Source organism: Streptomyces sp. NPDC041784 (assembly GCF_055591025.1).
In genome coordinates this window covers 58,030-113,396 of record NZ_JBVJAB010000027.1, presented here as the reverse complement: position 1 = coordinate 113,396, position 55,367 = coordinate 58,030, and the positions used below count along the sequence as shown (strand labels likewise).

The window sequence follows — 55,367 nt, the reverse complement described above, 5'->3', positions numbered from 1 at the left end:
TCGGCAACCGACGACAACGCCGCTGGGGGTACCCCCTCTGGGGGAGGGCGTGCCACACCCCGCGTCTGCGGCATGATCGGCCGGACAGGTCCTAGCCGTACCGGCCCAGCGAAACGCCCCCGCCGGTGAGTAACGGCGGGGGCGTTCTGCGGGCGGGAGAGGGGCTGAGGCCGGTGGCGGCGGCGCCGGCTACTTGTATGTGATGTCGGAGGACGAGAACTTGCAGGTGGTTCCGTCCGCGCCGGTGCCGAGCTCGGTGGGCTCCTTGCCGGTGTTGTTGCCCTTGAAGCGCACGCAGGTCTTGACCTTCTTCTTCGGGTCGCCCTGGATGCGGATCTTTGACATCGTGACGGTGTTGCCGAAGTTGGCGTTGACACCGGCGATCACCTTCAGCGGCGCCACGAGGTCGATGTCGCTCAGCACGATCGTGCGCTTGTACTGCGTCTTGCAATTGCCGCAGGAGCGCACCAGCTTGCCGGAGTTCTCCACCCGGAAGCCGGTCACGACCAGCTTTCCGGCGCCGTTGAACTGGAGCACCTTGTCGGAGCCGTTCTTCGCGCCACCGCCGATCACCTTGTAGACGGCCGACGACGACTTGCCCTTGAAGCTCGCCGCGTCCTCGCCGACGTCCAGCCACCACACGTTCTGGAGCGTGCAGGAGCCCTTGCAGTGGACGCCGTCCGCGCCCGGCGTACCGATGATCACGTTCTTCAGGACGGCACCGTCGGCCAGCTCGAAGATCGGGTCCTGGCCCTCGTCCTGGCCGCTGCCGCCCAGCTCACCCTGGCCGTAGAACTTCTTCAGCTTGCCGTCGTAGGTGCCCGACACCTTGATCGTCGAGGTGACGGCCTTGTTGCCGCTCGCCGTCGGCCAGACGGACGCCGCGCCCGCCGACGACAGCAGCGTCGTGGTGACGATCGCCGCGCCGGTGATGCCGAGGGCGGTGGAGCCCGCGATCAGCGCCCGCCGACGGGTGACCCTGCGGCGGTGACGGACGGGCGGCTGTGCTGACGCAGTCATGTGCCGATTCCTCAAGTGGGTGGTGACTCTTGCGCCTTGTGGTCGCCACCGGCCGGGGAAAGGGTTGCCGCTGTTTCAGCTGTTTCGGAAGATTCTTCGCGGCACTGCGCGACCTCACGGCCGGGCTACGAGTCGCCGTCGTCCGTGTCGTGGCCGGTGAAGCCGCCGCCCAGGGAGCGGGCCTTGCCGTCCGACTCGCCCGTGATCACATAGCTGTCGCCCGCCGCGTCCCGGCCGCCGCGGTCGTGGTCGTACTGCCCGGCGAACACCCACTCGCCCGCGGGGACCGTACGGCCCTCCTTGAGCACCCAGGTGTAGACCACCAGCCCGTCCTGCTCGGTGACGGTGAGCGTGAAGTCGTCCTCGGGCAGGGAGCGCCAGGCACCGGCCGAGGACACCCCGCCGGTCTGGGCGATCCTCAGCTGCACGGTGAGCGCGGTGATCTCCTGCTTCGCCTTCAGCGTGACGTTGCTCTGTGCCCAGAAGTCGTTGCTGTGCGGATCCACCGAGCCGTCGGACCAGAGCGGCCCGTCGTCGTCATCGGTGTCGCCCGGCAGCAGGGTGACGGCCGGCGTGGAGGGCGCCGACGAGGTGCTGGGCGTCGGGGAACTGCTCGGCTTCGCCGGCTTCTCGCCGCTGCCGCCGCCGGACGTCGGCGTTGCCTTCGGCGAGGCCGGGGGACGGCTCGTCGCGTCCGGGGACTCCACCGGCGGGGAGGAGACGGCGACCGTCTGCGGCGACGGGGTGTCGTCCTTCACCGCGGAGGCCACCGCGTAGCCGCCGATCGCGAGCATGCTCGCGACCGCGGCGGTCGCGCCCACGATCCGCGCCCAGCCCCACACGAGCGGGCGGGTCGCCCGGTGGGCGCGCCGGTCCTGCCGCTGCCCCGCCACGCCGCCCGCCATGCCGCGCTCGACCCGCGCCAGGATGCGCGCCCGGTCGGGTTCGTACGCCTCGGCCGCCTCGTGCAGCCGGGCGCGCAGTTCGTCGTGCACGTCCCGCTGCATGGTCATCGATTCCTTCCCGAGGCCTCGCCGGTGCGAGCCATCGCGTGCACCTTCAGCGGGGCTCCCTTGGCACCGAGCAGCTTCTGCAACTCGGCCATTCCCTTGGAGGTCTGGCTCTTCACCGTACCCACCGAGATCCCCAGGGCGAGCGCGGTGTCCTTCTCCGAGAGGTCGAAGGCGTGCCGGAGCACCACGCAGGCCCGTTTGCGGAAGGGGAGTCTACGCAGTGCCGACTGGACGTCCACCACGCCCGCCACGTCGGGGTTCTCCGTCTTCTCCTCGCGCTGCGACCAGAACAGGGCGATCCTGCGCCGTTCACGGACGGCGCTGCGGATGCGGGTGCGGGCCAGGTTGGCGACGACGCCTCGCGCGTACGCCACCGGATGGTCGGCCGCGCGCACCCGGTCCCAGCGGTTCCACAGCGCCAGCAGGGCGTCCGCCGCCAGGTCGTCGGCGGCATCGGCCTCGCCGGTCAGCAGATGGGCGAGACGGGCCAGTTCGGCGTAGTGGCGGTCGAAGAAGGCATGAAATTCCACGGAGGCGGCGTCGTCGACGACTGTGCCCACGGGTGACCTCTTCTCGGTGCGGCTTTCGGCACCGGCGGGGGAGCCGGCTGTGCGTGTCATGTGAATGACATGGGGATGTCCCGGGGAGAGGTCGGGACGAGATCCGGAAGCGTAGCAGTGCTCTATCACCCGGATTGGTACGGGGGTTCGAACACCGTGTGGCGGGCCGACCAGGGGGCGAGCCCGATTCCGTAACACGGCGAAAACCTGAAGACGGTTCAACACAGGAACAATCCAGCCAGCATCCGCACACCGATCAGCAGGCAGCAAGGAGCGACACGTCATGTCCGAAACGAAGCAGGCGGCCGACCGCGCGAGCGCACCGCCACCGGCGGTGAACAGCGTCGACCGGTTCTTCAGGATCTCCGAACGGGGCTCCACCTTCGGCCGGGAGATACGCGGCGGCCTCGCCACGTTCTTCACGATGGCCTACATCCTTGTCCTGAATCCCATCATCCTCGGCAGCGCGAAGGACAAGTACGGCCACTCGCTCGACTTCGTCCAACTCACCACCGCCACCGCCCTGGTGGCCGCCGTGATGACGATCATCATGGGCGTCGGCGGCAACCTGCCGCTCGCGCTCGCCGCCGGCCTCGGCCTGAACGCGGTCGTCGCCTTCCAGATCGCCCCGCTGATGAGCTGGGACGACGCGATGGGCCTCGTCGTCCTCGAGGGCCTGCTGATCTGCGTGCTGGTGGTGACCGGGCTGCGCGAGGCCGTCATGCACGCCATCCCGCAGCCGCTCAAGCAGGCGATCAGTGTCGGCATCGGCCTGTTCATCGCGTTCATCGGCTTCGTCGACGCCGGCTTCGTCAGCCGGATCCCGGACGCGGCGGGCACCACGGTTCCCGTCCAGCTCGGCGGCACCGGCACCCTCTCCGGCTGGCCGATCCTCGTCTTCTGTCTCGGTGTGCTGCTGACCGTCGGACTGCTCGCCCGCAAGGTCAAGGGCGCCATCCTGATCAGCATCGTGACCATGACCGTGCTCGCGATCGTCATCAACTCGATCGCCGACATCAAGTCCTGGGGCCTGACCACGCCGTCCTGGCCCGACAAGATCGTCGACACCCCGGACTTCGGGCTGATCGGTCACTTCAGCCTGTTCGGTGCCTTCGGCGCGCCCGGCGTCGGGGTCATCACCGTCGTCCTGCTGGTCTTCACGCTGGTCCTGTCGGACTTCTTCGACACCATGGGCACGGTCGTCGGCATCAGCGCGGAGGCCGGGCTGCTCGACGAGGAGGGCAAGGTCCCGAACCTCGGCCGGGTGCTGCTCATCGACGGTGCGGCGGCGGTCGCGGGCGGTGCGGCCTCGTCCTCCTCCGCGACCTCCTACATCGAGTCCGCGGCCGGTGTCGGCGAGGGCTCGCGCACCGGCTTCTCCAACCTGGTCACCGGCGGTCTGTTCGCGCTCGCCCTGTTCCTGACGCCGGTCCTCACGATCGTCCCGCTCCAGGCGGCCGCCCCGGCCCTGGTCGCCGTCGGCTTCCTGATGATGACGCAGGTCAAGAACATCGACTGGGACAAGTACGAGATCGCCATCCCGGCGTTCCTCACCATCGCCGTGATGCCGTTCACGTACTCGATCACCAACGGCATCGGCGCGGGCTTCGTCGCCTACGTCGTGATCAAGGCGGTCCTCGGCAAGGCCAAGGAGGTCCACTGGCTGCTGTGGACGGCGTCGGCGCTGTTCCTGGTCTACTTCGCGATCGACCCGATCGAGCAGGTGCTCGGGGTGAAGTGAGGGTTCGCTGCGCGGCCAGTGCCGGTTCGTTGTGGCTGGTCGCGCAGTTCCCCGCGCCCCTGGGTGGGTTACTTCAGCGCTGCTTCCATCATTGCCTTGGCCACTGGGGCCGCAAGACCGTTTCCGCTGACCTCGGACCGTGCCGCGTCCGACTGCTCGACGACCACCGCCACGGCGACCTCCTTGCCGGTGGAGTCCGACGTCCCGTACGACGTGAACCAGGCGTACGGCGCCTTGCTGTTGTTCTCGCCGTTCTGGGCCGTGCCCGTCTTGCCGCCCACGGTGACGCCGGCGATCCGCGCGTTCGTGCCCGTGCCCTGCTCCACGACGGTCTGCATCGCCGACCGGAGCTGCTCGGCGGTGGACGAGCTGATGATCCGCGAGGTGGACGCCTCGTCGTCGTAGTCCTTCAGCACGTCACCGCCGCCGTCGGTGATCTGGGAGACCATGTGCGGCGAGACCAGCTCACCGCCGTTGGCGATCGCGGCCGACACCATCGCCATCTGGAGCGGGGTCGCGGTCACGTCGAACTGGCCGATGCCGGTCAGGGCGGTCGACGACTCGTCCATGCCGGAGGGGTACACGCTCGCGTACGCCCGCACCGGCACGTCCAGGCTCTCGTCGTTGAAGCCGAACTTCTCGGCCATCGCCTTCAGCTTGTCCTGCCCGAGCTGGACCGCCAGGTGCGCGAAGACGTTGTTGCAGGAGTACTGGAGCGCCACCCGGATCGTGGCGTTCTCGCAGGGCGCCGACGTGTTCTCGTTCTTCAGGACGGTCCGGGTGCCCGGCAGCGTGTACGGGTCCTCGCTGTCCGTCTTCTCGTCCACCGACGTGTACAGCCCGTCCTCCAGCGCGGCCGCGGCCACCACCAGCTTGAACGTCGAACCCGGCGCCAGCGGCTGGCGCAGCGCCCGGTTGGTGAGCGGCTTGTCGGAGTCCGCGTTCAGCTTCTTCCAGGCCGCCCCGGCGGTGTTGGCGTCGGTCAGCGCCGACGGGTCGTACGACGGGGTCGACACGATCGCGAGGATCCTGCCGGTCGCCGGGTCGATCGCGACCGCCGCGCCCTTCTTGTCGCCCAGCGCGTCGTACGCCGCCTTCTGCACGTCCGGATCGATCGTCGTGATCACGTCACCGGGGTCGGCGCGTTTGTCGGTGACCGTGTCCATCACGGTCTTCAGTCGCGTGTCCGTGCCGTTGAGCAGACTCTGGTAGATGCCCTCCAGCTGCGTCGGGGCGTAGCTCTGCGAGGCGTAGCCCGTCACCGCCGCGTACAGCTCGCCGTCGGTGTACGTGCGCTTGTATCTGAGGTCGCCGTTCGACGTGGCGGCCGAGCCGGTGACCGCCTTTCCGGCCACGATGATGTTCCCGAGCGGTGCCGCGTACGTCTCGATCGCGGTGCGCCGGTTGTCCTTGTCGTCCGCGAGCGCCTGACCCTCGTAGAACTGCACCCAGGTCGCCCGGATCAGCAGGGCGAACACCAGCAGCAGCGCGAAGACCGAGGCGCGCCTGATCGTCTTGTTCATTGCGATCAGGAAGACGAACGGACCGAAGCGAATCGTTCCCATCCGCCCGGTTTTCTCATCGTGCGCTCATCTGGGACCGGTTCAGGTCTCCAGCCGCAGCACGACCTCCTCGATCTCCGCCGCGCGCGCGTTCGCGTACCCGGCGGCCAGGGCGGTGGGGCGGAAGCCGCACTTCTCCAGGACCCGGAGGGAGCCGGTGTTGTCGGCCGCGGCCCGGGCGTACAGCGGGCGCTCCGGGACCTCGGTGAGCAGCGCCCGCAGCGCGGCCGTGGCGATGCCCCGACCCCAGTACGCCCGGTCGATCCAGTACGTCACCTCGCGCTCGCCCGGCTCCCCGTACACCGCCGCGCTGCCCACGACGTCCCCGTCGGCCAGGACCGTGCGCAGCACGGCGGACGAGGCGCGGATCCGCTCCCAGTGGGCGTCGAAGGCGTCCCGGTCGGCCGGGTCCTTCGGGGTGAACGCGGCCATCAGGAGGGCCTCAGGGTCGTTCATCTGCCGGTAGAACACCGGCAGATCACTGTCGTGCACGCGGCGCAGGGCGATCTGCATGCCCCAGAGCCTACGTCCCCCGGGCCGGAGCCGACCGGGTCAGAGCCGACGCGTGGCCAGCGTCAGCCGGTCGCGCGCGTCGAACAGCGCGTCCTTCACCATCTGCTCGTGCGCGGGCGTCAGCCGGGCCACCGGCACCGAGCAGCTGATCGCGTCCCGGGCCGGGGTGCGGTACGGGATCGCCACGCCGAAGCAGCGCAGGCCCAGGGTGTTCTCCTCGCGGTCCACCGCGAAGCCCTGCTCGCGCACCTGGTGCAGCTCCTCGATGAGCTTCTCCCGGTCGGTGATCGTGTGCTCGGTGAGCGCCGGGAGCGTCTCCGGGAGCATCTTGCGGACCTGCTCGTCGCTGTGCGTGCTCAGCAGCGCCTTGCCCAGGGAGGTGGAGTGCGCGGGCAGCCGGCGGCCGACCCGGGTGAAGGGGCGCAGATAATGCTGGGACTGGCGGGTGGCGAGGTAGACGACGTTCGTGCCGTCGAGCCGGGCCAGGTGGATGGTCTCGGTGGTGTCGTCCGACAGCCGGTCCAGCGTGGGGCGGGCGGCCGCGACCACCTCGTCGCCGTCGATGTAGGACGTGCCGACGAGCAGCGCCCGTACGCCGATGCCGTACCGCGTGCCCGTCGCGTCCGTCTCCACCCAGCCCAGCTCCACCAGGGTGCGCAGCAGCATGTAGAGGCTGGACTTGGGATATCCGACGGCCTCCTGGACCGACGCGAGGGAGTGCATACCGGGGCGGCCGGCGAAGTATTCGAGCAGCTCAACCGTCCGCACCGCGGACTTGACCTGCGCCCCGCCCCCCGTCTCGCCAGCCGACATCGCCCTTGACCCCTTCGTTCGACGGGAAATAGTCTCCAGCACATTCACCATCAGAGACAACGTTCAGTATATCGAACGACCCTGATGCACAGCACGCGGAGGGACCTGCGGTGGCAGCAGCACCAGTCTGGAGTGTCGACCCCCGAACCGGGAAGCAGCGGGAACAGGTTGCGGTGGAGGCCACGGCCCAGGAGGTGGACACCGTCGTCCGTGCCGCGCACGCCACGCGCGGCTCCCTCGCCGACCGCACCGTCCGCGCCGCCTTCCTGCGCACCGCCGCGAGCCGTCTCGAAGGGGCCAAGGACCAGCTGGTCGAGGTCGCCGACGCCGAGACCGCGCTCGGCCCGGTCCGGCTGAACGGCGAACTCGCCCGCACCTGCTACCAGCTGCGGGCGTTCGCCGACATCGTCGACGAGGGCGCCTTCCTCGACGTGGTGATCAACCACCCCGACGACACCGCCACCCCGCCGATCCCGGACCTGCGCCGCTACAAGGTGCCGCTGGGCGTCGTCGCCGTCTACTCGGCGTCCAACTTCCCCTTCGCCTTCTCCGTCGCCGGCGGCGACACCGCGAGCGCGCTGGCGGCCGGCAACCCGGTCGTCGTCAAGGCCCACCCCGACCACCCGGCTCTGTCCGAGCTGGTCGCCAAGGTGCTGCGCACGGCCGCCGCCGAGCACGGCATCCCGCAGGACGTGCTGGGCCTGGTGCACGGCTTCGAGGCCGGCGTCGAGCTGATCAGGCATCCGGTGGTGGCCGCGGCCGGCTTCACCGGCTCCATCCGGGGCGGACGCGCGCTGTTCGACGCGGCGGCGGCCCGTCCGGTGCCGATCCCGTTCCACGGCGAGCTGGGATCCCTGAACCCGGTCGTGGTGACCGAGGCCGCCGCCGCCGAGCGCGCGGAGGCCATCGGCACCGGGCTCGCCGGGTCCATGACGCTGGGCGTCGGCCAGTTCTGTGTGAAGCCGGGCCTGGTCCTCGTACCGTCCGGCGCGGCCGGTGACGGGCTGGTCAAGTCGCTCACGGACGCGGTCAGCGACACGGACGCGGGCGTCCTGCTCGACCACCGTATGCGGGACAACTTCATCGCCGGGGTCGCCGAGCGCGCGCAGCTGCCCGACGTGCAGTCGCCGGTCACGCCCGGCGCGGGCGGCGAGCACACCGTCAGCCCGGGCTTCCTGACCGTGCCGGCGGGCCGGCTGGCCGCCGCCGGAGAGCACGATCTGCTGCTCGAGGAGTGCTTCGGACCCGTCACCGTCGTGGCGCGCTACGAGGACGACGCCGAGGTCGGGGCCGTGCTGTCGCGGCTGCCGGGGAACCTCACGGCGACGGTCCAGCTGTCCGAGGCGGAGGCCGCCGGTCAGGGGCGGGGCGGGGAGATCCTCGCCGAGCTGACCCCGCTGGCCGGGCGCGTCCTGGTGAACGGGTGGCCGACGGGTGTCGCCGTCGCGCCGGCCCAGCACCACGGCGGCCCGTACCCGGCCACGACCTCGACCTCGACCTCCGTCGGCGGGACGGCCATCGAGCGGTGGCTGCGGCCGGTCGTCTACCAGAACGCCCCGGTCGCGCTGCTGCCGGTGGAGCTCCGGGACGAGAACGAGCTGGGGCTGCCGCGACGGTTCAACGGACAGCTCGAGCGGTAGGGCCACAGGGGCGCGGGTGGAGCGGTAGGGCCACTGGGGTGCGGGTGGGTCCGAGGGGCGCGGCTTCGGCGTGGCCCGTCGCGCCCACGCGGCGGAGCCGCATATCGATACAGCCCCGCGCCCCCGGACCGGCGGGCATGCTTCCCTGGATAATTCCGCCATGGATGTCGAACTTCCCGAACTGCCCTTCTCGCTCCGTACCTACGGACCCGACGGGCACTGGTCCTACGAGGACGGTGTGCTCACCGGGTGGGCCGGGCCCCGGCAGGACCGGTTCGTGCCGCCCACCGGGGAAGCGCTGGAGCCCGCCGGGGACGCGCCGCGGCTGCTGGGGGCGCCCGAGGGCGACTTCCAGCTGATCGCCCGGGTCACCGTCGGCTTCAACTTCGCCTTCGACGCGGGGGTGCTGTACGTCCATGTCGGTGAACGCCTCTGGGCCAAGCTCTGCCTGGAGTACTCCCCGGACGTGCCCACCGTCTGCACGGTGGTCACCCGGGGACACTCCGACGACGCCAACTCCTTCACCGTGGAGGGGAGTTCGGTCTGGCTGCGGGTCAGCCGCACGGGCCGTGCCTTCGCCTTCCACGCCTCCCGCGACGGCCGGCGCTGGACCTTCGTCCGGCTGTTCACGCTGGGCGAGGAGAAGGAGACCGACGCCGCCCTGGTCGGCTTCATGACCCAGTCGCCGATGGGGGAGGGCTGTGTGGTGACGTACGACCACATCGAGTTCCGGGACAGCTGGCCGGACGACCTGCGCGACGGTAGCTGACCGGCATGGCCGGAACCGGACCGGCCGGAACCGGATCCGCGGCCGGCACGTCCTTCGTTGCGTGATCGCAGAACGACCCGCCGCAGGCCCTGTCATCCGTACCGTCGTACCCGCCGAGACGGGGGCGGTCGTCGCGCTGCACGCCCGGGCCCGGGCGACGTACTACCCGGACGGGCTCCCGCAGGACGGCACCGACTGGGCCGCCGTCTGGAGCGCGGCGATCGCGCGGCCCGACGGGCAGGTGCTGTGTGCCGTCCGGCAGGGCCGGATCGCCGGCATCGCCTCCTTCCGGGTGCCGGAGGGGGCGGGAGCGGAAACGATCAAGCTGTTCCAGTTCCATGTCGACCCGGACCACTGGCGCAGCGGCATCGGCAGGGCCCTGCACGCCGCGTGCGTGGAGCAGTGGCGGGCGGACCGGCGCCGCGCCGCCGTCCTCGACGTGCACATCGACAACCGGCGCGCCCAGGCCTTCTACGCCCGGCAGGGCTGGGTCCCGGACCCGGAGCACCCGCCCGCCGAGGGCGACCACCATCTCTTCCTGCGGTTCGCCGTGGGCACGGACTGAACGCGTGCCCGGGGAACGCGCTCGCGCGCGGGGAATGAACCCGACCGGTTGAAGGTTCACACACCAGCCGGAGGACGTCTCCGTACCCGTACGAGCTGGAGAGAGCCGAGACATGCGCGTCGAGATCTGGAGCGACATCGCCTGCCCCTGGTGCTACGTGGGCAAGGCCCGCTTCGAGAAGGCGCTCGAGGCCTTCCCGCACCGTGACCAGGTCGAGGTCGTGCACCGGTCGTTCGAGCTGGACCCCGGCCGCGCCAAGGGCGACGTCCAGCCCGTGCTCACGATGCTCACCAAGAAGTACGGCATGAGCGAAGCGCAGGCCCAGGCCGGCGAGGAGAACCTGGGCGCGCAGGCCGCCGCCGAGGGCCTCGACTACCGCACCCGCGACCGCGACCACGGCAACACCTTCGACCTGCACCGTCTGCTGCACCTCGCCAAGGAGCACGGCAGGCAGGACGAGCTGATCCAGATCCTCTACCGGGCGAACTTCGCCGAGGAGCGCTCCCTCTTCGCAGAGGGCGACGAGCGGCTCGTGGAGCTGGCCGTCGAGGCCGGCCTGGACGCCGACGCCGCCCGCGCGGTGCTCGCCGACCCCACCGCGTACGCCGACGACGTCCGCGCCGACGAGCGCGAGGCCGCCCAGCTCGGCGCGAACGGCGTCCCCTTCTTCGTCCTCGACCGCGCCTACGGCGTCTCCGGCGCCCAGCCCGCCGAGGTCTTCGCGCAGGCGCTCACCCAGGCCTGGGGCGACCGCTCCCCGCTGAAGCTGATCGACGACGGCGGCGCGCAGGCCTGCGGCCCGGACGGCTGCGCGGTGCCCCAGCACTGAGAACCGCAGGTCACGGGCGACGTATAAGCGCTTCTTAGGGACATCGCGCAGAAATCGGCGATGGACGTCGACTTCTCCCGGCCGCACAGTGGATCCATGGAGACGTTCGAGAGCCTCGTCCGAGCCGAGTTCGCCCCGAAGAACACCTTCCTCAACACCGCGAGCAACGGCCTGCTGCCGGCCCGCGCCGTGGCGGCCCTGCACGAGGCCGTGCGGCTGCGGGCCGAGGGCCGGCCGCTGACGCCGCTGTACGCCGACGTGGAGGAGGCCCGTGCCTCCTTCGCCCGGCTGGCCGGGGTGCCGGCCGACCGGGTGGCGGCCGGGGTCTCGGTCGCCGCCCACACCGGGGTGATCGCCGCCTCGCTGCCCGCGGGCGCCGAGGTCCTCACCGCCGAGGACGACTTCACCTCCGTCCTGACCCCGTTCCACATCCGCGGCGACCTCAAGGTGCGTGCCGTGCCCCTGGAGCGGATCCCCGAGTCCGTCCGCCCCGGCACCGCGCTCGTCGCGGTCAGCGCGGCGCAGTCCGCCGACGGGCGGCTCGCCGACCTGACCGCGCTGCGGGAGGCGGCCCGCGAGCACGGCGCCCGTACCTACGTCGACTTCTCGCAGGCCGCCGGCTGGCTGCCGATGGACGCCGACGCCTACGACTACACCGCCACGGTCTGCTTCAAGTGGCTGCTCGGCCCGCACGGGGCGGCCTTCCTCGTCGTCCCGGAGGACTTCGGCGGGCTCACGCCGGTGCTGGCCGGCTGGGTCGCCGGCGAGCGGCCCTGGGACAGCTGCTACGGCCCCGTGACCGAACTCGCCCACTCCGCCCGGCGGTTCGACCTCACCCACGCCCTCTTCACCTACGCCGGACTGCGCCGCTCCCTCGAACTCGTCGAGGAACTGGGCGTGGACGCCGTACGCGCCCACGACGTGAGCCTCGCCGACCGCTTCCGCGAGGGACTCGCCGCCCTCGGTCACGAGGCGGTGGCCGCCCCCGGTTCCGCGATCGTCTCCGTCCCCGGACTCGGCCGCCTGCAGCCCGAGTTGAGCGCGGCGGGCATCGAGGTCTCCGACCGCGCAGGCAACCTGCGCGCCTCCTTCCACCTCTACAACACCGCCGCCGACGTGGACCGTCTGCTGGACGCGCTCATGAAGTGAGAACCGCTGGCGCCGACGGTCCCGGGACGCTAGGAAGGCATCAGGGGTGGTGGTGCCGGTGGATTCCACGGACACGGACGCGAGCCCGGACACGGGCACGGGCACGGGCGACACGGGTACGGGCGCAGGCACGGGCCCGGCCACGGACGCGGAGCTGCACCGGCGGCTGGTCTACGGGGACGGGTCCGCGCTGGCCGAGGCCTACACCGCGTACGGCGCTCTGGTGCGCAGGGTCGCCCTGCGCGTCACCCGCAGCCCGGCCGCCGCCGAGGACGTCGCCCAGGAGGTTTTCGCCCACCTGTGGAGCAGGCCGTACGCCTTCGACGCGGGCCGGGGCACCCTGCGTACCTGGCTGTCGATGCTCGCCCACCGGCGGGCCGTGGACTGGGTGCGCGGCGAGGCGCGGCACCGCAAGGCCACCCGTGCCGACGACAGCGCCCTGCGCACCGTCCCGGACCCGGCGCCCGGCCCCGACGAGACGGTCGTCGACCGCGAACGCTCCCTGCTGCTGCGCACCGCGCTGGCCGAACTCCCCGAGCGGCAGCGGGAGGTGGTGCACCTCGCCTACTTCGCGGGCCGCACCTACCGGCAGGCCGCCGCGGAACTCGGCATCCCCGAGGGCACCGCCAAGACCCGGCTGCGCAGCGCCCTGCGTGCCTTGGCCGAATCTTTGGCCGACCCACCGGATCTCCCGGGCGAGACGGGCGCATGATGGCGATGAGAGGAGGCAGCACACGGTGACACCCGAACACGACTCCCTACGGGACCTCCTGGCCGCCTGGGCCCTGGACGCGGTGACCCCCGGCGAGGCGGCCACGGTGACGCACCACCTCACCGGCTGCCCGGAGTGCACGGCGGAGGCGGAACGACTGCGCGACGTCGTACGCCTCCTGGACGACCCGTCGGCCGAGGAGGCCGAGCCCGCCGAGCACGACGAGCACGCCGAGCCGGCCGGCCACGCCGAGCCGGGGTGGTCCGACGGCGACCTCCTCGACCCCCTCGCCGCCCTGTTCCAGGACCGTCACCCCCAGCGGCGGCCCCGCCCCGCCGCCACCCCGGTCGCCCCCCATGCCGCGCCCTACGCCGGGGCCGTCGCCGCGCTCGGGGCGCTGCTGCCCGAGGTGTACGGGCGGTGGGGTGTGCCGGTCGTGCACGACTGGGACGTGCACGCGACGCTGGCGCATCTCGTCGCGGCCGATGAGCAGCTGGCCCTCGCGCTCGGTCTCGACGCGCGGGTGCCGGCCTCGGCGGCCGAGGAGGGCGCGGGCTGGGAGGAGGTGTGGAACCGGCGCACGGCCGACGTCATCCGGCACGAGCGCCGCCGGTCGCCCGAGCGGACCCTGGATTCCTGGGAGACGCAGTCGGCCGCGCTGCTCGCCACACCCGAGGCCCGGGATCCCGAACGGGCCGCGCGGGCCGTGGAGCTGATGGGGCTGCGGCTGCCGGTCGCCGACCACTTCGCCGTCCGGGCCTTCGAGACCTGGATCCACACAGACGACATCGGCCGCGCCCTCGGCGTACGCGTCCCGCCACCGCCCGCCGCCCATCTGGCGCGGCTGGTCAGGCTGGCCGTACGCGTTCTCGGCGCCGCCCTGGGACCCGCGGCGGCGCCCGTCCGGTTCGCCGTCACCGATGTCGGCGAGTGGCTCCTCGGCTCCGACGCCGACCCCGTGCGCGCCGAACTCGTCCTGGACCCGGTCGACTTCTGCCTCCTGGCCGGCGGCCGGTACGACCCCGGCGAGGTACCGTGCGTGGGCACGGGCGACGCCGGGACCGTACGCGACGTCCTGGAGCGCACCGCCGCGCTGGCGTGGCTGTGAAGGTGACGCCGCTCAGCGCACCGGCGTGAAGTCCCGCGCGCCGATGAACTCCGGCCGCCGCACCGGCGCCGCGAACGGCTCCACCGCCGTGTTCTCCACGCTGTTGAACACGATGAAGACGTTGCTGCGCGGGAACGGTGTGATGTTGTCCCCGGAGCCGTGCATGCAGTTGCAGTCGAACCAGGTCGCCGACCCGGCCCGGCCGGTGAACAGCCGGATGCCGTACTCGCCGGCCAGCTCGGTCAGCGCCGCGTCCGACGGCGTGCCCGCGTCCTGCATCTGGAGCGACTTCTTGTAGTTGTCCTCCGGCGTGGCCCCGGCGCAGCCGAGGAACGTCCGGTGCGAGCCCGGCATGATCATCAGGCCGCCGTTGGTGTCGCGGTTCTCGGTCAGCGCGATCGACACGGACACCGTCCGCATGGCCGGCAGCCCGTCCTCCGCGTGCCAGGTCTCGAAGTCGGAGTGCCAGTAGAAGCCCCCGGCCCCGAAGCCCGGCTTGACGTTGATCCGCGACTGGTGGACGTACACGTCCGAGCCGAGGATCTGCCGGGCCCGCCCGACGACCCGCTCGTCGCGCACCAGCGCCGCGAAGACCGGACTGAGTTTGTGCACCTCGAACACGGACCGGATCTCCTGGGAGCGCGGCTCCACGATCGACCGCGGGTCGGCCCGGACCTGCGGGTCGGCGACCAGCCGCTCCAGTTCGCGCCGGCAGACGGTGACCTCGTCGTCGCTGATCAGCTGGTCGACGGTGAGGAAGCCGTCGCGCTCGTACGCCTGGAGACCGTCCAGCGGTATCGGGCCCGGGGTGCTGGGCGAGCCCCAGACGACGGGGTCCCGGCGGGGGACGGACACCTCGGTGGTGCCGCGGGTGGGATAGAGATCGGTGACGGTGGTGGTCATGACGGTCACACCTCCTCGGGTTCGGTGAGCAGGGGGTAGACGCCGTTCTCGTCGTGGTCCTCCCGCCCGGTCACCGGGGGGTTGAACACGCAGAGGCAGCGGAAGTCCTCCAGGACGCGCAGGGTGTGCCGCTCGTGCCCGTCGAGGAGGTACATGGTCCCGGGAGTGACTGGGTACGTCCTCCCGGTCTCGTGGTCGGTGAGATCGGCGGCTCCCTCGACACAGACCACGGCCTCGATGTGGTTCGCGTACCACATCGACGTCTCGGTGCCGGCGTACAGAATCGTTTCGTGCAGGGAGAACCCCACCCGCTCCCGGGCGAGCACGATCCGCTTGCTCTCCCAGGTGCCGGACGCGGCCCGCACATGGCGGTCGGTGCCCTCGATGTCCTTGAACGAACGGACGATCATGGCGCCCCTTTCTGTCAGACGGTCTCGCGGACGGCACGGGCGAGGACGCTCAGGCCCTCGTCCAGCTCCTCGGGGGTGACGGTCAGGGCCGGCAGCAGCTTGACGACCTCGCCCTGCGGGCCGGACGTCTCGATCAGCAGCCCGAGGTCGAAGGCCCGGCGGGCGACCCGCCCGGCCCGCTCCTTGTCGTGGAACTCCAGGCCCCACACCAGCCCCCGCCCGCGGTACTCCTTCACATCGGCGAGGTTCTCCTCGGTGATCGAGATCAGCCCCTCCTCGATCTGCTCGCCGCGCGCCCGGGTCTGCTTCTCCATCGCCGACCCGTCCGTCCAGTACGCCTCCAACGCGGCCGTGGCGGTGACGAACGCGGGGTTGTTGCCCCGGAAGGTGCCGTTGTGCTCGCCCGGCTCCCACACGTCCAGCTCCGGCCGGAACAGGCACAGGGACATGGGCAGTCCGTAGCCGCTGATGGACTTGGACACGGTGACGATGTCGGGGACGATCCCGGCCTCCTCGAAGGAGAAGAACGCGCCGGTGCGGCCGCAGCCCATCTGGATGTCGTCGACGATCAGCAGCATGTCCTGCCGTTCGCACAACTCCTTGAGGGCGCGCAGCCATTCGGGCCGGGCCACGTTGATCCCGCCCTCGCCCTGCACGGTCTCCACGATCACCGCGGCCGGCTTGTTGAGCCCGGACCCCTGGTCCTCCAGGAGCCGCTCGAACCACAGGAAGTCCGGGACCGTGCCGTCGAAGTAGTTGTCGAACGGCATGGGCGTGCCGTGGACGAGCGGGATGCCGGCGCCGGCCCGCTTGAAGGCGTTGCCGGTGACGGCGAGCGAGCCGAGGGACATGCCGTGGAAGGCGTTGGTGAAGGACACGATCGCCTCGCGCCCCTTGACCTTCCGGGCCAGCTTCAGCGCGGCCTCCACCGCGTTGGTCCCGGTCGGCCCCGGGAACATGACCTTGTACGGCAGATCGCGCGGCCGCAGCACCAGGTCCTGGAAGGTCCGCAGGAACGCCCGCTTGGCGACGGTCGACATGTCGAGCCCGTGGGTGACGCCGTCGCGCAGCAGATAGTCGATCAGCGCCCGTTTCAGTACGGGGTTGTTGTGGCCGTAGTTGAGTGATCCGGCACCGGAGAAGAAGTCGAGGTGGCGGTGGCCGTCCTCGTCGTACATGAGGCTGCCCTGCGCGCGGTCGAAGACGGCGGGCCAGGCGCGGCAGTAGCTGCGCACCTCGGATTCGAGGGTCTCGAAGACGCTGAGGTCGGGCTGGGTGATGGTCACGGGGATCGCTCCTCAACTCGAAGGGGTCGTCAACGGGCCGATGCGGTACAGGACTTCGGGGTCGTGCGGGCCGTCCGGGAACAGCCCCGCACCGAACAGGACCTCCCGGGTGACGGCCGCCCCGTGCCGGGCGGCGTACGAGGTGAACAGCCGCTCGGAGGCGGTGTTGCCCGGAGTGATGGTGGTCTCGACGGTGGTGAGCGGACGGTCGGCGGCGAGCCGCGCGGTCAGCCCGTCCAGCAGCGCGGCGGCCAGACCGCGGCCGCGGTGCGCGGCGTCGACGGCCACCTGCCAGACCAGCAGGGTGTGCGGGGCGTCCGGCCGTACGTACCCGGTGACGAATCCGACCGGTTCGCCGCCCTCCGTGCGCGCCACCGCCGAGGTGCCGGCGAAGTCGCGGCACCACAGCAGATAGCTGTAGGAGGAGTTCAGATCGAGCGTTCCGGATTCCTTGGCGATACGCCAGATGGCGGCTCCGTCCGCCACCGAAGGGAGGTCGATACGCAGGTCTGCTTGTGCGGCAGTCATGCGGATGGAACTTACCGAGCGAAATTCAATAACGCATGGAGAGGTGGTGGCGATGCTGTGTGGCAGGCGGGACAGGGTGAGGATATGTACGGTTTTGCACCGCACATAAGGTACATAACGCCCGGCCTGTGGAATGGATCACGTGCGTGCGATCGGCCCGAAAATCCCTGCGTTTAGCGAGGGGGAAAGCGGGCAGGAGAACTCGGGAAAGCTATCCGGCGTGATTCCATGGAAATTCCGGCGAGATAACTACCGGAATACCTTGAATTCAGGTGCCGGTCACCCCGTCGATACGCTCCCGGAGAATGTCGGCGTGGCCGTTGTGCCGGGCGTACTCCTCGATCAGATGGATGAGGATCCAGCGCAGGCTGACCTCGACACCGGTCAGCGCGCCGTCGGCGATCCGTCCGGTGTCGTCGAGCGAGCGCCCGGCGGTCAGCTCACGGCCGCGCGCGATCTCGTGCCGCCACACGGTCAGCGCCTCGTCCAGCCCCCGCCGGGCGTCGAGGGCGTATCCGGTCTCCTCCTCGAAGACCGGGGGCACGTCGAGCCGCGCGAACACCCGCTGGAACCAGTTCCGTTCGACCTCGGCGAGATGCTGGACCAGCCCGAGCAGCGTCAGTTCGGACGGCTCCGCCGCCGCCCGCCGCACCTGCCCGTCGTCCAGCCCCGCGCACTTCAGCTCCAGCGTGGCCCGGTGATAGGCCAGCCAACTCTCCAGCATGGGCCGCTCCGCACCGGTCAACCGGGGGATGGGCCGACCATCGGGCAGACTCTGCGGCACCTCGGCAGTCATACGAGAAGAATGACAGGCCCCTCACCCGGCCCCACCGAATTCAGCCCGAGGCAGACACCGGGGCCCGAGACTCCGGGAACACCCGGCGTCTCACCGACCGTCAGCTCCGTCCTGGGCCTCGGTGCCGGGATTCACCTGGCCCGCTGTCCTGTCGCCGGGGTTCTGGCGGACGGGCGGACGGGCGACCTGCCTTCGGGGCTGCCTCCGGGGACTGCCGCCGACGGGTGTCCTGCCGGTCGGGGTCCCGCCGACGGGTGTCCTGCCGCCCGGACTTCACCGACAGGCATCTCGTCGGCAGGCATCGCACCGGCAGGCGTCACGGCCCTGGTTCTTGCCGGCAGGTGTCTCCCTGTCCGGGCTGTTGCCGACGGGTGTCTCCCCGCTCGGGCCTTCCCCGCCGGGCGTCCCCGCCCGGCGTCTCGTCGGCCGGTGACGCGTCGTCCGGACTGTTCCTGAGCGGCGTCCCGCCGTCCTGCCGTCGGCGTCCTCGGCGCCCCGACGTCACCGCCAGGCGTTGGCCGCCGTCTCCAGGGCCTCCGGCAGGTTCGTGTTCAGGCCGTGGGCTGTGAGGGCCGTGGCCAGGGCGGTCAGGGTGTTGTGGATCGTGGTCGGGCGGGCGTCCGGGCCGTAGTGGTTGACGCGGATCATCTCCTTGGCCAGCGCGCCGCCGCCCGCGGCCAGCGGGAGCGTGGGGTCGGCCGCCAGGGCGTGGGCCACCAGGTCCGACGCCGCCACCGCCGACGGCGCCCGCAGGGTCGTGGCGACCGGCGCCGCGTCCCTCGCCTCGTGCACGTACGGCTCCAGACCGCCGCCCAGTGCCACCGCCCCCGCGCGGGTCGCCGCCGCGGCGGACGCGTGGCGGGCCATCACCGTCTCCAGCCCCTCCGTCTCGATCCGCTCGACGCACGCCTCCAGCGCCAGCATCTCCAACTGCGCCGGCGCGTGCAGCAGCGCCTTGCGGCCGCCGTCCACCCAGCGCTCCTTCCAGTCCAGCAGGGAGAGGTACGAGCGGCGCGGCGCCCTCGGGTTCGCGGCCATCCGGGCCCATGCCCGCCCGCTCACCGACACCGCCGACACGCCCGCGGGGCCGCCCATCGCCTTCTGCGCGCCGATGACGCACAGGTCCACGCCCCACGCGTCCGGCAGCACCGGCTCGGCCCCGACGGAGGCCACGGCGTCCAGATAGAACAGCGCCCCGTGCTCGCGCACGACCTCGCCGATCTCCGCGACCGGGTTGGTGTTCCCGGTGGCCGCCTCCGCGTGCACCAGGGAGACGAAGTCGATCTCCGGGTGCGCGGCGAACGCCTCCCGGATCTGCGTCGCCGTCACCGCCGTGTGGAAGGGCACCGTCAGGTCGATCACCGTGGCACCGCAGTCCCGCAGCCAGTCCCCGAAGGTCTGCCCGTAGGGGCCGGTGATGACGTTGAGGGCCGTCGTGCCGGGACCGGCGGTCGCCCGGATCGCGCCCTCCAGCGGCAGCAGCGCCTCACCCTGCATGATCACGACGTCCTGTCCGGTGCGCAGCAGCCGCGCCACGCGGTCCTCGATCGACGCGAAGTGCGCGGCGCTCAGCGGGGCCAGATCCAGGAACGGGTGTGTCACCACGGTGCTCTCTTCGACTCACGGGGTAGAGGTGACGAGAGTAACCGTCCCCCACCCCGCCCCTCCGACCGACGAGTTCTTAGGTCCACCGACTCCGCAGCCATCGGTTTGGTTTGAGAGCCTCAAACTTCTCCTTATAATCGGAACTCATAGTTCCCTTACAGGAAGGCCCGCCGTGAAGACGCTCCCCGGGCGACGGACCCGCATCCTGGCCGCAGGCACCGCCACGGCCGCTCTGATGCTCGTGGCCGCCTGCACCTCCAGCGACGACGGAGGCAGCGGCTCCAAGACCGCGGCCGGCGGGGTCGAGCTGGCCAAGGCCGGTCAGCTCACCACCTGCACCCACCTGCCCTACCCGCCCTTCCAGTCGGAGATCGACGGCAAGGTGCAGGGCTTCGACGTGTCCCTGATCGACCTGGTCGCCGAGGACCTCGGCGTGAAGCAGGTGATCCTCGACACCCCGTTCGAGAACTTCAAGACGGGCGCCTTCCTCAACTCCGGCGAGTGCGACGTGGCCGCTGCCGGTATGACCATCACCGAGGAGCGCAAGAAGAACGTCGACTTCTCCGACCCGTACTTCGAGGCCACCCAGGCCCTCCTGGTCGACCAGGGCAGCGGGATCACCTCGCTCGCCGACGCCAAGGCCAAGAAGGTCAAGCTGGGCGCCCAGGCGCAGACCACCGGCGAGGACTACGCCAAGGGACAGGGCTTCGACCCGGTCTCCTTCGAGTCCTCCGACGCGGTCCTCAACGGCCTGCGCTCCGGCCAGGTCAAGGCCGTGATCATCGACTACCCGGTGGTCCAGGGCTGGCTGAAGGACAAGGCCAACGCCGACGCCTTCGAGGTCGCCGACAACATCAACACCGGCGAGCAGTACGGCTTCACGGTGAAGAAGGGCAACAGCAAGCTCCTCGCCGCGATCGACAAGGCGCTGGCCGAGGCCAAGGCCGACGGCACGTACAAGGAGATCTACGAGAAGTGGATCGGCCCGTACGAGCAGTCCGCGGCCTCCCCGTCGGCGCCTGCCTCCCCGTCGGCCTCCTGACCCGATGACCGAGACGGACGTACCTCTCCAGCCGAAGAAGAAGGGCCTGACCCGGCGGCAGTGGCGCAGCCTCTCGCGTGGCGCGCAGTACGTGGTCTTCGTCGCGGTCGTGATCGCCGTCGCGGTCACGGCCGACTGGGGCCGGCTGAAGAACCAGTTCGCCCAGTGGGACATCGCCAAGGAGATGTTCCCGGACGTCATCACGCTGGCGCTCAAGAACACCGTGCTCTACACGCTGTCCGGCTTCGCCGTCGGACTCGTGCTCGGCATGGTGATCGCACTGATGCGGCTGTCGTCGGTGGGCCCCTACCGCTGGTTCGCCGGCGTCTACATCGAGATCTTCCGCGGCCTGCCCGCCCTGCTGATCTTCATCTTCATCGGCGTCGCCGTGCCGCTCGCCTTCCCCGGCACGGAGATCGTCGGCGGCACCTACGGCAAGGTCGCCCTCGCGCTCGGCCTGGTGGCGGCCGCGTACATGGCGGAGACCATCCGCGCGGGCATCCAGGCCGTCCCCAAGGGGCAGATGGAGGCGGCCCGTTCGCTGGGCTTCTCCCCGGCCCGCGCGATGGTCTCGATCATCATCCCGCAGGCGTTCCGGATCATCCTCCCGCCGCTCACCAACGAACTGGTCCTGCTGTTCAAGGACTCCTCGCTGGTGCTGTTCCTCGGCGTCACCCTGGAGGAACGCGAGCTGTCCAAGTACGGCCGTGACCTGGCCAGCCAGACCGCCAACTCCACGCCGATCCTGGTCGCCGGCCTGTGCTACCTGCTGGTGACCATCCCGCTCGGCTTCGTCGTACGCCGTATGGAGGCGAAGGCCCAGGAGGCCGTGAAATGAGCCGACCGGAGATCCAGGTCAAAGGCCTGCACAAGTCCTTCGGCGCCAACGAGGTGCTGCGCGGCATCGACCTGGAGATCGGCCAGGGCGAGGTCGTCTGTGTGATCGGCCCGTCCGGCTCGGGCAAGTCGACGCTGCTGCGGTGCGTGAACCTGCTGGAGGAGCCGACGAAGGGCCAGGTGTTCGTCGGCGGCACGGAGGTCACCGACCCGGACGTCGACATCGACGCCGTACGCCGCCGGATCGGCATGGTCTTCCAGCAGTTCAACCTCTTCCCGCACCTGTCGGTGACCGAGAACCTCACGCTGCCGCAGCGCCGGGTGCTGCGCCGGGGCAAGGCGCAGGCCGCGAAGGTCGCCGCCGAGAACCTGTCCCGCGTGGGTCTGGCGGAGAAGGCGGACGCCTACCCCGCCTCCCTCTCCGGCGGCCAGCAGCAGCGCGTCGCGATCGCCCGCGCGCTCGCCATGGGCCCCGAGGTGATGCTGTTCGACGAGCCGACCTCGGCGCTCGACCCGGAGCTGGTCGGCGATGTCCTCGCCGTCATGCGGATGCTCGCGAACGAGGGCATGACGATGATGGTCGTCACCCACGAGATGACCTTCGCCCGCGAGGTCGCCGACCGGGTCGTCTTCATGGACGGCGGTGTGATCGTCGAGGACGGCACCCCGGAGCAGGTCATCGGCCATCCGTCCCACGAACGCACCCGCCACTTCCTCTCCCGCCTCCTCGACCCGGCCATGGCCCAGGTCGAGGAGGAGACCTCCGACCAGGTCGGCGGCGCGGCTGACTAAGGTGCACTGCATGAGCGATCAGGCGGTGCTGCACGTGAAGGGCCGGGTCCTCGCCGGGCCCGACGACGTCCGTGACGAGCTGTGGGTCGTCGGCGGCCGGATCTCCTACGACCGTCCCGCCGGCGCCCGCGACGTGCGGACCGTGGAGGGCTGGGCGCTGCCCGGTCTCGTCGACGCCCACTGCCATGTCGGCCTGGGCGCACACGGCCCGGTCGACGCGGACGTCGCCGAGAAGCAGGCGCTGGCCGACCGCGAGGCCGGCACCCTGCTGATCCGCGACGCCGGCTCACCGTCGGACACCCGCTGGGTGGACGACCGCGACGACCTCCCGAAGATCATCCGCGCGGGCCGGCACATCGCCCGCACCCGCCGCTACATCCGCGGCTACGCCCACGAGATCGAGCCCGACGACCTGGTCGCGTACGTCGCCCGGGAGGCGCGGCGCGGCGACGGCTGGGTCAAGCTGGTCGGCGACTGGATCGACCGCGAGGTCGGCGACCTGGCCCCCAGCTGGCCCCGGGACGCCGTCGAGGCGGCCATCGCCGAGGCCCACCGCCTGGGCGCCCGGGTCACCGCGCACTGCTTCGCCGAGAACTCCCTGCGCGATCTCGTCGAGGCGGGCATCGACTGCATCGAGCACGCGACGGGCCTCACCGAGGACCTGATCCCGCTCTTCGCCGAGCGCGGCGTCGCGATCGTCCCGACCCTCGTCAACATCGCGACCTTCCCGCGGCTCGCCGACGGCGGCGAGGCCCGGTTCCCCCGCTGGTCGGCCCATATGCGCCGGCTCCACGAGCGCCGCTACGACACCGTCCGGTCCGCGTACGACGCCGGCATCCCGGTCTTCGTCGGCACGGACGCCGGCGGCACCCTCCCGCACGGCCTGGTGGCCGCCGAGGTCGCGGAGCTGGTCACCGCCGGCCTCCCGCCCGTTGACGCCCTCGCGGCGACCACCTGGACCGCCCGCGCCTGGCTCGGCCGCCCCGGCCTGGACGAGGGCGCCCCCGCGGACCTCGTCGTCTACGAGTCGGACCCCCGCACCGACGTCCGCGTCCTCGCGGCCCCCCGCAGGGTGGTGGTGAACGGACGGGTCATGGCCTGAGGCCACCGCCCCGCCGTGACGCCGGCCCGCCGTCGGTCGTTGTGCACCCCCGTTCGCGCGCCGGTGCGGCGGCCCTCGGGTCCCCGTATCGGGTGGGGTGGCGGTGAGGACGGGGAACACCCGTGCCGTGGGATTCGAAAGGGTTCACGGAAAACCCACTTTGGGGTGAAGTCCCGTCGGATCGCTGACCGTTCACTCGTGATGCGTAATTCTTTCCGGGTCCCAAGCATGTCTCTCTGGGGGTCCCACACCTTGAACGGCAACCACTTCCGCATGCCCGCACGCCGTCTCGCCTCCGTCGCGGCGGCCACCGCCCTGGCCGCCGGTCCCACGGCCCTGGCCTGTGCGGGTCCCGCCCACGCGACCTCCGACCAGGGGCGCGCGACCGCCGCCGTCCTGCGCACCGGCCTCGACGTGGCCCTGCTCGACAAGACCGTCGACGTCCCGCTCGCCGTCTCCCTCAACGAGGTGACCGCGCCGCGGAGCGCCGAGAAGACCGCCCTCACGGCGGAGGTGGACGGCGTCGCCGGCGGAAAGCCCTTCAGCGTCCTGCGCGCCGAGGTCGCCGAGGCGAAGGCGACCGTCGACGACACCCGGGCGGAGGCCTCCACCCGCCTCGTCCACGCCGAGCTGCACGTCCCGGGCCTGCCCCTGCTCTCCCTCGTCGAGGTCGGCACGGTCACCTCCAGGGCGACCTGCGAGGCGGGCGAGGCCCCGGTCGCCGAGTCCAACCTCCTCGGCTCGGTGACGGTCCTCGGCAAGAAGGTCTCGGTGAGCACCGGCGGCACCACCGACGTGAAGGTGCCCGGCGTCGGCGAGGTCCGGCTCGACCTGTCGAAGCGCGAGACCACCTCCCGTACGGCTGCCGCCACCGCTCTCGAACTCACCGTCTCCGTCAACCCGTTGAAGCTCAACGTCGCCGAGGTCACCGGCACCCTGACCCTCGCGAAGGCGACCTGCGAGGCTCCGCCGGCGCCCGGGAAGGAGACCGAGAAGGAGGCGGAAGCGGAGGCCGGGACCGAGGAGCAGACCGGGGCCGCCTCCGAGCGGAGCGGCGCGGATCCGGCCGCCGCCGACATCAGGCCGCAGGGAGCCCCGGCCGAGGCCGGGCTGGCCGAGACCGGTGCCGGCTCCATGACGCCGTACATCGCGGGCGGCGCGCTGGCCCTGCTGGCCGCCGGCGGGGGAGCGGTGGCCCTGGCCCGACGGAACCGCGGCTGACCGGAAGCGCGGCCGACCGGAAGCGCGCACTCGGGAGCAAGGCCCCGGCCATGCCCTGGCCCGCCGTGCCGACACGGCCCCGCTGCCGGTGCCGCTTCCCGGACGGCACCCGGGACCGGGTGCCACCGCTCAGCGGCTCGCCAGTGTCATCGCCCGGTCCAGCGCCTGGAGGAACGAGTTGACCGTCGCCCGGTCCCGCACCGCAATGCGCAGCCACTCTTCGTCCAGCCCCGGGAACGTGTCCCCGCGCCGCACCGCGAACCCCAGGTCGCGCAGGTGCCGGCGTACGGCGGCCGCCCATTCCAGCCGGATCAGCACGAAGGGGCCCTCCGCCGGTTCCGCGACCCGCAGCCCGTCCGGGGCGAACTCCCGCAGCCCGGCGACGAGATGCGCCCGGTCCGCGGCGGCCCGGTGCGCCGCGTGCGCCGCCTCCGCCAGCGCGCGCGGCGACACGCACGCCTCGGCCGCGGCCAGCGCCGGCGTGGACACCGGCCACAGCGGCTGCGCCCGCTCCAGCTCCGCGACCGTCTCCGGCGCGGCGAGCACGTACCCGATCCGCAGCCCCGCCAGCCCCCAGGTCTTCGTCAGGCTGCGCAGCACCACCAGACCGGGCACGTCCGTCCGCCCGGCGAGGGCCTCGCGCTCGCCCGGGACCGCGTCCATGAACGCCTCGTCGACCACCAGCGTCCGCCCGATCCGGGCCAGCCGGGCGATCGTCCCCGCCGGGTGCAGCACCGAGGTGGGGTTCGTCGGGTTGCCGATCACCACCAGGTCGGCGTCCTCCGGGACGGCCGCCGGATCCAGCCGGAAGCCGTCCTCGGCGCGCAGCACCACCCGGTCCACACTGTGCCCGGCGTCCCGCAGCGCCGCCTCCGGCTCGGTGAACTGCGGATGCACCACGACCGGCCGGCGCACCTTCAGCGCACGCGCGAGCAGCACGAACGCCTCCGCCGCGCCCGCCGTCAGCAGCACCCGCTCCACCGGCAGCCCGTGCCGCGCCGCCACCGCCGCCCGCGCGGCCCGCCCGTCCGGGTAGGCCGCGAGACCGGTCAGCGACGCGGTGAGGTGCTCGCGCAGCCAGCGCGGCGGCGTGTCCGCGCGGACGTTCACCGCGAGGTCGACCAGCGCGGCGCCGCCGTCCCGCATCTCGGCGTCCCCGTGGTGGCGCAGGTCGTGCGGGCCGGGCCCGTCGTGTCCGTCAGTGGGCATGGGTGTGCGCGTGCCCGTGGTGGTGGCCGTGGTGGTGGTGACCGTCGTCGTCCGGGTGGAAGTGCGGCTGCTGCGGCAGGCCCACCTTGTCCTCGAAGCCGGGCAGGGCGATCCGGTACACGCACGAGTCGCAGTTCATCCGCAGATCGCCCCCGAGGGCCTCCCGGTACCGCTCCATCACCAGGTCGAGCAGCTCCGGCTCGGGCCCGATGACGTCCGCCGAGCGTACCTCGACCTTTGGGTGCGCGGCCGCCCAGCCCTCGGTCTGCTGCCGCACCCGGTCCGGCAGGATGCCGGTGAACAGGAAGTACGGGAGCACGACGATCCGCTTCGCCCCCAGCTTCACACACCGGTCCAGGCCGCTCGGCACGTCCGGCGCGGCCAGCGACACGAACGCCGTCTCCACGCCCGCGTACCCGCGCCCCTCCCACAGCAGCCGGGCCGCCTTGTGGACCTCGGCGTTGGCGTCCGGGTCCGTCGACCCGCGCCCGACGAGCAGCACGGTGACGTCCGAGCGGTCCTCGGGGCTGCGCCCGGCGGAGCCCAGCGCCTCGTCGAGCCGCCGCTCCAGGACGGACAGCAGCGACGGGTGCGGGCCCAGCGGACGGCCGTAGGTGTACGAGATCCCCGGGTGCCGTTCCTTCTCGCGGGCCAGCGCCGCCGGGATGTCGCCCTTGGCGTGCCCGGCGGACACCAGCATCAGCGGCACGGCGGCGAACCGGCGCACCCCCCGCTCCACCAGCTCGGCGACGGCCTCGCCCAGCGGCGGCGGGGACAGCTCGATGAAGCCGCCCGCGACGGGCAGTTCGGGGTGGCGGCGGCCCAGCTCCCGGACGAAGTCGCGGAACGCCTCGGCTCCGGCGTCGTCCCGGGTGCCGTGGCCGGCGATGAGCAGGGCGGGCGGCGGGGTGGTCACGGTTTCTCCTCAGCGGGAACGGGGTGGTACAGCAGGGCGTTGAGCGCGGCGGCGGCGACCGCCGACCCGCCCTTCTCGGACACGTTGCTCACGGCCGGCAGCCCGCTCTCGCGGAGCGCCGCCTTCGACTCGGCCGCCCCGACGAAGCCGACGGGCAGCCCGACGACCAGCGCGGGGGAGGCGTCGAGGGTCAGCAGCTCCTCCAGGGCGGTCGGCGCACAGCCGATCACCCAGATCGCGCCGGGCCCTACCTGTTCGTACGCCAGCCGGATCGCGTGGGCCGAACGCGTCAGCCCCGGCCCGGACCCGGCGTCCTTGAGACGGCAGACGGTCTCCCGCCGGGTGATCCCGGCCGCGACCATCTCCACGTCCACGACGACGGGCGCCCCGGCGTGCAGCGCGCCGTGCGCCTTCACCAGATCGCCCTCGTCCATGACGAGATCGCTCGCGTACTCCAGGTCGGCGGCGGAGTGGATGACCCGCTCCACCACCGCCCGGGTCAGCGGCGGGAAGTGCGAGGTGTCCAGGCGGGCGCGCAGCCGCCGGAAGGACTCCTGCTCGATGGGGTGGACGACCCGGTTCACCGCTCCTCCTCCTGCGTGCTCTCCTGCCAGCGGTAGCCGCGCGGCGTCACCATGCGCCCGGCGATGTTCCGGGTCGCGGTGTTGCCGACGGTCACGACGGTCATCATGTCCACCGTCGCCGCGTCCAGCTCCGCGAGGCTCGTCACCCGCGCGGTGCCGTCCGGGCGCGAGGCGTTGCGGACGACCCCGACGGGCGTGGCCGGCTCCCGGTGCCCGGCGAGGATCGCCAGCGCCTTGGGCAGCTGCCAGTCACGGCCCCGGGAACGGGGGTTGTAGAAGGTGACCACGATGTCCGCCTCGGCCGCCGCCCGCACCCGCCGCTCGATGACCTCCCACGGCGTGTGCAGGTCGGACAGGCTGATGGACACGTGGTCGTGGCCGAGCGGCGCGCCGAGGATCGCGGCGGCCGCGAGAGCGGCGGTCACGCCCGGCACTCCGACCACGTCGATGTCGTCGGACGCCTCGGCGAGCGCGGGCGAGGCCATGGCGTACACCCCGGCGTCCCCGCTGCCGATCAGCGCCACCGCGTGCCCCCGGCGGGCCTCGGCGACGGCCGTGCGCGCCCGCTCCTCCTCGGCGCCGAGCCCCGACTCCAGGATCCGGGTGCCGGGCCGCAGCAGGTCGCGGATCTGGTCGACGTACTGGTCGAGGCCCACGAGCACCGAGGCGCGCCGCAGTTCGGCCTCGGCGCGCGGGGTGAGCAGGTCCCGGGCACCGGGCCCGAGTCCGACCACCGCGAGCCGCCCGCGCCCCGGCCGCCGGACGACCGCGCAGGTCGCCATGGCGGGCGCCCCGGCCGACTTCCGCTTGGGGACGAGGAGTTCACCCCCGCGCACCAGGGCCGCGGCCTCCGCCACCGAGGGCGTGCCGACGGCCGCGAGCGGCGCGTCGGAGGGGTTCGGCACCTCGACGGCGGCCAGCTCCTCGGCGGAGTACGTCACCACGGGCACCCCGAGCCGCGAGGCGGCCGTCACGATCCCGGGTTCGTCCGCCTTGGCGTCGACGGTGGCCAGCTCGGCGACGCTGAGAGCGGACAGCCCCGCGTCCCGCAGGGCGCCCTCGATCACGTCGAGCACCTCCTCGGCCGGCGCCCCCCTGGAGGCGCCCACGCCCACCACCAGCGACGGCGGCCGCAGCAGCACCTCGCGGTCGCCGGGCGCGACGGCCCGGTCCGTGAGCCGCACCCGGTACGCGCCGGCCTCCGCGAACGGCAGCGGCGGCAGCGGCCACGCCACCTCCGCGTCCAGCACGACCGGCTCCCCGTCCAGCAGCGCCCGGGTCACCCCGGCGACCTCGCCCTCGACCGGCAGGCCGAGGGTGTCGAGGCCGGGGATGCCGACGGCGTCCGTCGCCGTGGTCACCACCGGCGCGGCGCCCAGCAACCCGCCCACTTCCACGGCGAGTTCATTGGCGCCGCCACCGTGTCCGCCGACCAGCGACACGGCGAACCGCCCGCCCTCGTCGACACAGACCACACCCGGGTCGGACGCCTTGTCGCCGAGCAGCGGCGCGACGAGCCGGACCACGGCCCCCGTGGCCAGGAAGCACACGAGCTGCTCGCACTCCGCGAACGCCCGCCGCACGGCGTCCCCGACGGGACCTTCGTACACGCGCGTACGGTCCGGCCACGCCGCGGCCAGCCGGTCCCGCGCCACCGCCCCCGCCGAGGTGGCGGAAATGAGGCCGATCACTGGGCAACTCCTTCATGAGACACGGGGGTTCTGGTCCCCCACAGCAGGAACACGGGATTGGTCGCGGCGAGCCGGGTCACGTCCCCCGGCAGCGGCGCGAGCCGCGAGGACTGCAACAGCACGCCGTCCACGGCGAGTCCGGCATCGGCGAGCGCGGCCCGCGCCGCCGGAACCCGGTCCAGCGCGGCCATCGCCACGACGACGCTCCGCCGGGCCCGGCGCGCGCAGGCGCCCACGATCTCGGGCAGCTCCCGCCCGCCCCCGCCGACGAACACGGCGTCGGGATCGTCGAGCCCGGCCAACGCCCCGGGCGCCGTGCCGTGCACGACGTCCACACAGACGCCGTGCGCGCCGGCGTTGGCGCGGATCCGCTCCACCCCGTCCGCGGCCTTCTCGACCGCGCTCACGGCGGCCCCCAGCCGCGCGCACTCCACGGCCACCGACCCCGACCCGGAGCCCACGTCCCAGACCAGGTCGCCGGGGCGCGGCCCGAGCCGGGCCAGCGCCAGCGCCCGCACCTCGAACTTGGTGATCATCGAGTCGCGGTGCGCGAAGTCGCCCTCGTCCAGCGCCCACCCGGCGGGCCGGTCGCCGGGCCCGGCCAGCGTGCGTACGGGACCGAGCGGGCGCGCCTCGTCCAGGCACAGGACGACACTCACCGCCGTACCCCAGTCGCGCTCCGCGGCCTCGGCGGGGGAGACCCGCTCGACGCGCTCGCGCTCCGGGTCGCCCAGCGCCGACGCGACCACGAGCACCCGCGCGGACCGCCGCAGCGCCGCCCCGAGTTCGGCGGGGCCGGCGCCGGGCCCGGTCAGCACGGCGACCTTCGGATAGGCCCGGCAGACGTTGACGGCCGTCCGCGGATCCCGCCCGTGCGCGCTGACCACGACCGCGTCGTCCCAGGTCAGGCCCAGCCGGGCGAAGGCGGCGGCCACGGAGGAGACACTCGGCCGCACGTCCAGCCGGTGCGGTCCGAACCGCTCGGCCAGCGCCCTTACGATCCCGAAGAACCCCGGATCGCCCGACGCCAGCACCACCACCGGCCGGTCCTTCCCGTCGTACTCCCCGATGGCGTCGAGGGCGGGCGCCAGCGGCCCGAGCACGATCCGCTCGGCGGCCTCCGGCAGCCGTACGGCGTCCAGATGCCGGCGGCCGCCGACGACCAGTTCGGCGCCGGCCAGCTCGTCCGGGCCGGGCGGGTCCCCCGTCCCCGTACCGAAGACCGTGATCACGTACTGGCACCCCGCTCGCGCAGGGCCCGCCGGGCCTGGGGGTCGGCCTTGCGGTAGCCGTGGAAGTGGCCCGGGTGGTAGAGGTGCGAGCGGGTTCCGCTGGCGTCCAGCGCGGGGCCGACCAGGAAGAGGGTGTGCTTCCAGAGCTTGTGCTCCTTGACCGTCTCCTCCAGCGTGCCGATCGTGCACCGCACGACCAGCTCCTCCGGCCAGGTCGCCTGATAGGCGATCACGACCGGGGTGGCCGTCGGGTAGCCGCCCTCCAGCAGCTCCCGCACGAGCTGCCCGCTGCGGGCGGCCGACAGGAAGACCGCCATGGTCGTGCCGTGCTTGGCGAACTCCCGCACCTCCTCGCCGGGCGGCATCGGCGTCTTGCCGCCGCCCAGCCGGGTGAGGATCACGGACTGCGCGACCTCGGGGATGGTCAGCTCGCGCCCGGCGAGCGCCGCGACGGCGGAGAACGACGAGACTCCGGGCACGATCTCGGTCTCGACGCCCAGCTCCGTGCACCGGTCGAACTGCTCCTGCGTGCCGCCCCACAGGGCGGGGTCGCCGGAATGGATCCGGGCCACCTTCAAGCCGTCCCGACGGGCCCGCTCGTACACCGCCACGACGTCCTCCAGGGACATCGTCGCCGAGTCGAGGATCTCCGCGCCCTCGCGCGCGTGCTCGAGGACCTCCGCCTGGACCAGGCTCGCGGCCCAGATCACCACGTCCGCCTCGGCGATGGCGCGCGCGGCGCGGAACGTCAGCAGGTCGGCGGCGCCGGGGCCGGCACCGACGAAGGTCACCTTGCCGGTGGGGGCATCGGCCATGGGTTCAGGTCCTCTCATGTGTGCGGGAATGCGTGCGGGTTTGCGTGCTGGTGTGCTGGATCGCGTGCGGGGCTGCGTGGGGCACAGGTCAGTGCGGGGCGCTGATGTGCGTGACCGGGGTCGGATCGGATACCAAGGGGCCATGGCCGTCCTCGTCGCGCTCGGCGCGTTCCTCATGACGTTGGCCGGCGGCTGGACGGCACAGCGTGTCACCGACCGCCGTCACCTGGTGCTCGGCCTGGCGGGCGGCCTGATGCTGGGTGTGGTCGGCCTGGACCTGCTGCCGGAGGCCCTGGAGGCGGCGGGCACGGAGGTGTTCGGCGTCCCGGCCGCGCTGCTGCTGTTCGTGGCCGGCTTCCTGGTGGCCCATCTGGTGGAACGTCTGCTCGCGGTCCGCCAGGCCGCGCACGGCGCCGAGGAGGCCGACGGCCGGGCCCCCGAGGTGGGTCTGACGGCGGCCGCCGCGATGGTCGGCCACAGCGCCATGGACGGCGTGGCCATCGGTGCCGCTTTCCAGGTCGGCGACGGCATGGGCGTGGCGGTGGCCCTCGCGGTGATCGCGCACGACTTCGCGGACGGCTTCAACACGTACACGATCGCGAGCGTCTACGGCAACGCCCGCCGCAAGGCGCTGGCCATGCTGTTCGCGGACGCGGCCGCACCGGTGCTCGGCGCGGCCTCGACGACCTTCGTCACCATCCCGGAGCAGCTGCTCGGCGGCTACCTCGGCTTCTTCGGCGGCGCGCTGCTCTACCTGGCGGCCGCCGAGATCCTCCCCGAGGCCCACCACGAACACCCCGCCCGCTCGACCGTGCTGTGCACGATCGCGGGCGCGGCGTTCATCTGGCTGGTGGTGGGGCTGGCCGCCTGACGCCCGGCGATTCACAGCTTGCCGCCCCGCCCGCCCTCGCGCCGCGCGGGCGCGATGAGCGTCGAGAGGTAGGGGAGGGGCTCCCCGTCCAGCTCGGCGGCCGGCCGGACCGACTCCTCCGCGAGCCCGAGCGCCGACCCCCACACCGCGTCCGCGAGCCGCCCGGTCTCCCGCAGCGCCTCGGCGACCTCGGCGGCCTGCCGCCCGAACTTGTAGGCGACGACGGTCCCGGGACCGGCCAGCGCCTCCTTCAGCGCGGCGGAACCGGCGGTCACGGGCACCAGCGTCAACGGCTCGGTCCCCTCGGTCAGCACCGCACCCGACCGGGCCGCAAGGTCCTGCATGGCGGTGATCCCGGGGACGGTCTCGACGACGGTCCCGGGCACCAGCTCCGCGATCGTCTGCGCGAGATAGGTGAAGGTCGAGTACACGTTGGGGTCGCCGATGGTCGCGAAGGCGACGGACGCGTGCCGCCGCAGCAGTTCGGCCACCCGCTCACCGGCCGCGTCCCAGGCGGCCTCGCGACGCGCCCGGTCGGTCCGCTCGTTCAGCGCGAACACCACCCGGACGACCTTCTCCCGGGGCACGTAGTGCAGGACGGTGGCCTCGGCCCGCCCCCGCTCCCCGGAGTCCATCACGGGTACGACGACGACATCGGCGCCGCGTAGCGCGTTGACGCCCTTGACGGTCACCAGCTCCGGATCCCCGGGACCCACCCCGACTCCGACCAACCTGCTGTCGCTCATGACGTCCGGCACCTCTCCACGAACCTACGGGCCACACCGGGCTCGGCCGCCCAGTGCGTGTGCAGATAACTCGCGTGCACACCGCGCGCTACGAAACCTTCGACCCGCGGCCGGGGCGCACGTACCCCCCAGGCGGGAACCGCCCCCGAGCCGGGCTCGACGACGGTCCGGTGGAACTCGTGCCCGCGCATCCGCGTACCGGCCACGGCCAGCACACTGTCGCTCACGGCGACGGCGTCCCGGTACCCGAGGGTGAGCCGCTCCGACATCCGCGCGCTCGCGTCCAGGACCCCGCACATCGGCCGCCCGTCCAGCTCCCGGCACAGGTACAGCAGCCCGGCACACTCGGCGGCGACCGGCGCGCCGGACTCCGCGAGCGCCGCGACGGCCTTGCGCAGCGGCTCGTTGGCGGACAGCTCGGCGGCGTACACCTCGGGGAACCCGCCCCCGATGACGAGCCCGGCGGTGCCCTCCGGGAGGGACTCGTCCCGCAACGGATCGAAGGTGACCACGTCGGCCCCGGCGGCGGCCAGGAGTTCTGTGTGCTCGGCGTAGGCGAAGGTGAACGCTTCTCCACCGGCGACGGCGACCAGGGGCGCCCGCTTCTCGGCAGACCGAGACGGTCGGTCGTGGGTGGGCGGGACGGGGGTCCAGGGGGCGGAGTCCCCTGGGAGGGCGCCGGCCGTACGGGCGAGTGCTTCCAGGGCGGCCAGGTCACACCCGTCGGCGACCTGCGCCCCCATCGCCGCGACGGAGTCGACCGCGGCACCCTGCCGTTCGGCCACGGGAACCAGCCCGAGATGCCGGGAAGGCGTGTCCACCTGCGGCGCCCGCCGCAGGGCGCCCAGCACCGGCACCCCGGCCGACTCCAACGCCTCCCGCAGCAACTCCTCGTGCCGGTCGGAGGCGACCTTGTTCAGGATCACGCCCCCGATCCGCACCTCCGGATCCCAGGACACGAACCCGTGCACCAGCGCCGCCACCGACCGCGACTGCGACGAGGCGTCCACCACCAGTACCACCGGCGCCCGCAGCAGCTTCGCCACCTGGGCGGTGGACGCCAGTTCACCCTCCCCCGCGGCCCCGTCGTACATCCCCATCACACCCTCGACGACGGCGATGTCACACCCGTACGCACCGTGCGCGAACAGCGGACCGATCAGCTCCGGCCCGCACAGGTACGCGTCGAGGTTGCGCCCCACCCGCCCGGTCGCGAGCGCGTGGTACCCGGGGTCGATGTAGTCCGGCCCGACCTTGTGCGGGGACACGGCGAGCCCCCGCGCGGCGAACGCGGCCATCAGCCCCGTGGCGACGGTGGTCTTGCCGCTGCCCGAGGAGGGCGCGGCGACGACCAGCCGAGGGACGGAAGGAGACATCACCACTCGATGCCCCTCTGCCCCTTCTGCCCGGCGTCCATCGGGTGCTTGACCTTGGACATGTCGGTGACCAGATCCGCGAGGTCGACGAGCTTCCCGGGCGCGTTCCGCCCGGTGATCACGACGTGCTGGGTCCCGGGCCGCTCGCGCAGCACGGAGATCACCTCGTCCGTGTCCACCCACCCCCAGTGCATCGGGTACGCGAACTCGTCGAGCACGTACAGCCGGTACGTCTCGGCCGCCAGATCCCGCTTGACCTGCTCCCAGCCCTCGCGGGCCTTCTCCTCGTTGTCCATCTGGGCGTCGCGCTGCACCCAGGACCAGCCCTCGCCCATCTTGTGCCAGTCGACGGACCCGCCCTCACCGCTGGCGCCCAGCACCCGCAGCGCGTTCTCCTCGCCGACCTTCCACTTCGCCGACTTGACGAACTGGAACACCCCGATCGGCCAGCCCTGGTTCCAGGCGCGCAGCGCGAGCCCGAACGCGGCGGTGGACTTCCCCTTGCCGACCCCGGTGTGCACGACGACCAGCGGCCGGTTCCGCCGCTGACGTGTCGTCAGCCCGTCGTCCGGCACCACACTCGGCTGCCCCTGAGGCATTACGCGGCCCTCCTCGAAGTCCCCTGCACGTTCCTGACCAGCCCGGCGATCGAGTCCGCCCGCAGTTCGTCGAGCGTCACCGCCGTACCTCCCAGCTCACCCGCGAGCCGCCCGGCGAGCCCGAGGCGTACCGGCCCGGACTCGCAGTCCACGACCACCGACGCGACACCGTCGGCCGCGAACAGCCGGGCCGCCCGCCCCGCGAGCGCGACGGGATCGGGCCCACCCGTCACCCGACCATCACCCCGGTCGGAGGCGCTTCGCGCCGCCCCTCCACCGGTGGCCCGCCCGTCCGTCACGACCACGACCAGCGCGCGCCGCGCCGGATCCCGCAGCCGCTCCACGCGCAGCACGTCGTGGGCCCTGAGCAGCCCGGCGGCCAGCGGGGTGCGCCCACCGGTGGGCAGCGACTCCAGCCGTACGGCCGCCGCGTCCACCGAGGACGTGGGCGGCAGCGCCACCTCGGCGGCCGCCCCCCGGAAGGTCACCAGCCCCACCTTGTCCCGACGCTGATAGGCGTCCAGCAGCAGCGAGAGCACGGCGCCCTTCACGGCGCTCATCCGCTGCCGGGCCGCCATCGACCCGGAGGCGTCCACGACGAACAGCACGAGGTTGCCCTCACGCCCCTCCCGGGTCGCCTGCCGCAGATCGTCCCGGCGCAGCACCAGCCCCGGCCCGGACCGCCCGCGCGCCCGCTGGTGCGGGGCGGCGGCCTGCACGGTCGCCGCCAGGTGCAGCTTGGTGAGCGTCCCCCGGGGCCGGCGCGCGCCCGTCGTACGCCCGTGCTCGGTCCGCGCCCGCGAACGCCGCCCGGCGGCACCCTCACCGATCCCGGGCACGCTCAGCACCTTCGTACGGAACGGTTCGGCCGCGCGTACGGCGGACCGCTCCCCGGTGCCGGAGCCCTGCGGCTCGCCGCCCTCGCCGGCCTCGGGGCGGGCCGCCGTGTCACCGTCCTGCGGACCGCCGTCGTCCGGCGTCGGCTGTCCGCCGCCGCCACCGGGCCCGTCCGGGTCGGGATCCGAGTCGTCCTCGCCGGAGAACTCCTCCAGCGTCTCGTCGAGCTTGTCCTCGTCGAGTCCCGGCGCGTCGAAGGGGTTCCGCCGGCGCCGGTGCGGCAGCGCGAGCAGCGCGGCCTGGCGCACGTCCTCCGCGAGCACGTCCGTCCGTCCGGCCCAGGCGGCCACCGCCGTCGCCGTGCGTGCCATCACGATGTCGGCGCGCATGCCGTCGACCTCGAAGGCGGCACAGGTCGCCGCGATCTGCCGGAGCGCCCCGTCGCCCAGCCGCACCGACGGCAGCAGCGCCCGCGCGGCCGCGATCCGCGCCCGTACGGCGGCCTCCTCGTCCGCCCACCGGGCCGCGAAGCCGGCCGGGTCGTCGTCGTGGGCGAGCCTGCGCCGGACGACCTCCACCCGCTGGTCGGGCTCGCGCGAGGCGGCCACCTCCACCGTCAGCCCGAACCGGTCGAGCAGCTGCGGCCGCAGCTCGCCCTCCTCGGGGTTCATGGTCCCGACGAGCAGGAACCGGGCGGCGTGCCGCACGGAGACACCCTCGCGCTCCACGTACGAGGCACCCATCGCCGCCGCGTCCAGGAGCAGGTCGACCAGGTGGTCGTGGAGGAGGTTGACCTCGTCGACGTACAGGATCCCGCGGTGCGCGGCGGCCAGCAGGCCCGGCTCGAAGGCCTTCACGCCCTCGGCCAGCGCCCGCTCGATGTCCAGCGCGCCCACCAGCCGGTCCTCCGAGGCGCCCACCGGCAGCTCGACCATCCGGGCCGAACGGGTCTCGAACGCCCCCGGCTCGTGCGGCCCGTCCGGGCACGCCGGGTCGGGGGAGGCGGGGTCGCAGGAGAACCGGCAGCCGCAGACCACGTCCAGCGTGGGCACGAGCGCCGAGAGGGCCCGCACGGCCGTGCTCTTCGCGGTGCCCTTCTCGCCGCGCACCAGCACCCCGCCGACCGCCGGTGACACGGCGTTCAGCAGCAGCGCGAGCCGCAGATCGTCCTGGCCGACGACGGCCGTGAAAGGGAAGGGGGTGGTGGTCACTGGTCGCCCTCCAGGTCGCCTTCCAGCTCGAGATAGGTCGCGCGCAGCCGCTCGAGCGTGTCGGCGTCCGGCTCGGCCCACAGCCCGCGGTCGGCGGCCTCCAGGAGCCGCTCGGTGATGCCCCGCAGGGCCCACGGGTTGGACTTCTTCATGAAGTCCCGGTTCTCCGCGTCGAAGACGTACTCCGCGCTGAGCTTCTCGTACATCCAGTCGTCGACCACGCCCGCCGTGGCGTCGTAGCCGAAGAGGTAGTCGACGGTCGCCGCCATCTCGAAGGCGCCCTTGTAGCCGTGCCGGCGCATGGCCGCCATCCAGCGCGGGTTGACCACCCGGGCCCGGAAGACGCGGTGCGTCTCCTCGCCCAGCGTGCGGGTCCTCACCTGGTCCGGTACGGCGCTGTCGCCCACGTAGGCCTCGGGGTTGGCGCCCGTCAGATGCCGCACCATGGCCACCATGCCGCCGTGGTACTGGAAGTAGTCGTCGGCGTCGACGAGGTCGTGCTCGCGCGTGTCCACGTTCTTCGCGGCGACCGCGATCCGCTTGAACGCCGTCTCCATGTCCCCGCGCGCCGCCCGCCCGTCGAGCCCGCGCCCGTAGGCGTACCCGCCCCAGACGGCGTACACCTCGGCGAGGTCGGCGTCGGAGCGCCAGTTGCGGGCGTCGATCAGCGGCAGCAGACCCGCGCCGTACGCGCCCGGCTTGGAGCCGAAGACCCGGGCCGTGGCCCGCCGCCGGTCGCCGTGCTCGGCGGTGTCCTCGTCGGCGTGCGCCTTCACGAAGTTGCTCCCGGCGGGCTCGTCCAGCTCGGCGACCTTGCGGACCGCGTCGTCGATCAGCCCGACCACGTGCGGGAACGCGTCCCGGAAGAAGCCGGAGATCCGGACCGTGACGTCGATGCGCGGACGGCCCAGCTCGTCGAGGGGGATCACCTCGAAGCCGGTCACCCGGCGGGAGGCGTCGTCCCACACCGGACGGCAGCCCAGCAGCGCCAGGATCTCGGCGATGTCGTCGCCCTGCGTCCGCATGGCCGAGGTGCCCCAGACCGTCAGGCCGACGGACTTCGGGTATTCGCCGGTGTCCTGGAGATAGCGCTGCACGAGCGAGTCGGCGAGCGACTGCCCGACCTCCCAGCTCAGCCGGGACGGAATGGCCTTGGGGTCGACGGAGTAGAAGTTCCGCCCGGTCGGCAGCACGTTGACCAGCCCGCGGGTCGGCGAGCCGGACGGACCGGCCGGGACATAGCCGCCGTTCAGGGCCTTGAGGATGTGCCCGATCTCGTCCGTCGTGCGCGCCAGCCGCGGCACGACCTCGGCACAGGCGAACTCCAGCACCGCGACCGCGTCGGGGAGTTCGGTACCGACGACCTCACGGACCAGAGCCGGGACGGCCGTCCCGTCCCACGCCCGCTCCTCCATGCCCTCCGCGACCCGCCGGCACAGCTGCTCCAGCAGGTCGATCGCGTCGGCGGCCGAGCGCGCCGGGCCCTCGACGAGGTCCGTCAGCTCGACCGGCAGCTTCACCGGAGCGCCGGGCTCGGCCAGCAGCTCCTTCTCGACCAGCCCGAAGTGCGCCGCGAACGAGGCCCTCAGGCCCGGCAGCGCGTTGGCCTGCCCGCCCCACACCTGCGCGGCGCGCAGCACCGCGAGCACGAGGTTCACCCGCGGTTCGCCTACCGGCCCGCCGCCGAGGATGTGCAGCCCGTCGCGGATCTGCACGTCCTTGATCTCGCACAGATAGCCGTCGATGTGCATGACGAACTCGTCGAAGGCGTCGTCGTCCGGCTGGTCGTCGACATGCAGGTCGTGGTGCAGCTCGGCCGCCTTGACCAGCGTCCAGATCTGCGCCCGCACCGCCGGCGCCTTCGCCGGGTCCAGGTCGGAGACGAGCGCGTACTCGTCGAGCAGCTGCTCCAGCTTCGCCAGGTCGCCGTAGGTGTCCGCGCGCGCCATCGGCGGCACCAGGTGGTCGACGACGGTGGCGTGCCCGCGCCGCTTGGCCTGGGTGCCCTCGCCGGGGTCGTTGACGATGAACGGGTAGATGAGCGGCAGCTCCCCGAGGACGGCGTCCGGCGCGCAACCGCCGCTGAGTCCCAGCCCCTTGCCCGGCAGCCACTCCATCGTGCCGTGCTTGCCCATGTGGACGACGGCGTCGGCGCCGAAACTGTTCTCCAGCCAGCGGTAGGCCGCCATGTAGTGGTGCGACGGCGGCATGTCGGGGTCGTGGTAGATCGCGATCGGGTTCTCGCCGAAGCCGCGCGGAGGCTGGATCATCACGACGACGTTCCCGAACTGGAGGGACGCCAGCACGATGTCGTCCCCGTCGACGTACAGGCTGCCCGGCGGCTCGCCCCACGCCTCCAGCATGGCCTCCCTCAGCGCCGGGTCGAGCGTGTCGAACCACGCCCGGTAGTCGGCCAGCGGCACGCGCGCGGGCGCGGAGGCCAGCTGGTCCTCGGTCAGCCACTCCACGTCGTGCCCGCCGGCCTCGATGAGCCGGTGGATCAACTCGTCGCCGCCAGAGGGGTACTCGGTGAGCGAGTACCCCGCGTCCCGCAGGGCGTCCAGCACCCGCACGGCCGAGGCGGGCGTGTCCAACCCCACCGCGTTGCCGACGCGCGAGTGCTTGGTCGGGTACGCGGTGAAGACCAGCGCCAGCTTCTTCTCGGCGTTCGGCTTGTGCCTCAGCCGCGCGTGCCGTACGGCGATCCCGGCGACGCGCGCGGCCCGCTCGGGGTCGGCGACGTACACCGGGACGTCGTCGGGACCCTGCTCCTTGAAGGAGAAGGGCACGGTGATGAGCCGCCCGTCGAACTCGGGGATCGCGACCTGCATCGCCGCGTCCATGGGGGAGAGCGCGGCGTCCGACGCGGACCAGGCGGCGTGCGAGGAGGTCAGGCAGAGCCCTTGCAGCACGGGCACGTTCAGGTCGGCGAGCGCCCCGATGTCCCAGGCCTCCTCGTCCCCGCCCGCCGAGGCCTGCGAGGCGTGCGTGCCGCCGGCCGCGAGGACGGTGGCGACCAGCGCGTCCGCCGCCGACAGCAGCTCGTACAGCCCGGCGTCGGCCCCGCGCAGCGAACCGCAGTACACGGGAAGGGCGTTGGCGCCCCGCGCCTCGATCGCGTCGCACAGGGTGTCCACGAACGCGGTGTTGCCGCTCAGCTCGTGGGCCCGGTAGAAGAGCACGCCGACGGTCGGCCGGCCCTCGACCAGGGCACGTTCGCCATGGACGCCGTACTGGGGCATCCGCTGCGGCTCGACGAACCCCTCACCCGTCAGCAGCACGGTGTCGGAGAGGAACCGCGCCAGTTCGGTGAGGTTGGCGGGGCCGCCCTCGACGAGGTACCTGAGCGCCTCCGCGACGACACCGGCGGGCACCGACGACTCGGCCATCAGCTCCGCGTCCGGCACGCTCTCGCCGCCGAGCAGCACGGTCGGGATCCCGGACGCCCTCAGCGCGGCCAGCCCCTCCTCCCAGGCACGCTTGCCGCCGAGCAGCCGTACGACGGCGATGTCCGAGCCCGCCAGGAGCCCGGGAAGGTCCCGCTCGACATCCACCCGGGTCGGGTTGCCGATCCGGTAGTCGGCGCCGGAGGCGGCCCGGGCCGCCAGCAGATCGGTGTCGGCGGTCGACAACAACAACACTGTGCTCATGCGGGCGCTCCCGGTGGAATGAAAGGCAGTCCTTGCGGCGCGCCCGACTCGATGAGCCGCCGGAGCGCGTCCGTGTCCGCGTGCTGTTCGATCAGGTCGCCGAGCCGGTCGAGCTGCTCCTCGCGCAGCGCGGCGAAGGAGGTGTCGGCCGCCGGCACGAACCGGCGGCCCGCGGCGGCCGCCACCTCGCGCAGGAAGGCCCGCCGGAACCCGTCCGACTCCAGCGAGCCGTGCCAGTGCGTGCCCCAGGTCTGTCCGACCCGGCAGCCGTCCAGGAACGGCTCGCCGCCGGTGACGTCGGCCACCCCGTGATGGATCTCGTACCCCTCGACCCGCTCGCCGAGGGCTTCGCCCACCGGCCGGGTGAGGGTCTTCTCCCGGGCGAACCGGACCCGGACGGGCAGCAGTCCGAGCCCGTCGACGTGCCCGCGCCGGCTCTCGACGTCGTCCTCGATGTGCTCGCCGAGGATCTGGAAGCCGCCGCAGATCCCGAGCACGGGCCGGCCCTCGGCGGCCCTGCGGCCGATGGCCCGCGCGAGCCCCCGCTCGCGCAGCCACTCCAGCGCCCGTACGGTCCCCCGGGTCCCCGGCACGACGACGAGATCGGCGTCGGCCAGCTCCTCGGGCCGGTCCACGAACCGCACGACGACGCCCGGCTCGGCGGCCAGCGCGTCCACGTCCGTGAAGTTGGACATCAGCGGGATCGCGCACACGGCGACCCGCAGCACGTCCTCGCCGACGGGCGGGGAGACGTTCGACTCCCGCACGGTCCCGCGCAGCGACACCCGCAGCCCGTCCTCCTCGTCGATCCCGAGGCCGTGCCGGAAGGGCAGCACGCCGTACGTGCGGCGTCCGGTGAGCCCGTGCAGCATGTCGAGCCCCGGCTCCAGCAGGCCGACGTCGCCCCGGAACTTGTTGACGAGGAACCCGGCGACCAGCTCCTGGTCCTCGGGCGAGAGCAGGGCGACGGTTCCGAAGAAGGAGGCGAAGACGCCCCCGCGGTCGATGTCGCCGACGACGAGCACCGGAAGCCGGGCGCCCCGCGCGATCCCCATGTTCACGATGTCGGTCCGCCGCAGGTTGATCTCGGCCGGACTGCCCGCCCCCTCACAGATCACCGCGTCATACGTGCCCCGCAACTCGGCGAGGCAGTCGAGAACGGTTCCGAGGAGTTTCTGCCGGCGCCCGCCGTGGTAGCCGCGGGCGCTCATCTCGCCGACGGGCTTCCCGAGCAGCACGACCTGGCTGCTGCTCTCACCGCCGGGCTTGAGCAGCACGGGATTCATCAGCGCGGTCGGCTCGACCCGGCAGGCCTGCGCCTGCATGGCCTGCGCCCGCCCGATCTCGGCGCCCTCCTTCGTCACGAAGGAGTTCAGGGACATGTTCTGCGCCTTGAACGGCGCGACCTTGACCCCCTGCCGCACCAGCCACCGGCAGATCCCGGCCGTGACGACACTCTTGCCCGCGTCGGAGGTGGTGCCGGCGACGAGCAGACCCCCGCCCCTCATGACGCACGCCCCTTCGCCCTCGTGGCCGCGGCCCGCGCGGCGACGGTGACGCCGAGCACGAGCAGACCGACCCGGCGGGACAGCCGTACGGCCCGCTCGATGTCCTGGACCTCCACGGCACGCCCTTTCTCGTTCAGCACCGGCCGGTGCTCGACCCGGCCCCCGTACGACAGCGTTCCGCCCAGCCGTACCCCGAGCGCCCCCGCGAAGGACGCCTCGACGGGCCCGGCGTTGGGACTGGGGTGCCGGCCGGCGTCGTCCCGCCAGGCCCGCACGGCCCCGCGCGGATCGTCCCCCGCGAGGGCGGCGAGTACGGCGGTCAGCCGCGCCCCCGGCCAGCCGGCGAGGTCGTCGAGGCGCGCCGAGGCCCACCCGAAGCGCCGGTACCGGGCCGACCTGTGCCCGACCATGGCGTCGAGCGTGTTGACGGCCCGGAACCCGAGCAGCCCGGGCACCCCGCCGACGGCCCCCCAGACCAGCGCCCCGACGACGGCGTCGGAGGTGTTCTCGGCGACGGACTCCACCACGGCCCGGGCGATCCCGTCGGCGTCGAGGGCCTGAGGATCCCGCCCGCACAGATGCGGCAGCCGCGCCCGCGCCGCGTCGACGTCCCCCGCCTCCAGCGCGCGCCCGATCACCCGGGCCTCGCGGACGAGGGAGGTGCCGCCGACGACGGCCCAGGTGGCGGCGGAGGTGAGGGCCACGGAGACGGCGGGGGAGGACCGTACGGCGCGCGAGGCGACGGCCCCGAGCGCGACGGCGCCCCCGGCGCACACCGCGGTGTGCAGCGCGCCCCACCCGCGGTGGTCGCGCCACAGCACCCGCTCCACGGCACCGGCGGCCCGCCCGAAACCGGCGACCGGATGGCCCCGGCGCGGATCGCCGAGCAGCAGGTCGCCGAGGAGGCCGAGGGCGGCGCCGTACGCGTGAACGCGATCGGCACGCACCGGCTCAGCCGGCCGTGGGGTCGGGCAGCGACCTGGTGGGGTACCTCAACGGCCGAGCGAGCATGGCGATATGTCCTCACTCAGGGTGTCCACGCCCTGGTTCGACGAGACCGGCGGCGAGAGTTCCTGGCTCCCGGGGGTTACTACCCCGGTGACAGTGGCGGGACCGCGCCGGATTCGCACCGGCTTCCTCTTCTGCCGCCGTACATGGCCCCGGCAGTCCACCACGGGCCCGGAAGGGCCGTCAACTTGCCGTTGACCTGCGCGGGGAGAGTGTGCAGAACCCCACACCGCTAGCACGGGGGGCGGGTGCCGGGGCCCGCTTCCCGGGAAAACCCCTCGAGCGGACGGACCTCCCCGGACCCGCTTGCGGTCGCGGAACGTGAGCGCCTGCAATGGCCCGTACGCCCCCTGAGGGGCACAACGGACGTGAACGGACGCGAATGGACGCGACCGGGTGCGAACGGACGCGAACGGCACCGGAGGGGACGCGGAGTGGCGTATGTGGGTGAAATGCGGCTGGACGACGGGCAGATCGTGCTGCTGGAGGTGACGGGGGAGGGGCCCGGGGGCGTCCAACGGGTCTCCCGGGGCGGCGGCGGGGCCGGCGTCGCGGGCGCGGCGGAGACCCTCCAGCAGGCGCTCGCCCGGGTACGCCCGGCGCTGGGCGCGGTCGTGGAAGGCGCCCGGAGCCTGGCCCGGCCCCCCGGCTCGGTCACGGTCGAGTTCGGCATCACGCTGAGCGCGGAGGCGGGCGTGGTGGTGGCCAAGGGCACCACGGAGGCCCACTTCACGGTGAGCATGCAGTGGTCGCCCCGGGACGAGGACGGAACGGCCCTCCCCGGGCAGCGTGATGGCGCCCCCTGATGAGGACCTCCCCCGGGCCATCGCCCGCTTCTGGAGCGAGGACGGCCGGGTCACCGGCACCGGGTTCCTGATCGCGGAACGGACGCTGTGCACCTGCGCGCACGTGGTGGCGAGCGCGCTGGGCACGGACGAGACGTCGGCGGCGCCGCCGACCGCCCGGGTGACGCTCGACTTCCCCCTCCTGACCCCGCCGTCGGCCGCCCTGCGGGCCGAGGTCACCCACTGGCACCCGGTGCGCCCGGACGGCGGCGGCGACATCGCCCTGCTGACCCTGGCGGAGCCGGTCCCCGGCACCACCCCGGTCCGGCTCGCCGGCGGCACGGCGGTCTGGGACCACGCATTCCGCGTCCTCGGCTTCCCCGCCCGCACCGACGACCACGGCGTCTGGGTGGACGGCAGACTGCGCGCCCCGGTCGGCAAGGGCTGGACCTCGATGGAGGCCCGCCCGCTCTCCGGCGCCCCGCCCATCGGCCGCGGCTTCAGCGGCGGCCCGGTGTGGGACACCGACCAGGGCGGGGTCGTCGGCATGACGGTCGCCGCGGAGACGGGCACGGGCGCGACCACGGCCTACCTGATCCCGGCACCCCTCCTCCTGGGCCTGGACCCGGCCCTGAGCCCGTCCCCCTTCCGCGGCCTGGAACCGTTCCAGGAGGAGGACGCGGGGGTGTTCTTCGCTCGGCGGGGGGACGGGGAGCGGATCGCGGCGGCCCTGCGCGCGCACGCCTTCGTTCCGGTCGCGGGGGCGTCCGGGGTCGGGAAGTCGTCCTTGGTCCGGGCCGGAGTGCTTCCCCTGCTGCGGTCCTCCGGCCACACGGTCACCGACTTCGCCGGCCAGCCGGACACCGATCCGGTACGGACGCTGGCGGAGGCGCTCGGGGAACAGTTCCCGTCGGCGCGGGAACTCGCGGGGGAACTCGTGCGGGAACTCTCGCGGGAACCGCACGCGACGACGGACCGGACCCGGACGGCGGTCCTGCTGGCCGCCCGCATCCTGCGGGAGTCGGGCCCCTCGGGCCACGTCGTCCTGCTGGACCAGTTCGAGGAGACCGTCGGGGCCCGCCCCGCCGACGCCCGGGCCCTCCTGGACGTCCTCCTGCCGATGACCCGTGCCGTCCACCCGTCCGGCCGCCGGCTGCGCGTCCTGGCGACCCTGCGCTCCGCCTCCCTGGAGGAACTGGTCGCGGACGGCAGGGCGGAGGAACTGAGCGGCACGGTCCAGATGATCGCCCCGATGACCCGCGACCAACTGGACGAGGTGGTGCGCAGGCCGATCGAGGCCGTCCCCGGCGTGGAGTTCGAACCGGGCCTGGCCGAACTGATCGTGGCGGACGCGGGCGGTGAGCCGGGTGCACTGCCCCTGGTGGAGTTCGCGCTGGCGGAGCTGTGGGAGCGCCGGGAACACGGCCGCCTCACGCACGCGGCGTACCGGACGATCCGGGGTGTCGAAGGGGCCCTGTCCCGCTATGCCGACCAGCAGCTGGCGCGGGTCTGCAAGGCCCCGGGCGGCCCGGATCCCATGGTGGCCCGCCGCCTCTTCGAACGCCTCGCCCGCCCGGTCAGGGGCAACGAGTACGCCCGCGTCGCCCGGGCCTTCGAGCACCTGCCCCCCGAACTCCGGGTCGCCGCCCAGGCCTTGGCGGCGACCCGCCTCCTGGTCATCGCCCGGGACAGCTCCGGCCGGGAGACGGTGGCACTGGCGCACGAGGCGCTGGTACGGCAGTGGCCGACGCTCGGGGGCTGGCTCGACGAGTCGCGTGCGTTTCTGGTGTGGCACGAGAAGCTGCGGGGGCGGCTGCGGGAATGGGAGGACGCGGACCAGCACCCCGATCTGCTGCTGCGGGGGCAGGAGTTGGCGGCCGCCAGGGTGGTGTCCGCGTCGCGCGCCGCGGAACTCTCCGTCGAGGAGTCGGAGTTCGTCCGCCTCAGCCGGCTGCACCGCACGCGCTCGGTGCGCAGGGGCCGTACCGGCGTCGCCCTGGTGGCCTGCCTGGCTCTGGTGGCGTCCTCGCTCGGGGTCCTGATCTGGGGCATGGTGCGCGACGAGGACCGGGACCAGGCCGACGAGGCGGCGAGGAAGCTGGTCGGCCAGGCCGCGGACCGGGCCCGGGAGGATCCCGTGGGTGCGGCGCTGCTGGCCGCCGCGGCCCGGCGCACGAGCGAGCTGCCCGAGACCAGGGCGGCCGTGATGCGGCACACGTGGCCGCTGACCTCGCTGGTGGCGGTGGACCGGATCCTGCCGGACGGTGAGGTGCGGAAGGTTGCCGCCTCCCTGGACGGCACGGTCATGGCCGTCCTGACGACCGGGCGGCAGGGCAGGCAGGCCTATGTGGTGACGGGCCCGGGACACGGTGTCCCGGGAGCGCGGCGTCTGCCCGGTTCGCCCGCGTCGATGGACGCGGTGGCCGTCAGCGACGACGGCACGAGGGTCGCCGTGGCGGCGGGGCACGGGGACGTGCGGGTGTGGCGGATCGAGAAGGGGGAGCCGCGGAAGGGGCCGTGGTCGTGGAGATGGAGCGCGGACAACACCGCCGAGGCCACCCGGACGCTCGACTTCTCCGACGACGGAACCCGGCTGGTGCACTGGGTTGGCGCCGCCGACCGCTTTTCCCTCTGCCACGGGTCGGCCGTCGACCCGTGGCTGCGGACGGTCCGGGTCGAGGGGAAGGCGGTGAAGGGGCAGGGAACGGCGCTGCCCGTCGGTCGGCTGGAGCCGGAGGAGTGCGTCGAGCACATCGCTCTGCGCGGGGCGCGGCCCGACCGTCTCACCGTGGTCACGTCCAAGCAGGTGACGGAGGAGAACGGTGACACGGGTTCCGTCGGCTCGGTTCGCTCGGTCGACCTGACAGCGCGGCGAGTCGAGCCGGGACCGGCCGAGGTGGGCAGTGCCTTCCTCGGCGCCGGCGGTCGAGCCATGGTGACGACACGGAGACACGAGCATCGATGGCGGTGGCAGTTCCCCGCGTCCCGCGGCGCGAAGCCCGAGGAACGGTGGTCACAGACCTTCCGCACGGACGCCACCGGCCGGTACCCGGTGATGGACGGGGACGACGACGCACAGGTGGCGACGCATCCCGACGCCCTGCTGATGGTGATCTTCGACCCCGCCTCGGGACGCCGCCATACCGCGGTCCTCCCGGGAGGGGTGGCCGACGGTGGGGAGGGCACGGTCGTGATGCCCACCCGTGACGGGTTCCTGGCGCGTGCCGTACTCGGCCGTGACCTCCTGACGTACCGTATGCGCCCCACGGTCCATCCCCTGGGCGTGGACGGGGGAGCCGCTGTCCCGGACCTGGACCGCGTGGACGGCCACAGGACCCTCGTGGCCCTGGCCGGCAGAAGCCAGGGGGACGACAGCGAGATCTTCGAGACGGTGCTCGACGCGACGGGGCCCCGGCGCGGTCCGCGGGACGTGTCCGGCATGGGCGGGATCGTGATCAGCGGAGACGACCGGCACTACGTCACATGGAGCGCCCAGGCCTGGGAGCTGCGCACCACGGCCGGATTCACGACCAGGAACCGGAGGCCCCCGCCGGTGGGAGGCGACGAGCCCGGCCCCGGAAGCGACTCGACCGTCAAGTCCGTACACCGCTTCGGGGACGGCGACTTCCTCCTCCTCGACGGCAGGGGGCTGTCCCGGCTCGACGGTGCGACGGGCCGTCTTCACCGTCTGGACGGTGTGGGATGTGCGTGGACGTCGGCGACGAGTGAGCGTGAGTGCTTCACGGCGGTGGGGCGCCCGAAGCACCCGGGGCAGTTCCTCGTCGTGCGGACCGACGGAGCCGCTGAGCTGTGGGAACTGGCCGGCAGCAGGGTGAGGAAGATCGACGAGGAGATCCTGAGCCCCCTCGGGGAATATCAGGAGGCGGGGCAGACGGCGGTCTTCCGGTCCGACGGACGTGCCGTCGCGGTGGCCACCGAGGCGGGCGTCTACGTATGGCGGACAGGCGTCGAACATCCCGGCCTCCTCGCGGACGACGTGGACCGGGTGCGTGCCTACGACGAGCGGGGCTACCTGGTGCTCACCTCGAGCGAGGGCGAGGACGAACTCCACAGGGACGACGGCGGCGTTCTCGCCCCGCTGCCCACCAGCGACGTCGTCCGCCGATGGGTCTTCGACGGCCGCTCTCTCCACGGCGAGACGGCCTTGGGCACCATCACCTACGACCTCGGCCATCTCACCGGGCGAGTCACCCTCGACCACGTGTGCGAACTGCTTCCTCGGCTCGGCCCGGACGTGTGGCGCTCCCTGCGCCGTACCTCCGCGGCACCACAGAGCCCGCCCTGCCCGGACCTCGCGTAGAGGGACTGGGCAGGGCGGGCAACGAGTCTGTGGCGCGGTGGGGCGTCAGGCGACGATCAGCGAGATCCCGTACGCCACCGCGGCCGCGCACCCCGCGAAGCACGCGTACGCTCCGGTCAGGGCGAGGACGGCCGAGTCACCCTGTTCGGTGGCTCGTTCGCGGTGGGTGAGGGCCATGACGCCGAGGGTGAAGAGGGCCACGAGGGCCACGGTGACCACGAGGCTGACGCCGAAGACGGAGCCCAGGGCTGCCCAGTCGATCTTCATGCTGATGCTGTTTCCTTCGTAACCGGGTGGGCGGGGCTCAGGCCGTGGTGGCGGGGGAGACCGCCGGTTCGCCCGCCGGGGCGGGGATCGTGGCGGTGAGGTTCTCGGCCACCGCGCCCGCCGGAGGCGGGGTCACGGCGGCGATGGCCGTGGTCACCACGCCGGCCGGTTCCTCGGTCGCGTTGACGTTCGTGTGGTCGACGACCTCGCGGCGGGAGAGCTTCCAGATCGCGGCGCTGGAGCCGACCAGGAAGATCGCGACGATGGCCGTGCCCCAGGAGCCGAAGCCGGTCACGTACTCCGCGAGCGCGCCCACCAGGGCGGCGGCCGGCAGCGTCAGGCCCCACGCGACGAACATCCGGGTCGCGGTCGACCAGCGGACCACACCGCCCTTGCGGCCCAGCCCCGCGCCCATCACCGCACCGGAGACCGAGTGCGTGGTGGAGAGGGAGAAGCCGAGGTGGGAGGAGGCCAGGATGACCGTGGCCGCGCTGGTCTGGGCGGCGAAGCCCTGCTGCGGCTGGAGGTCGGTCAGCCCCTTGCCCATGGTGCGGATGATGCGCCAGCCGCCGAGGTAGGTGCCGAGCGCGATGGCGATGCCCGCGGAGAGGACGACCCACACCGGCGGGTCGGAGTCGGGGGCGACGGCGCCGCCGGCCACCAGCGCGAGGGTGATGATGCCCATCGTCTTCTGCGCGTCGTTGGTGCCGTGGGCCAGGGAGACCAGGCCGGCCGAGGCGATCTGGCCCGCGCGGTAGCCCTTCTCGGCCGCCTTGCCGTCGGCCTTCCTGCCCAGGCTGTAGGAGAGGCGGGTGGCGAGCATCGCCGCGACACCCGCGACCAGCGGAGCCGCGATCGCCGGGATCAGGACCTTGGTGACCAGGACGTCGCCGTGGACCGCGCCCATGCCCGCCGAGGCGATGGTGGCGCCGATCAGACCGCCCATGAGGGCGTGGGAGGAACTGGAGGGCAGGCCCACCAGCCAGGTCAGCAGGTTCCAGAGGATCGCGCCGACCAACGCGGCGAAGATGACCTCGGGGCGGATGCCGGTCTCGTCGACGAGACCCTTGGAGATCGTGTTGGCGACCTCCACGGAGAGAAAAGCGCCCACAAGGTTGAGCGCGGCGGACATGGCCACCGCGACCTTGGGCTTGAGCGCACCGGTCGAGATGGTCGTGGCCATCGCGTTGGCGGTGTCGTGAAAACCGTTCGTGAAATCGAACGCGAGTGCGGTTACCACCACAATCGCGAGGATCAGCGAGAAGTTTTCCATTTACCCAGGCAATCGTTCGAAGTCATTGGCCGGTTGACCGTAGGCAACCTGGGTGAACGGAAGGTGAACTGTGGCGGTCGCCGTGGTGTCCAAGATAGAGGGTCGCCGCGCCTGTGCGGCACGGCGACCCTGGCACCCCTTGGTCACGCCCCTTCGGCGAACCTCGCCAGCCGCTCCGCGGAGCCGTTGAAGAGATTCTGGTCACCCGGCAGGCTGCCGCCGTTGGCGTACTGCCAGAAGGTCCACGACGACCAGCCGGCCGGCAGCGCCCCGGCGTCCGCCGACCGGTAGCGCGCGATCCACAGCGCGTGGTCGGCGGCGAAGACGGGGCTGGCGCCGGTGCACGCGTTCCACCAGTGGGTGGTGGTGTAGATCACCGGACGGCGGCCGGTGAGCCGGAGCACCTCGTCGCTGAAGGCCCGGATCCAGGCGACCATCCCCGCCTTGCTCAGGCCGTAGCACTTGCGCCGCGCGTCGTACGGGTTGTATTCGATGTCGAGCGCGGGCGGCAGCGTCCCGCCGTCGGCGCTCCAGCCGCCGCCGTTGCGGACGAAGAACGCCGCCTGCGCGGTGCCCGAGCCCTTGTCCGGCAGGGCGAAGTGGTACGCCCCGCGCAGCAGCCCCGCGGCGCCGGCCCCGTCGTACTGCTGTGCGAAGTACGGGTTCCGGTAGGCCGTGGACTCGGTCGCCTTCACATAGACGAACCGGGCGCCGCGCGCCTTCGCCCGCGCCCAGTCGACGTTCTTCTGGTGGGACGAGACATCGTGCCCCGTCGGTCGCCCCGCCGCCGCGGCCGGCGCCTCGGCGAGCACGGTGGCCGCCGCGGCGAGCGCCACGGCGCATGCCGCCCAGGCACGGGTACGGCGACGCGGCGTCAGGGCGCGGTCGCGGCGACGGAGCGGTGAGTGATCACGGTCCATGGTTTCCCCCGGGATGGCGGCGTGCACGAAACGCCCCAGAGGCTAGGGGAAGAACCGTGATCATCCACGCATGCTCGCCGATCCCCGGCCAATCACCGCAACAGGGTGATGTATGCCGATATGCGACCTTTCGGAGCGCCGGCTTCCGGCCTACAGTGCCCGCCCTCGCGCCCCGCGCCGCCGGGCGCCGCGACGGCCCGCCCCCGCCCCTGGCAGGATCGGGGCATGGCTGAGCAGCGGCGCGAGCAGCGGGAGCCCCGGGGCGCACGGGACGGCGTGGCGGACGGGGAGGCGCTGCGGGGGAGGAGTGCGCTCCCCGAGGAGGCGAGCGCCTGGGAGGCCCTCGTGACGGCGGCCCGCCGCACCGTCTCCGACGGCCTGGTCGTCGGCACCTCCGGCAACGTCTCCGTCCGCGTCGGCGACACCGTGCTGGTCACCCCCTCGGGCGTGCCCTACGACCGCCTCACCCCGGACGACCTCACCGGCGTCGACCTCACCGGCCGGCAGGTGCTCGGCATCCTCGTGCCGACGAGCGAACTGCCCATGCATCTCGCCGTCTACTCCGCCACCGACGCCCGCGCCGTCGTCCACACCCACGCCGTCCACGCCACCGCCGTCTCGACCCTCGTGGTCGAACTCCCGTCCGTGCACTACATGACGGGCGCCCTCGGCGGCCCCGTCCGGGTTGCCCCCTATGCGCCGTACGGCACCCAGGAGTTGGCCGAGAACATGCTCCGCGCCCTCGCCGGCCGGACCGGCTGCCTGCTCCAGAACCACGGCACCCTCACCTACGGCACCACCCTCGACCAGGCGTACGACCGCACCGCCCAACTGGAGTGGATGTGCAGCCTGTGGCTCAAGGCGTCCTCCGTCCCCGGCCGGAACCCGACCCTCCTGACGGAGGAGCAGATCGCGGACGCGGGAGAGCGGCTGAAGGGCTACGGCCAGCCCCGCCGGCCTTCGGGACACGGTTGACCTTCGGGACGCGTCCTCGCCCCCGCCCGCACGCCCATCCGCACGCCCATCCACACCTCCGTCCGCACACCCGCGCTCCCATCCGTCCGCTCCCACGCCGCCCTCCACTGGCCGCCCGGAGCAATGGCCAGGACACTGGACGCGTGCGCACTGTCACCGCGACGGCCGCCGCCGTCACCGCAGCCCTGGCCGCCGGCGCCGCCAGTGTCGCCGCCGGCCGGCTCGCCAGCGACGCCGCACTCAAGGCGCCGCCCGGCCGCCCCCTGCCCACCGAACCCCGGCTCACCGTGCACGGCACCGCCGCCGGCCAGGTCGTCCTCACCCGGCACCTGGCCGCCCTGCGCCCCGGCACCTACGGCCTCTCCGGCGACGGCTCCCACGCGGTCGTCGGCCCCGTCCTGGCCGGCGCCGCGCACTCCGCCGACACCGTCGTACGCCGCCTGGAACGCGTCACGCACGGCACCCTGAACCCCGGCGACGCCGTGTGGCTCACCCCGAACCTGTACGTCGGCAACCCGAGCGGCGCCCTCGGCCTGGACCACGCCGACATCGACGTGCCCGGCGAGCTGGGCTCGCTGCCCGCCTGGTTCGTCCCGGGCGCCCGCCGCACCTGGGTGATCGCGGTGCACGGCCTGGGCGCCACCCGGGAGCACGCCCTGAACCTGCTGGGCTTCCTGCACGGCCGCCGCTTCCCGGTCCTCGCCCTCGCCTACCGGGGCGACCTCGGCGCACCCCGCCCCCCGGACGGCCTGAACCACCTCGGCCAGACCGAGTGGCGCGACCTGGACGCGGCGATGCGCTACGCGGTCCGCTACGGCGCCGAACGCGTCATCCTGCTCGGCTGGTCCACCGGCGCCGCGATGGCGCTGCGGGCGGCCGCCCACTCGGGCCTGCGCGACCTGGTCTCCGGGCTCGTCCTGGACTCCCCCGTGCTGGACTGGCAGGCGACCCTGCGCGCCCTGGCCGCCGCCCGGCACACCCCGGGCGCGCTGCTGCCGCTCGCCGTCCGTGCCGCGCAGGGCCGCACCGGCCTGCACGGCGGCCCCGGCGGATCCGGCGACCACGGCGGCCCGGACGCCGACCCGGCCGCCGGACTGAAGGTGCCGACGCTGGTCTTCCACGGCCCCGACGACATCGTGGCCCCCTGGGAGGCATCCCGCCGCCTCGCCGGCCGCCGCCCGGACCTCGTCGCCCTCCACACCGTCGCCGGGGCCCCGCACGCCGCGATGTGGAACGCCGACCCGGAGGACTACGAAGAGACCCTGCGCCGTTTCCTGACCCCCCTGAGCTGACGCGCCCGCCGACCCCTCGCGGAACCGCTCCCAGAGGTTCCGTTTAAGGCCGTACCACTGGCCTGAACACGTCTCTCCACCCCTCTCCGCACCCTGTGCGTTGGCCAGTCCCGTAGCCCGCCGTGACATTCCGTTTGGGTTTTCGGACCGTCAACCGGAAGACTGCACCCGTGACGTCCCGTATCCCGCGCGACTCCAGGCTTCGACTCGTCCGCCCGCGACCCCTGGCCGCCGCCCCCACAGCTGTGAACGAGCGGCGCCCGCGCCGCCACGCGCCCCGCCCCCCGGAAGGCACCCCGGCCCCGGCGGAGCTGGCCAGAATGGCACGCTCAGGTCTGGCCGCCGCGGCCCGTGTCGCCCGCTGGGCCGACAACGCCCTCGGGCCCGGCCGCGACGCCGCGACCGCCGACGGCAAGGCCACCCTGTCCGACCCGTCCGCCGAACGCGCGGCCCGTGATCTGGGCCTGACCCCGGATCAGATCCGCCACGACTGGGACATCGCCCGCCTCGCCGGTCTCATCGAGGTGCACGGCGACAGCGCCCGCCCCGGCTGGCGGCTGCGCGCCTGGAACCGGGACGACAGTGCCGTGCTGCGCGGCTGGGTCGCCCTCTTCGACGCCTGGTCGCTCGCCACGCCGGAACCCGCCGAGGAGGAGCCCGCCGCCGTCGCCGAGGTCGTCTCGGCCATGCCGCAGGTGCTCTCCTTCCTCCAGCTGTCCGCCGGACCCGTCCCCGTGGACCAGCTGCTCGACCTGCTGCGCCAGCGCGTCACCGAACTGCGCACCGAGCGCTGCGAGGTCCCCTACGCCGCCGACGCGGCCGGACCCCCGGCCCCCGCGCCCTCCGCCGACGCCGACCCGGCGGAGCCCGCCCTGGCCGCCGAGCTGGCCCCGCTCCTCGACTGGGCGCTGCACGCCCTCGCCTCGGTGGGCGCGCTCACCTGCGGCGCCGGCCAGGCCACCCTCACCCCGCTCGGCAGCTGGGCGGTCTGGGTCAAGCTGGAGCAGATCTGCGTCGCCGCGCAGAGCCCCGCCGGCAACATCGAGCAGGCCGCCGAGGACATGCTCCGCGGCTGCGCCCAGCTCCGCCCCAACGCGGCCCGCGCCGAGTACCGCGCCTGGCTCGCCGCCCGCACCGTCGGCGGCGCCGTCACCGAGCTCCTGGTCGCCGCCCGCGGCGAGGACGCCCTGCTGCGCGGCCTGGCCTTCGAGGCGCTGCGCGTCGTCGGCGCCCCCGCCGAGCCCGATGTGCGTGCCGTCGTCGACGAGCCCGCCCTCAGGCCGTACGCCCTGCTCTGGCTCGCGGAGCACGACGGGGTGGACCCCGAGGACGCGCACGAGGTGCTCACCCGCGAGGAGGCCACCTGGCTGTGGGTCGACACCGCCGCCGCCGTCGCCGACCACGGGGAGGCCCCGATGCTGGTGCGGCACCTGGAGTCCGCGCTCCAGCCGACCGTGCCCGCGCTGCTGGACGAGGTGCGGGCCGTGGGACACCCGCGCACCGTGCAGGTGCTCGTGGCGCTCGCGGCCGCGCACCCCGATCCGGCGCTGGCCAAGGCCGTCCGCCGGGCCGCCTTCCAGGTGCACACCGGGGGCAGTTGACCCGCCCCCGGCCCACCGGGGCGGGTCAGGCCTGTATGTCGGGCGCGTACGTGCCGAAGCTCCAGAGGTTGCCCTCGGCGTCCCGGGCCATGTAGTCCCGGGAGCCGTAGTCCTGGTCCGTCGGGGGCATCAGGATCTCCGCGCCGTGCTCCACGGCCCGGCGGTGGTGTGCGTCGACATCGTCCACGACGACGTACACCCCCGTGGGGCCCGCGTCCTTCATCGCCGCGTCGAAGACGCCGCCGCGGCCCTTCGAGCCCAGCATCACCGCGCCGTTGCCCTGAACCAGCTCGGCGTGCATCACCGTGCCGTCCTCGCCCTCGTACACGGACAGCTCGGTGAAGCCGAAGGCCTCCGTGAGCTGCCGGATCGCCGCCTTCGCGTCGGCGTACAGCACTGTCGGGTAGATGCTCGGGCGTGTGCCGTTCGTCCCTGCCATGCCGATCACTCCCCTGTGATCACCTGTGATCACCGTCGGAAATGTCATCCGCCGCCCAGTCTGGCAGTCACCACTGACAACGCCCCGGCGGAGCCGTGACGGCGGAGATCGAACACCCGAACGCCGAAAAGTGCTTGCACGGTCCCGTTAGACTGGCCTCATGGCCATTCTCCTCGCGCATTAGACGGCGGGAACGTCCTCAGCCGCCCATACCGCCATCGACCCCGCACAGGAGTCTGACCGTGATCTCCGCCTCCGGCATCGAGCTGCGCGCCGGTGCCCGCATCCTCATCGAGAGCGCTTCCTTCCGTGTCGCCAAGGGTGACCGCATCGGCCTGGTCGGCCGTAACGGCGCCGGCAAGACGACCCTGACCAAGGTCCTGGCCGGCGAGGGCCTCCCCGCCGCCGGACAGGTCACCCGCTCCGGCGAGGTCGGCTACCTCCCGCAGGACCCCCGCACCGGCGACCTCGACGTCCTCGCCCGTGACCGCATCCTCTCCGCCCGTGGCCTCGACGTCCTCATCCGCAAGATGCGCGAGAACGAACAGAAGATCGCGAACGGCCAGGGCGCCACCCGCGACAAGGCGATGCGCCAGTACGAGCGCCAGGAGACGGAGTTCCTCACCAAGGGCGGGTACGCCGCCGAGGCCGAGGCCGCCACCATCGCCGCCGCGCTCAACCTGCCCGACCGGGTGCTCGGCCAGCCCCTGCACACGCTCTCCGGC

Annotated in this window: 49 protein-coding genes and 1 riboswitch (1 of these 50 running past the window's edge); of the genes, 20 read left to right on the top strand and 29 right to left on the bottom strand. The window is 73.0% G+C overall.

Features of this window, described 5'->3' with window-relative positions:
- Positions 1–189 precede the first annotated feature (189 nt).
- The 3 genes from ACZ6D7_RS38090 to ACZ6D7_RS38080 form a co-directional block, all read right to left on the bottom strand.
- The gene (locus tag ACZ6D7_RS38090) at positions 190–1,020 is read right to left on the bottom strand and encodes a pectate lyase (RefSeq protein WP_469500908.1); all 831 of its coding nucleotides are present in this window, start codon (positions 1,018–1,020) and stop codon (positions 190–192) included.
- Positions 1,021–1,145: 125 nt separating this feature from the next.
- Positions 1,146–2,033 (bottom strand): hypothetical protein, encoded by an 888-nt coding sequence (locus ACZ6D7_RS38085; RefSeq protein ID WP_469500907.1) that lies wholly within the window; start codon positions 2,031–2,033, stop codon positions 1,146–1,148.
- Entirely contained in the window at positions 2,030–2,593 is a 564-nt protein-coding gene (locus ACZ6D7_RS38080; RefSeq protein ID WP_469500905.1) for a SigE family RNA polymerase sigma factor, read from the bottom strand. The genes ACZ6D7_RS38085 and ACZ6D7_RS38080 overlap by 4 nt, the downstream gene beginning before the upstream one ends.
- A 283-nt stretch (positions 2,594–2,876) precedes the next feature.
- Between ACZ6D7_RS38080 and ACZ6D7_RS38075 the strand changes: the two genes are divergently transcribed.
- Positions 2,877–4,334: an NCS2 family permease gene (locus tag ACZ6D7_RS38075; protein WP_469500903.1), complete on the top strand. Its 1,458-nt coding sequence runs from the start codon at positions 2,877–2,879 to the stop codon at positions 4,332–4,334.
- Between the two features lie 68 nt (positions 4,335–4,402).
- On the opposite strand, the gene ACZ6D7_RS38070 is transcribed toward ACZ6D7_RS38075, so the two are convergent.
- From ACZ6D7_RS38070 to ACZ6D7_RS38060, 3 genes are all read right to left on the bottom strand, one after another.
- Entirely contained in the window at positions 4,403–5,857 is a 1,455-nt protein-coding gene (locus ACZ6D7_RS38070) for a peptidoglycan D,D-transpeptidase FtsI family protein (RefSeq protein ID WP_469500915.1), read from the bottom strand.
- An 81-nt stretch (positions 5,858–5,938) separates the two neighbouring features.
- Entirely contained in the window at positions 5,939–6,409 is a 471-nt protein-coding gene (locus ACZ6D7_RS38065; RefSeq protein WP_469500902.1) for a GNAT family N-acetyltransferase, read from the bottom strand.
- A gap of 39 nt (positions 6,410–6,448) precedes the next feature.
- Entirely contained in the window at positions 6,449–7,222 is a 774-nt protein-coding gene (locus tag ACZ6D7_RS38060) for an IclR family transcriptional regulator (RefSeq protein WP_469500899.1), read from the bottom strand.
- 110 nt (positions 7,223–7,332) lie between these two features.
- Here ACZ6D7_RS38060 and ACZ6D7_RS38055 point away from each other — a divergent pair, with 110 nt between their 5' ends.
- From ACZ6D7_RS38055 to ACZ6D7_RS38025, 7 genes are all read left to right on the top strand, one after another.
- Positions 7,333–8,862, top strand: a complete 1,530-nt coding sequence (locus ACZ6D7_RS38055) for an aldehyde dehydrogenase (NADP(+)) (protein WP_469500898.1) — start codon at positions 7,333–7,335, stop codon at positions 8,860–8,862.
- 160 nt (positions 8,863–9,022) lie between these two features.
- Positions 9,023–9,631, top strand: a complete 609-nt coding sequence (locus ACZ6D7_RS38050) for a DUF1349 domain-containing protein (protein WP_469500896.1) — start codon at positions 9,023–9,025, stop codon at positions 9,629–9,631.
- A gap of 61 nt (positions 9,632–9,692) precedes the next feature.
- Positions 9,693–10,196: a GNAT family N-acetyltransferase gene (locus tag ACZ6D7_RS38045; protein ID WP_469500894.1), complete on the top strand. Its 504-nt coding sequence runs from the start codon at positions 9,693–9,695 to the stop codon at positions 10,194–10,196.
- Between the two features lie 112 nt (positions 10,197–10,308).
- Entirely contained in the window at positions 10,309–11,025 is a 717-nt protein-coding gene (locus tag ACZ6D7_RS38040; RefSeq protein ID WP_469500892.1) for a DsbA family oxidoreductase, read from the top strand.
- Between the two features lie 96 nt (positions 11,026–11,121).
- Positions 11,122–12,174, top strand: coding sequence for an aminotransferase class V-fold PLP-dependent enzyme (locus ACZ6D7_RS38035; RefSeq protein WP_469500890.1), 1,053 nt, complete (start codon positions 11,122–11,124; stop codon positions 12,172–12,174).
- Positions 12,175–12,328: 154 nt separating this feature from the next.
- Positions 12,329–12,886, top strand: a complete 558-nt coding sequence (locus ACZ6D7_RS38030) for an RNA polymerase sigma factor (protein WP_469500914.1) — start codon at positions 12,329–12,331, stop codon at positions 12,884–12,886.
- Between the two features lie 25 nt (positions 12,887–12,911).
- Positions 12,912–13,994: a maleylpyruvate isomerase family mycothiol-dependent enzyme gene (locus ACZ6D7_RS38025; protein ID WP_469500889.1), complete on the top strand. Its 1,083-nt coding sequence runs from the start codon at positions 12,912–12,914 to the stop codon at positions 13,992–13,994.
- Between the two features lie 12 nt (positions 13,995–14,006).
- Here ACZ6D7_RS38025 and thpD read toward each other — a convergent pair whose 3' ends face one another.
- The 6 genes from thpD to ACZ6D7_RS37995 form a co-directional block, all read right to left on the bottom strand.
- Positions 14,007–14,897 (bottom strand): ectoine hydroxylase, encoded by an 891-nt coding sequence (gene thpD, locus ACZ6D7_RS38020; protein ID WP_469500887.1) that lies wholly within the window; start codon positions 14,895–14,897, stop codon positions 14,007–14,009.
- Positions 14,898–14,902: 5 nt separating this feature from the next.
- Positions 14,903–15,307 carry an ectoine synthase gene (locus ACZ6D7_RS38015; RefSeq protein ID WP_469500885.1) on the bottom strand — a complete coding sequence of 135 codons (405 nt, stop codon included), beginning with the start codon at positions 15,305–15,307 and terminating at the stop codon, positions 14,903–14,905.
- A 14-nt stretch (positions 15,308–15,321) separates the two neighbouring features.
- A complete protein-coding gene (gene ectB, locus ACZ6D7_RS38010; RefSeq protein ID WP_469500884.1) occupies positions 15,322–16,593 on the bottom strand; it encodes a diaminobutyrate--2-oxoglutarate transaminase in 1,272 nt (423 codons plus the stop codon).
- Positions 16,594–16,605: 12 nt separating this feature from the next.
- A complete protein-coding gene (gene ectA / locus ACZ6D7_RS38005; protein WP_469500883.1) occupies positions 16,606–17,121 on the bottom strand; it encodes a diaminobutyrate acetyltransferase in 516 nt (171 codons plus the stop codon).
- A gap of 268 nt (positions 17,122–17,389) precedes the next feature.
- Complete coding sequence (locus ACZ6D7_RS38000) at positions 17,390–17,917, bottom strand: DinB family protein (RefSeq protein ID WP_469500881.1); 528 nt, start codon at positions 17,915–17,917, stop codon at positions 17,390–17,392.
- Positions 17,918–18,418: 501 nt separating this feature from the next.
- Positions 18,419–19,519, bottom strand: coding sequence for a pyridoxal-phosphate-dependent aminotransferase family protein (locus ACZ6D7_RS37995; RefSeq protein WP_469500912.1), 1,101 nt, complete (start codon positions 19,517–19,519; stop codon positions 18,419–18,421).
- Between the two features lie 175 nt (positions 19,520–19,694).
- Between ACZ6D7_RS37995 and ACZ6D7_RS37990 the strand changes: the two genes are divergently transcribed.
- From ACZ6D7_RS37990 to ACZ6D7_RS37970, 5 genes are all read left to right on the top strand, one after another.
- Complete coding sequence (locus ACZ6D7_RS37990) at positions 19,695–20,564, top strand: ABC transporter substrate-binding protein (protein WP_469500879.1); 870 nt, start codon at positions 19,695–19,697, stop codon at positions 20,562–20,564.
- A 4-nt stretch (positions 20,565–20,568) separates the two neighbouring features.
- Positions 20,569–21,402, top strand: a complete 834-nt coding sequence (locus ACZ6D7_RS37985) for an amino acid ABC transporter permease (RefSeq protein WP_469500877.1) — start codon at positions 20,569–20,571, stop codon at positions 21,400–21,402.
- The gene (locus ACZ6D7_RS37980) at positions 21,399–22,193 is read left to right on the top strand and encodes an amino acid ABC transporter ATP-binding protein (protein WP_469500876.1); all 795 of its coding nucleotides are present in this window, start codon (positions 21,399–21,401) and stop codon (positions 22,191–22,193) included. The genes ACZ6D7_RS37985 and ACZ6D7_RS37980 overlap by 4 nt, the downstream gene beginning before the upstream one ends.
- 10 nt (positions 22,194–22,203) lie before the next feature.
- A complete protein-coding gene (locus tag ACZ6D7_RS37975) occupies positions 22,204–23,295 on the top strand; it encodes an amidohydrolase family protein (RefSeq protein ID WP_469500875.1) in 1,092 nt (363 codons plus the stop codon).
- A 252-nt stretch (positions 23,296–23,547) separates the two neighbouring features.
- Positions 23,548–24,516 carry an SCO1860 family LAETG-anchored protein gene (locus tag ACZ6D7_RS37970; RefSeq protein WP_469500910.1) on the top strand — a complete coding sequence of 323 codons (969 nt, stop codon included), beginning with the start codon at positions 23,548–23,550 and terminating at the stop codon, positions 24,514–24,516.
- Positions 24,517–24,645: 129 nt separating this feature from the next.
- Here the strand turns inward: ACZ6D7_RS37970 and cobC are convergent, their stop codons facing one another.
- The 6 genes from cobC to cobM are packed head-to-tail and all read right to left on the bottom strand — an operon-like array spanning position 24,646 to position 30,963.
- Positions 24,646–25,725 (bottom strand): Rv2231c family pyridoxal phosphate-dependent protein CobC, encoded by a 1,080-nt coding sequence (gene cobC, locus ACZ6D7_RS37965; RefSeq protein ID WP_469500874.1) that lies wholly within the window; start codon positions 25,723–25,725, stop codon positions 24,646–24,648.
- Positions 25,715–26,641 carry a sirohydrochlorin chelatase gene (locus ACZ6D7_RS37960; protein WP_469500872.1) on the bottom strand — a complete coding sequence of 309 codons (927 nt, stop codon included), beginning with the start codon at positions 26,639–26,641 and terminating at the stop codon, positions 25,715–25,717. Before ACZ6D7_RS37960 ends, cobC begins: the two co-directional genes overlap by 11 nt.
- Complete coding sequence (locus tag ACZ6D7_RS37955) at positions 26,638–27,225, bottom strand: precorrin-8X methylmutase (protein WP_469500871.1); 588 nt, start codon at positions 27,223–27,225, stop codon at positions 26,638–26,640. Before ACZ6D7_RS37955 ends, ACZ6D7_RS37960 begins: the two co-directional genes overlap by 4 nt.
- The gene (cobJ, locus tag ACZ6D7_RS37950) at positions 27,222–28,916 is read right to left on the bottom strand and encodes a precorrin-3B C(17)-methyltransferase (protein ID WP_469500869.1); all 1,695 of its coding nucleotides are present in this window, start codon (positions 28,914–28,916) and stop codon (positions 27,222–27,224) included. Before cobJ ends, ACZ6D7_RS37955 begins: the two co-directional genes overlap by 4 nt.
- Positions 28,913–30,148: a precorrin-6y C5,15-methyltransferase (decarboxylating) subunit CbiE gene (cbiE, locus tag ACZ6D7_RS37945; protein WP_469500868.1), complete on the bottom strand. Its 1,236-nt coding sequence runs from the start codon at positions 30,146–30,148 to the stop codon at positions 28,913–28,915. The genes cobJ and cbiE overlap by 4 nt, the downstream gene beginning before the upstream one ends.
- Complete coding sequence (cobM, locus tag ACZ6D7_RS37940; protein ID WP_469500866.1) at positions 30,145–30,963, bottom strand: precorrin-4 C(11)-methyltransferase; 819 nt, start codon at positions 30,961–30,963, stop codon at positions 30,145–30,147. The genes cbiE and cobM overlap by 4 nt, the downstream gene beginning before the upstream one ends.
- A gap of 142 nt (positions 30,964–31,105) precedes the next feature.
- Between cobM and ACZ6D7_RS37935 the strand changes: the two genes are divergently transcribed.
- A complete protein-coding gene (locus ACZ6D7_RS37935) occupies positions 31,106–31,834 on the top strand; it encodes a ZIP family metal transporter (RefSeq protein ID WP_469500864.1) in 729 nt (242 codons plus the stop codon).
- A gap of 11 nt (positions 31,835–31,845) precedes the next feature.
- Here ACZ6D7_RS37935 and cobI read toward each other — a convergent pair whose 3' ends face one another.
- From cobI to ACZ6D7_RS37900, 7 genes are read right to left on the bottom strand one after another with little or no spacing between them, the layout of a single operon-like run.
- Positions 31,846–32,592 (bottom strand): precorrin-2 C(20)-methyltransferase, encoded by a 747-nt coding sequence (gene cobI, locus ACZ6D7_RS37930; protein WP_469500862.1) that lies wholly within the window; start codon positions 32,590–32,592, stop codon positions 31,846–31,848.
- Entirely contained in the window at positions 32,577–33,956 is a 1,380-nt protein-coding gene (locus tag ACZ6D7_RS37925; RefSeq protein ID WP_469500860.1) for a cobyrinate a,c-diamide synthase, read from the bottom strand. The genes cobI and ACZ6D7_RS37925 overlap by 16 nt, the downstream gene beginning before the upstream one ends.
- On the bottom strand, positions 33,956–34,555 hold the full coding sequence (cobO, locus tag ACZ6D7_RS37920) for a cob(I)yrinic acid a,c-diamide adenosyltransferase (protein WP_469500858.1): 600 nt from the start codon (positions 34,553–34,555) through the stop codon (positions 33,956–33,958). Before cobO ends, ACZ6D7_RS37925 begins: the two co-directional genes overlap by 1 nt.
- Positions 34,555–36,603, bottom strand: a complete 2,049-nt coding sequence (locus ACZ6D7_RS37915) for a putative cobaltochelatase (protein WP_469500857.1) — start codon at positions 36,601–36,603, stop codon at positions 34,555–34,557. The genes cobO and ACZ6D7_RS37915 overlap by 1 nt, the downstream gene beginning before the upstream one ends.
- On the bottom strand, positions 36,600–40,253 hold the full coding sequence (gene cobN, locus ACZ6D7_RS37910; protein WP_469500856.1) for a cobaltochelatase subunit CobN: 3,654 nt from the start codon (positions 40,251–40,253) through the stop codon (positions 36,600–36,602). Before cobN ends, ACZ6D7_RS37915 begins: the two co-directional genes overlap by 4 nt.
- Positions 40,250–41,761 (bottom strand): cobyric acid synthase, encoded by a 1,512-nt coding sequence (locus tag ACZ6D7_RS37905; RefSeq protein WP_469500854.1) that lies wholly within the window; start codon positions 41,759–41,761, stop codon positions 40,250–40,252. Before ACZ6D7_RS37905 ends, cobN begins: the two co-directional genes overlap by 4 nt.
- Positions 41,758–42,708, bottom strand: coding sequence for a cobalamin biosynthesis protein (locus ACZ6D7_RS37900; RefSeq protein WP_469500853.1), 951 nt, complete (start codon positions 42,706–42,708; stop codon positions 41,758–41,760). The genes ACZ6D7_RS37905 and ACZ6D7_RS37900 overlap by 4 nt, the downstream gene beginning before the upstream one ends.
- 101 nt (positions 42,709–42,809) lie before the next feature.
- Positions 42,810–42,949, bottom strand: a riboswitch (cobalamin riboswitch).
- A gap of 272 nt (positions 42,950–43,221) precedes the next feature.
- On the opposite strand from ACZ6D7_RS37900, the gene ACZ6D7_RS37895 reads away from it, so the two are divergent.
- Complete coding sequence (locus ACZ6D7_RS37895) at positions 43,222–43,575, top strand: CU044_2847 family protein (RefSeq protein WP_469500851.1); 354 nt, start codon at positions 43,222–43,224, stop codon at positions 43,573–43,575.
- Complete coding sequence (locus ACZ6D7_RS37890) at positions 43,562–47,875, top strand: nSTAND1 domain-containing NTPase (RefSeq protein WP_469500850.1); 4,314 nt, start codon at positions 43,562–43,564, stop codon at positions 47,873–47,875. The genes ACZ6D7_RS37895 and ACZ6D7_RS37890 overlap by 14 nt, the downstream gene beginning before the upstream one ends.
- A gap of 45 nt (positions 47,876–47,920) precedes the next feature.
- Here ACZ6D7_RS37890 and ACZ6D7_RS37885 read toward each other — a convergent pair whose 3' ends face one another.
- The 3 genes from ACZ6D7_RS37885 to ACZ6D7_RS37875 all read right to left on the bottom strand — a co-directional run bounded on the left by ACZ6D7_RS37885 (position 47,921) and on the right by ACZ6D7_RS37875 (position 50,335).
- The gene (locus tag ACZ6D7_RS37885) at positions 47,921–48,142 is read right to left on the bottom strand and encodes a hypothetical protein (RefSeq protein ID WP_469500849.1); all 222 of its coding nucleotides are present in this window, start codon (positions 48,140–48,142) and stop codon (positions 47,921–47,923) included.
- Between the two features lie 37 nt (positions 48,143–48,179).
- Positions 48,180–49,415: an inorganic phosphate transporter gene (locus tag ACZ6D7_RS37880; protein ID WP_469500847.1), complete on the bottom strand. Its 1,236-nt coding sequence runs from the start codon at positions 49,413–49,415 to the stop codon at positions 48,180–48,182.
- Positions 49,416–49,558: 143 nt separating this feature from the next.
- Positions 49,559–50,335: a lysozyme gene (locus ACZ6D7_RS37875; RefSeq protein WP_469500845.1), complete on the bottom strand. Its 777-nt coding sequence runs from the start codon at positions 50,333–50,335 to the stop codon at positions 49,559–49,561.
- Between the two features lie 225 nt (positions 50,336–50,560).
- Between ACZ6D7_RS37875 and ACZ6D7_RS37870 the strand changes: the two genes are divergently transcribed.
- The 3 genes from ACZ6D7_RS37870 to ACZ6D7_RS37860 all read left to right on the top strand — a co-directional run bounded on the left by ACZ6D7_RS37870 (position 50,561) and on the right by ACZ6D7_RS37860 (position 54,203).
- On the top strand, positions 50,561–51,310 hold the full coding sequence (locus tag ACZ6D7_RS37870) for a class II aldolase/adducin family protein (protein ID WP_469500844.1): 750 nt from the start codon (positions 50,561–50,563) through the stop codon (positions 51,308–51,310).
- 143 nt (positions 51,311–51,453) lie between these two features.
- The gene (locus ACZ6D7_RS37865) at positions 51,454–52,602 is read left to right on the top strand and encodes an alpha/beta hydrolase (protein WP_469500842.1); all 1,149 of its coding nucleotides are present in this window, start codon (positions 51,454–51,456) and stop codon (positions 52,600–52,602) included.
- A gap of 320 nt (positions 52,603–52,922) precedes the next feature.
- Positions 52,923–54,203 carry a hypothetical protein gene (locus ACZ6D7_RS37860; RefSeq protein ID WP_469500840.1) on the top strand — a complete coding sequence of 427 codons (1,281 nt, stop codon included), beginning with the start codon at positions 52,923–52,925 and terminating at the stop codon, positions 54,201–54,203.
- A 25-nt stretch (positions 54,204–54,228) separates the two neighbouring features.
- Here the strand turns inward: ACZ6D7_RS37860 and ACZ6D7_RS37855 are convergent, their stop codons facing one another.
- On the bottom strand, positions 54,229–54,642 hold the full coding sequence (locus tag ACZ6D7_RS37855) for a VOC family protein (RefSeq protein WP_469500838.1): 414 nt from the start codon (positions 54,640–54,642) through the stop codon (positions 54,229–54,231).
- 242 nt (positions 54,643–54,884) lie between these two features.
- Between ACZ6D7_RS37855 and ACZ6D7_RS37850 the strand changes: the two genes are divergently transcribed.
- Positions 54,885–55,367: the beginning of an ABC-F family ATP-binding cassette domain-containing protein gene (locus ACZ6D7_RS37850; RefSeq protein ID WP_469500836.1), read on the top strand. It continues 1,116 nt past the right edge of the window; the window shows 483 of its 1,599 coding nt (coding positions 1–483); its start codon is at positions 54,885–54,887; its stop codon lies beyond the right edge, outside the window.

What these genes read in the sequence shown, in the direction of transcription:
- ACZ6D7_RS38090 (WP_469500908.1), bottom strand. Translation starts at nt 1,020, where the DNA reads ATGACTGCGTCAGCACAGCCGCCCGTCCGTCACCGCCGCAGGGTCACC.
- ACZ6D7_RS38085 (WP_469500907.1), bottom strand. Translation starts at nt 2,033, where the DNA reads ATGACCATGCAGCGGGACGTGCACGACGAACTGCGCGCCCGGCTGCAC.
- ACZ6D7_RS38075 (WP_469500903.1), top strand. Translation starts at nt 2,877, where the DNA reads ATGTCCGAAACGAAGCAGGCGGCCGACCGCGCGAGCGCACCGCCACCG.
- ACZ6D7_RS38070 (WP_469500915.1), bottom strand. Translation starts at nt 5,857, where the DNA reads ATGAACAAGACGATCAGGCGCGCCTCGGTCTTCGCGCTGCTGCTGGTG.
- ACZ6D7_RS38065 (WP_469500902.1), bottom strand. Translation starts at nt 6,409, where the DNA reads ATGCAGATCGCCCTGCGCCGCGTGCACGACAGTGATCTGCCGGTGTTC.
- ACZ6D7_RS38060 (WP_469500899.1), bottom strand. Translation starts at nt 7,222, where the DNA reads ATGTCGGCTGGCGAGACGGGGGGCGGGGCGCAGGTCAAGTCCGCGGTG.
- ACZ6D7_RS38050 (WP_469500896.1), top strand. Translation starts at nt 9,023, where the DNA reads ATGGATGTCGAACTTCCCGAACTGCCCTTCTCGCTCCGTACCTACGGA.
- ACZ6D7_RS38040 (WP_469500892.1), top strand. Translation starts at nt 10,309, where the DNA reads ATGCGCGTCGAGATCTGGAGCGACATCGCCTGCCCCTGGTGCTACGTG.
- ACZ6D7_RS38035 (WP_469500890.1), top strand. Translation starts at nt 11,122, where the DNA reads ATGGAGACGTTCGAGAGCCTCGTCCGAGCCGAGTTCGCCCCGAAGAAC.
- thpD (WP_469500887.1), bottom strand. Translation starts at nt 14,897, where the DNA reads ATGACCACCACCGTCACCGATCTCTATCCCACCCGCGGCACCACCGAG.
- ACZ6D7_RS38015 (WP_469500885.1), bottom strand. Translation starts at nt 15,307, where the DNA reads ATGATCGTCCGTTCGTTCAAGGACATCGAGGGCACCGACCGCCATGTG.
- ectA (WP_469500883.1), bottom strand. Translation starts at nt 17,121, where the DNA reads ATGACTGCCGCACAAGCAGACCTGCGTATCGACCTCCCTTCGGTGGCG.
- ACZ6D7_RS38000 (WP_469500881.1), bottom strand. Translation starts at nt 17,917, where the DNA reads ATGACTGCCGAGGTGCCGCAGAGTCTGCCCGATGGTCGGCCCATCCCC.
- ACZ6D7_RS37985 (WP_469500877.1), top strand. Translation starts at nt 20,569, where the DNA reads ATGACCGAGACGGACGTACCTCTCCAGCCGAAGAAGAAGGGCCTGACC.
- ACZ6D7_RS37980 (WP_469500876.1), top strand. Translation starts at nt 21,399, where the DNA reads ATGAGCCGACCGGAGATCCAGGTCAAAGGCCTGCACAAGTCCTTCGGC.
- ACZ6D7_RS37975 (WP_469500875.1), top strand. Translation starts at nt 22,204, where the DNA reads ATGAGCGATCAGGCGGTGCTGCACGTGAAGGGCCGGGTCCTCGCCGGG.
- cobC (WP_469500874.1), bottom strand. Translation starts at nt 25,725, where the DNA reads ATGCCCACTGACGGACACGACGGGCCCGGCCCGCACGACCTGCGCCAC.
- cobM (WP_469500866.1), bottom strand. Translation starts at nt 30,963, where the DNA reads ATGGCCGATGCCCCCACCGGCAAGGTGACCTTCGTCGGTGCCGGCCCC.
- ACZ6D7_RS37935 (WP_469500864.1), top strand. Translation starts at nt 31,106, where the DNA reads ATGGCCGTCCTCGTCGCGCTCGGCGCGTTCCTCATGACGTTGGCCGGC.
- ACZ6D7_RS37925 (WP_469500860.1), bottom strand. Translation starts at nt 33,956, where the DNA reads ATGTCTCCTTCCGTCCCTCGGCTGGTCGTCGCCGCGCCCTCCTCGGGC.
- cobO (WP_469500858.1), bottom strand. Translation starts at nt 34,555, where the DNA reads ATGCCTCAGGGGCAGCCGAGTGTGGTGCCGGACGACGGGCTGACGACA.
- cobN (WP_469500856.1), bottom strand. Translation starts at nt 40,253, where the DNA reads ATGAGCACAGTGTTGTTGTTGTCGACCGCCGACACCGATCTGCTGGCG.
- ACZ6D7_RS37905 (WP_469500854.1), bottom strand. Translation starts at nt 41,761, where the DNA reads ATGAGGGGCGGGGGTCTGCTCGTCGCCGGCACCACCTCCGACGCGGGC.
- ACZ6D7_RS37895 (WP_469500851.1), top strand. Translation starts at nt 43,222, where the DNA reads ATGCGGCTGGACGACGGGCAGATCGTGCTGCTGGAGGTGACGGGGGAG.
- ACZ6D7_RS37890 (WP_469500850.1), top strand. Translation starts at nt 43,562, where the DNA reads ATGGCGCCCCCTGATGAGGACCTCCCCCGGGCCATCGCCCGCTTCTGG.
- ACZ6D7_RS37885 (WP_469500849.1), bottom strand. Translation starts at nt 48,142, where the DNA reads ATGAAGATCGACTGGGCAGCCCTGGGCTCCGTCTTCGGCGTCAGCCTC.
- ACZ6D7_RS37880 (WP_469500847.1), bottom strand. Translation starts at nt 49,415, where the DNA reads ATGGAAAACTTCTCGCTGATCCTCGCGATTGTGGTGGTAACCGCACTC.
- ACZ6D7_RS37875 (WP_469500845.1), bottom strand. Translation starts at nt 50,335, where the DNA reads ATGGACCGTGATCACTCACCGCTCCGTCGCCGCGACCGCGCCCTGACG.
- ACZ6D7_RS37870 (WP_469500844.1), top strand. Translation starts at nt 50,561, where the DNA reads ATGGCTGAGCAGCGGCGCGAGCAGCGGGAGCCCCGGGGCGCACGGGAC.
- ACZ6D7_RS37860 (WP_469500840.1), top strand. Translation starts at nt 52,923, where the DNA reads ATGGCACGCTCAGGTCTGGCCGCCGCGGCCCGTGTCGCCCGCTGGGCC.
- ACZ6D7_RS37855 (WP_469500838.1), bottom strand. Translation starts at nt 54,642, where the DNA reads ATGGCAGGGACGAACGGCACACGCCCGAGCATCTACCCGACAGTGCTG.